At 67.1% G+C, this 55,918-nt stretch carries 56 protein-coding genes, 3 tRNA genes and 2 riboswitches (1 of these 61 cut by a window edge); of the genes, 38 read left to right on the forward strand and 21 right to left on the reverse strand.

Annotation, left to right across the window (positions count from 1 at the left end):
* Positions 1-367: 367 nt before the first annotated feature.
* Positions 368-1,006: a VOC family protein gene (locus HNO81_RS10870; RefSeq protein WP_175318149.1), complete on the reverse strand. Its 639-nt coding sequence runs from the start codon at positions 1,004-1,006 to the stop codon at positions 368-370.
* A gap of 163 nt (positions 1,007-1,169) precedes the next feature.
* Positions 1,170-1,284, forward strand: a riboswitch (SAM riboswitch).
* Between the two features lie 44 nt (positions 1,285-1,328).
* Between HNO81_RS10870 and HNO81_RS10875 the strand changes: the two genes are divergently transcribed.
* The 4 genes from HNO81_RS10875 (at position 1,329) to HNO81_RS10890 (ending at position 6,728) form a co-directional block, all read left to right on the forward strand.
* Entirely contained in the window at positions 1,329-2,651 is a 1,323-nt protein-coding gene (locus HNO81_RS10875) for a bifunctional o-acetylhomoserine/o-acetylserine sulfhydrylase (RefSeq protein WP_175318150.1), read from the forward strand.
* A 100-nt stretch (positions 2,652-2,751) separates the two neighbouring features.
* Positions 2,752-2,867: riboswitch (SAM riboswitch) on the forward strand.
* 12 nt (positions 2,868-2,879) lie between these two features.
* On the forward strand, positions 2,880-3,995 hold the full coding sequence (locus HNO81_RS10880) for a homoserine O-acetyltransferase (protein ID WP_175318151.1): 1,116 nt from the start codon (positions 2,880-2,882) through the stop codon (positions 3,993-3,995).
* Between the two features lie 209 nt (positions 3,996-4,204).
* Positions 4,205-5,587, forward strand: coding sequence for an MFS transporter (locus tag HNO81_RS10885; protein WP_175318152.1), 1,383 nt, complete (start codon positions 4,205-4,207; stop codon positions 5,585-5,587).
* A 4-nt stretch (positions 5,588-5,591) separates the two neighbouring features.
* Complete coding sequence (locus HNO81_RS10890) at positions 5,592-6,728, forward strand: zinc-binding dehydrogenase (protein ID WP_175318153.1); 1,137 nt, start codon at positions 5,592-5,594, stop codon at positions 6,726-6,728.
* Positions 6,729-6,763: 35 nt separating this feature from the next.
* Here the strand turns inward: HNO81_RS10890 and HNO81_RS10895 are convergent, their stop codons facing one another.
* Positions 6,764-7,696, reverse strand: a complete 933-nt coding sequence (locus HNO81_RS10895) for a LysR family transcriptional regulator (protein ID WP_175318154.1) — start codon at positions 7,694-7,696, stop codon at positions 6,764-6,766.
* Positions 7,697-7,777: 81 nt separating this feature from the next.
* Here HNO81_RS10895 and mmsB point away from each other — a divergent pair, with 81 nt between their 5' ends.
* Together mmsB and HNO81_RS10905 are read left to right on the forward strand one after the other, a co-directional pair.
* A complete protein-coding gene (gene mmsB, locus HNO81_RS10900) occupies positions 7,778-8,725 on the forward strand; it encodes a 3-hydroxyisobutyrate dehydrogenase (RefSeq protein ID WP_256398959.1) in 948 nt (315 codons plus the stop codon).
* 64 nt (positions 8,726-8,789) lie between these two features.
* A complete protein-coding gene (locus tag HNO81_RS10905) occupies positions 8,790-10,274 on the forward strand; it encodes a CoA-acylating methylmalonate-semialdehyde dehydrogenase (RefSeq protein ID WP_175318156.1) in 1,485 nt (494 codons plus the stop codon).
* Between the two features lie 82 nt (positions 10,275-10,356).
* Here the strand turns inward: HNO81_RS10905 and HNO81_RS10910 are convergent, their stop codons facing one another.
* Positions 10,357-10,917, reverse strand: coding sequence for a hypothetical protein (locus HNO81_RS10910; protein ID WP_175318157.1), 561 nt, complete (start codon positions 10,915-10,917; stop codon positions 10,357-10,359).
* Between the two features lie 48 nt (positions 10,918-10,965).
* The gene (locus HNO81_RS10915) at positions 10,966-11,835 is read right to left on the reverse strand and encodes an SGNH/GDSL hydrolase family protein (RefSeq protein ID WP_175318158.1); all 870 of its coding nucleotides are present in this window, start codon (positions 11,833-11,835) and stop codon (positions 10,966-10,968) included.
* Between the two features lie 77 nt (positions 11,836-11,912).
* Between HNO81_RS10915 and HNO81_RS10920 the strand changes: the two genes are divergently transcribed.
* Positions 11,913-12,563, forward strand: a complete 651-nt coding sequence (locus HNO81_RS10920) for an alpha/beta hydrolase (protein WP_175318159.1) — start codon at positions 11,913-11,915, stop codon at positions 12,561-12,563.
* Between the two features lie 31 nt (positions 12,564-12,594).
* Here the strand turns inward: HNO81_RS10920 and HNO81_RS10925 are convergent, their stop codons facing one another.
* Complete coding sequence (locus HNO81_RS10925) at positions 12,595-12,828, reverse strand: RNA-binding S4 domain-containing protein (RefSeq protein ID WP_175318160.1); 234 nt, start codon at positions 12,826-12,828, stop codon at positions 12,595-12,597.
* A 32-nt stretch (positions 12,829-12,860) separates the two neighbouring features.
* On the opposite strand from HNO81_RS10925, the gene HNO81_RS10930 reads away from it, so the two are divergent.
* The 3 genes from HNO81_RS10930 to HNO81_RS10940 all read left to right on the forward strand — a co-directional run bounded on the left by HNO81_RS10930 (position 12,861) and on the right by HNO81_RS10940 (position 16,404).
* Entirely contained in the window at positions 12,861-13,850 is a 990-nt protein-coding gene (locus HNO81_RS10930) for a DMT family transporter (protein ID WP_175318161.1), read from the forward strand.
* A gap of 128 nt (positions 13,851-13,978) precedes the next feature.
* Positions 13,979-15,364, forward strand: a complete 1,386-nt coding sequence (locus HNO81_RS10935) for a glycine--tRNA ligase (RefSeq protein ID WP_175318162.1) — start codon at positions 13,979-13,981, stop codon at positions 15,362-15,364.
* A 2-nt stretch (positions 15,365-15,366) separates the two neighbouring features.
* Positions 15,367-16,404, forward strand: a complete 1,038-nt coding sequence (locus HNO81_RS10940; RefSeq protein ID WP_175318163.1) for a GNAT family N-acetyltransferase — start codon at positions 15,367-15,369, stop codon at positions 16,402-16,404.
* Positions 16,405-16,474: 70 nt separating this feature from the next.
* On the opposite strand, the gene HNO81_RS10945 is transcribed toward HNO81_RS10940, so the two are convergent.
* Entirely contained in the window at positions 16,475-17,299 is an 825-nt protein-coding gene (locus HNO81_RS10945) for a 1-acyl-sn-glycerol-3-phosphate acyltransferase (RefSeq protein ID WP_175318164.1), read from the reverse strand.
* Between the two features lie 12 nt (positions 17,300-17,311).
* Positions 17,312-18,100, reverse strand: coding sequence for an alpha/beta hydrolase (locus tag HNO81_RS10950; RefSeq protein ID WP_175318165.1), 789 nt, complete (start codon positions 18,098-18,100; stop codon positions 17,312-17,314).
* Between the two features lie 139 nt (positions 18,101-18,239).
* On the opposite strand from HNO81_RS10950, the gene HNO81_RS10955 reads away from it, so the two are divergent.
* Positions 18,240-19,664 carry a YibE/F family protein gene (locus HNO81_RS10955; protein ID WP_175318166.1) on the forward strand — a complete coding sequence of 475 codons (1,425 nt, stop codon included), beginning with the start codon at positions 18,240-18,242 and terminating at the stop codon, positions 19,662-19,664.
* Positions 19,665-19,753: 89 nt separating this feature from the next.
* Here HNO81_RS10955 and HNO81_RS10960 read toward each other — a convergent pair whose 3' ends face one another.
* On the reverse strand, positions 19,754-20,965 hold the full coding sequence (locus HNO81_RS10960) for a globin domain-containing protein (RefSeq protein ID WP_175318167.1): 1,212 nt from the start codon (positions 20,963-20,965) through the stop codon (positions 19,754-19,756).
* Between the two features lie 133 nt (positions 20,966-21,098).
* Between HNO81_RS10960 and dusB the strand changes: the two genes are divergently transcribed.
* The 10 genes from dusB to HNO81_RS11010 all read left to right on the forward strand — a co-directional run bounded on the left by dusB (position 21,099) and on the right by HNO81_RS11010 (position 29,568).
* A complete protein-coding gene (dusB, locus tag HNO81_RS10965; protein WP_175318168.1) occupies positions 21,099-22,277 on the forward strand; it encodes a tRNA dihydrouridine synthase DusB in 1,179 nt (392 codons plus the stop codon).
* Complete coding sequence (locus tag HNO81_RS10970) at positions 22,261-23,589, forward strand: deoxyguanosinetriphosphate triphosphohydrolase (RefSeq protein ID WP_254703419.1); 1,329 nt, start codon at positions 22,261-22,263, stop codon at positions 23,587-23,589. Before dusB ends, HNO81_RS10970 begins: the two co-directional genes overlap by 17 nt.
* Positions 23,590-23,692: 103 nt before the next feature.
* Positions 23,693-24,019 (forward strand): hypothetical protein, encoded by a 327-nt coding sequence (locus HNO81_RS10975; RefSeq protein WP_175318169.1) that lies wholly within the window; start codon positions 23,693-23,695, stop codon positions 24,017-24,019.
* 175 nt (positions 24,020-24,194) lie between these two features.
* Entirely contained in the window at positions 24,195-25,160 is a 966-nt protein-coding gene (locus HNO81_RS10980) for an FAD:protein FMN transferase (RefSeq protein WP_371818226.1), read from the forward strand.
* Positions 25,153-25,710, forward strand: coding sequence for a ferric reductase-like transmembrane domain-containing protein (locus HNO81_RS10985; protein ID WP_254703420.1), 558 nt, complete (start codon positions 25,153-25,155; stop codon positions 25,708-25,710). Before HNO81_RS10980 ends, HNO81_RS10985 begins: the two co-directional genes overlap by 8 nt.
* Complete coding sequence (locus tag HNO81_RS10990; protein WP_371818227.1) at positions 25,707-26,975, forward strand: NADH-ubiquinone oxidoreductase-F iron-sulfur binding region domain-containing protein; 1,269 nt, start codon at positions 25,707-25,709, stop codon at positions 26,973-26,975. Before HNO81_RS10985 ends, HNO81_RS10990 begins: the two co-directional genes overlap by 4 nt.
* The gene (locus tag HNO81_RS10995; protein ID WP_175318171.1) at positions 26,972-27,232 is read left to right on the forward strand and encodes a ferredoxin; all 261 of its coding nucleotides are present in this window, start codon (positions 26,972-26,974) and stop codon (positions 27,230-27,232) included. Before HNO81_RS10990 ends, HNO81_RS10995 begins: the two co-directional genes overlap by 4 nt.
* 29 nt (positions 27,233-27,261) lie before the next feature.
* Positions 27,262-29,205 (forward strand): DNA primase, encoded by a 1,944-nt coding sequence (gene dnaG / locus HNO81_RS11000; RefSeq protein WP_175318172.1) that lies wholly within the window; start codon positions 27,262-27,264, stop codon positions 29,203-29,205.
* A 95-nt stretch (positions 29,206-29,300) separates the two neighbouring features.
* Positions 29,301-29,373: transfer RNA gene (locus tag HNO81_RS11005), tRNA-Asn, on the forward strand.
* 122 nt (positions 29,374-29,495) lie between these two features.
* Positions 29,496-29,568 (forward strand) — tRNA-Asn (locus HNO81_RS11010).
* A 69-nt stretch (positions 29,569-29,637) separates the two neighbouring features.
* Here the strand turns inward: HNO81_RS11010 and HNO81_RS11015 are convergent.
* The 3 genes from HNO81_RS11015 to HNO81_RS11025 all read right to left on the reverse strand — a co-directional run bounded on the left by HNO81_RS11015 (position 29,638) and on the right by HNO81_RS11025 (position 31,592).
* A complete protein-coding gene (locus HNO81_RS11015; RefSeq protein WP_175318173.1) occupies positions 29,638-30,045 on the reverse strand; it encodes a hypothetical protein in 408 nt (135 codons plus the stop codon).
* A 78-nt stretch (positions 30,046-30,123) separates the two neighbouring features.
* Positions 30,124-30,303 (reverse strand): glycine zipper 2TM domain-containing protein, encoded by a 180-nt coding sequence (locus HNO81_RS11020; protein ID WP_175318174.1) that lies wholly within the window; start codon positions 30,301-30,303, stop codon positions 30,124-30,126.
* A 65-nt stretch (positions 30,304-30,368) separates the two neighbouring features.
* The gene (locus tag HNO81_RS11025) at positions 30,369-31,592 is read right to left on the reverse strand and encodes a multidrug effflux MFS transporter (RefSeq protein ID WP_175318175.1); all 1,224 of its coding nucleotides are present in this window, start codon (positions 31,590-31,592) and stop codon (positions 30,369-30,371) included.
* A 179-nt stretch (positions 31,593-31,771) separates the two neighbouring features.
* On the opposite strand from HNO81_RS11025, the gene HNO81_RS11030 reads away from it, so the two are divergent.
* The 6 genes from HNO81_RS11030 (at position 31,772) to HNO81_RS11055 (ending at position 37,040) form a co-directional block, all read left to right on the forward strand.
* Positions 31,772-32,623 (forward strand): phage holin family protein, encoded by an 852-nt coding sequence (locus HNO81_RS11030; protein ID WP_175318176.1) that lies wholly within the window; start codon positions 31,772-31,774, stop codon positions 32,621-32,623.
* Between the two features lie 98 nt (positions 32,624-32,721).
* Entirely contained in the window at positions 32,722-33,345 is a 624-nt protein-coding gene (locus tag HNO81_RS11035; RefSeq protein WP_175318177.1) for a CDP-alcohol phosphatidyltransferase family protein, read from the forward strand.
* A complete protein-coding gene (locus HNO81_RS11040; protein ID WP_175318178.1) occupies positions 33,345-34,253 on the forward strand; it encodes a DMT family transporter in 909 nt (302 codons plus the stop codon). Before HNO81_RS11035 ends, HNO81_RS11040 begins: the two co-directional genes overlap by 1 nt.
* A 110-nt stretch (positions 34,254-34,363) precedes the next feature.
* The gene (locus HNO81_RS11045) at positions 34,364-35,560 is read left to right on the forward strand and encodes a glycosyltransferase (RefSeq protein ID WP_175318179.1); all 1,197 of its coding nucleotides are present in this window, start codon (positions 34,364-34,366) and stop codon (positions 35,558-35,560) included.
* A 76-nt stretch (positions 35,561-35,636) separates the two neighbouring features.
* Positions 35,637-35,710, forward strand: a tRNA-Ile gene (locus HNO81_RS11050).
* Positions 35,711-35,849: 139 nt separating this feature from the next.
* A complete protein-coding gene (locus HNO81_RS11055) occupies positions 35,850-37,040 on the forward strand; it encodes an acyl-CoA dehydrogenase family protein (protein ID WP_175318180.1) in 1,191 nt (396 codons plus the stop codon).
* Positions 37,041-37,066: 26 nt separating this feature from the next.
* Here HNO81_RS11055 and HNO81_RS11060 read toward each other — a convergent pair whose 3' ends face one another.
* Entirely contained in the window at positions 37,067-37,651 is a 585-nt protein-coding gene (locus HNO81_RS11060) for a M23 family metallopeptidase (RefSeq protein WP_175318181.1), read from the reverse strand.
* Positions 37,652-38,097: 446 nt separating this feature from the next.
* On the opposite strand from HNO81_RS11060, the gene rpsB reads away from it, so the two are divergent.
* The 6 genes from rpsB (at position 38,098) to HNO81_RS11090 (ending at position 43,116) form a co-directional block, all read left to right on the forward strand.
* Positions 38,098-38,961, forward strand: coding sequence for a 30S ribosomal protein S2 (rpsB, locus tag HNO81_RS11065; RefSeq protein WP_175318182.1), 864 nt, complete (start codon positions 38,098-38,100; stop codon positions 38,959-38,961).
* Between the two features lie 128 nt (positions 38,962-39,089).
* Entirely contained in the window at positions 39,090-39,926 is an 837-nt protein-coding gene (tsf, locus tag HNO81_RS11070) for a translation elongation factor Ts (RefSeq protein WP_175318183.1), read from the forward strand.
* A gap of 151 nt (positions 39,927-40,077) precedes the next feature.
* The gene (gene pyrH / locus HNO81_RS11075) at positions 40,078-40,815 is read left to right on the forward strand and encodes a UMP kinase (RefSeq protein ID WP_175318184.1); all 738 of its coding nucleotides are present in this window, start codon (positions 40,078-40,080) and stop codon (positions 40,813-40,815) included.
* A 130-nt stretch (positions 40,816-40,945) separates the two neighbouring features.
* Complete coding sequence (frr, locus tag HNO81_RS11080; RefSeq protein ID WP_175318185.1) at positions 40,946-41,503, forward strand: ribosome recycling factor; 558 nt, start codon at positions 40,946-40,948, stop codon at positions 41,501-41,503.
* The gene (locus HNO81_RS11085; RefSeq protein ID WP_175318186.1) at positions 41,503-42,423 is read left to right on the forward strand and encodes a phosphatidate cytidylyltransferase; all 921 of its coding nucleotides are present in this window, start codon (positions 41,503-41,505) and stop codon (positions 42,421-42,423) included. Before frr ends, HNO81_RS11085 begins: the two co-directional genes overlap by 1 nt.
* A 108-nt stretch (positions 42,424-42,531) precedes the next feature.
* Positions 42,532-43,116: a DivIVA domain-containing protein gene (locus HNO81_RS11090; RefSeq protein ID WP_175318233.1), complete on the forward strand. Its 585-nt coding sequence runs from the start codon at positions 42,532-42,534 to the stop codon at positions 43,114-43,116.
* A 22-nt stretch (positions 43,117-43,138) separates the two neighbouring features.
* Here the strand turns inward: HNO81_RS11090 and HNO81_RS11095 are convergent, their stop codons facing one another.
* Genes HNO81_RS11095 through HNO81_RS11115 form a run of 5 tightly spaced genes read right to left on the reverse strand, consistent with a single transcriptional unit; the run spans position 43,139 to position 47,621 of the window.
* Complete coding sequence (locus tag HNO81_RS11095) at positions 43,139-43,828, reverse strand: hypothetical protein (protein WP_175318187.1); 690 nt, start codon at positions 43,826-43,828, stop codon at positions 43,139-43,141.
* A gap of 4 nt (positions 43,829-43,832) precedes the next feature.
* A complete protein-coding gene (locus HNO81_RS11100; RefSeq protein ID WP_175318188.1) occupies positions 43,833-45,314 on the reverse strand; it encodes a cation acetate symporter in 1,482 nt (493 codons plus the stop codon).
* Between the two features lie 7 nt (positions 45,315-45,321).
* Positions 45,322-45,693, reverse strand: coding sequence for a hypothetical protein (locus HNO81_RS11105; RefSeq protein WP_175318189.1), 372 nt, complete (start codon positions 45,691-45,693; stop codon positions 45,322-45,324).
* Entirely contained in the window at positions 45,690-46,406 is a 717-nt protein-coding gene (locus tag HNO81_RS11110) for a LytTR family DNA-binding domain-containing protein (RefSeq protein WP_175318190.1), read from the reverse strand. The genes HNO81_RS11105 and HNO81_RS11110 overlap by 4 nt, the downstream gene beginning before the upstream one ends.
* A 33-nt stretch (positions 46,407-46,439) precedes the next feature.
* Positions 46,440-47,621, reverse strand: a complete 1,182-nt coding sequence (locus HNO81_RS11115) for a sensor histidine kinase (RefSeq protein ID WP_175318191.1) — start codon at positions 47,619-47,621, stop codon at positions 46,440-46,442.
* Between the two features lie 216 nt (positions 47,622-47,837).
* Between HNO81_RS11115 and HNO81_RS11120 the strand changes: the two genes are divergently transcribed.
* Both HNO81_RS11120 and HNO81_RS11125 read left to right on the forward strand, forming a co-directional pair.
* Positions 47,838-48,218, forward strand: a complete 381-nt coding sequence (locus HNO81_RS11120) for a DUF485 domain-containing protein (protein WP_175318192.1) — start codon at positions 47,838-47,840, stop codon at positions 48,216-48,218.
* Positions 48,215-49,831, forward strand: a complete 1,617-nt coding sequence (locus HNO81_RS11125; protein WP_175318193.1) for a cation acetate symporter — start codon at positions 48,215-48,217, stop codon at positions 49,829-49,831. Before HNO81_RS11120 ends, HNO81_RS11125 begins: the two co-directional genes overlap by 4 nt.
* Positions 49,832-49,986: 155 nt before the next feature.
* Here HNO81_RS11125 and HNO81_RS11130 read toward each other — a convergent pair whose 3' ends face one another.
* The 4 genes from HNO81_RS11130 to HNO81_RS11145 all read right to left on the reverse strand — a co-directional run bounded on the left by HNO81_RS11130 (position 49,987) and on the right by HNO81_RS11145 (position 52,358).
* Positions 49,987-50,643: a hypothetical protein gene (locus HNO81_RS11130; RefSeq protein WP_254703421.1), complete on the reverse strand. Its 657-nt coding sequence runs from the start codon at positions 50,641-50,643 to the stop codon at positions 49,987-49,989.
* 1 nt (position 50,644) lies between these two features.
* A complete protein-coding gene (locus HNO81_RS11135) occupies positions 50,645-51,049 on the reverse strand; it encodes a DUF4383 domain-containing protein (RefSeq protein ID WP_175318194.1) in 405 nt (134 codons plus the stop codon).
* Positions 51,050-51,195: 146 nt separating this feature from the next.
* Positions 51,196-51,744, reverse strand: coding sequence for a hypothetical protein (locus HNO81_RS11140; RefSeq protein ID WP_175318195.1), 549 nt, complete (start codon positions 51,742-51,744; stop codon positions 51,196-51,198).
* A gap of 140 nt (positions 51,745-51,884) precedes the next feature.
* Entirely contained in the window at positions 51,885-52,358 is a 474-nt protein-coding gene (locus tag HNO81_RS11145; protein ID WP_175318196.1) for an Lrp/AsnC family transcriptional regulator, read from the reverse strand.
* A 192-nt stretch (positions 52,359-52,550) separates the two neighbouring features.
* Between HNO81_RS11145 and pdhA the strand changes: the two genes are divergently transcribed.
* The 3 genes in view from pdhA to HNO81_RS11160 are tightly spaced (each overlapping or abutting the next) and all read left to right on the forward strand, a layout consistent with a single transcriptional unit that may run on beyond the window.
* Positions 52,551-53,720, forward strand: coding sequence for a pyruvate dehydrogenase (acetyl-transferring) E1 component subunit alpha (gene pdhA / locus HNO81_RS11150; RefSeq protein WP_175318197.1), 1,170 nt, complete (start codon positions 52,551-52,553; stop codon positions 53,718-53,720).
* Positions 53,720-54,730, forward strand: coding sequence for an alpha-ketoacid dehydrogenase subunit beta (locus HNO81_RS11155; RefSeq protein ID WP_175318198.1), 1,011 nt, complete (start codon positions 53,720-53,722; stop codon positions 54,728-54,730). Before pdhA ends, HNO81_RS11155 begins: the two co-directional genes overlap by 1 nt.
* Positions 54,727-55,918 carry the 5' portion of a dihydrolipoamide acetyltransferase family protein gene (locus tag HNO81_RS11160; protein WP_175318199.1) on the forward strand. It continues 230 nt past the right edge of the window, so the window shows 1,192 of its 1,422 coding nt (coding positions 1-1,192); the start codon lies at positions 54,727-54,729; its stop codon lies off the right edge, out of view. The genes HNO81_RS11155 and HNO81_RS11160 overlap by 4 nt, the downstream gene beginning before the upstream one ends.

Below are 55,918 nucleotides of genomic sequence, written 5' to 3' on the forward strand. Positions count from 1 at the left end.
GCTCAAGGCACAACTCATACCGCCGCTGCAGCACATCCACACCAGCCCCGGCACCCAGGGCTTCGTCGTCGAGAACCAGCGCGCCCAGGGCAGCAGCAGAGGCACGAACACCCTCCACCACCACCCCAACACCATCGCTGATTCCCATGAACACATCATCCAACGACCCACTGACATTCGGAGTTGGCACAGCCAAGGCGAGGTCCCTGCCGGCCCTTCACAATGCCGCAAGAAGGGCGGGTTCTTAAAAGAATTCGGCCGCCATGGGGTGGTGACGCCGTTGTCACCACCCCATGGCGGCCGAAGCTTGCCTGGGCATAACCCAGGTACCTCCCGGACAGGGCCGGAAAGGAGGGAAAGCGGAACGTCAGATAGTGACGGCTCCGTTGGCGGTCTCAAAGGTGACTGAGAGGATGCCCGGTGTTCCGTGCGGGGCGACCCACTCCACCGCAACGTCCTCCAGGGGCTTCTCCACCGGCTCGCCCAGCCACTCGGTCACGCGCGAGGCGGAACCGGCGATGGTCAGGCAGCTCATCTTGAGGTTGCTCTCGTATGCGTTGGAGGGGTGGAGCGAGGGATCGCCCTCCCACTTCAGCATGTACGGCACCTGGGGGTCGGCGATCAGGCCAAGGATGCCAATCTGCTTCCAGACCAGCTCGCGGCCGTCAGGGAACTTGCGGTTGCCGTTGACCGCGGCGCGGCCGAGGCGTTCCTCGAAGGGGGCGAGGTCGTCCACTTCGACGCACCAGCCCATCCAGCCGCCACCGGCAGCGGAGCGGGCACGTACTGCCTGTCCGAACGGGGCCTTGTCCGAAGCGGGGTGGTCCAGCACTTCGACAACCTCGAGGTACTTGTGGCCCGCCAGCGGGATGATCATATTCCGGGTTCCGAAACGGGGGTGGACGCCACCCTTGACTGCCTCAACGCCGAGGGCAGTTGCAATACGTTCGGTGGTGGCCGCGAGGCCATCGTGTTCACAGGCGTAAGAGACGTGATCCATGCGCATGCGAACATCTTGGCACTTTGTGATCGGGCTCTCAGCTAAGGGTACCCTTACTAGCTTTCGGGGGATCCGCTGCCTTGGGCGGCGGTACCGGAACACGGCCGCTGAAGACCATGTTCGTCACAATGCTGTCCCCGGCGGTCTTGTGCTTCCTAGACTGGGCCCAGGTCATGAGCGCCAGCGACAAGCCCCGGCTCGCTGGCCGGCAACCCTCCATCCGCGGTGGGGTGCCCCGGGTGAAGACCTGGCTCCCCGGCAACAGTCGGGAGCAAGCGCGGCCCGCAGTGCTGGTGAGCATGCCGGGCCCATGTCAAAGGAGATTTGGATGTCCAACGGATGGTCCTTCGAAACCCGCCAGATCCATGCCGGGCAGGAGGTGGACAGTGCCACGGGGGCCCGGGCCCTGCCCATCTACCAGACCACGTCATTCGTGTTCCCCAGTGCCGAAAGCGCCGCCAACCGTTTCGCCCTGGCCGAACTCGCTCCCATCTATACCCGGATCGGCAACCCGACCCAGGATGCCGTCGAGCAGCGCATTGCCAGTCTCGAAGGAGGCCTTGCCGCGCTGCTGCTGAGTTCCGGGCAGGCCGCCGAGACCTTCGCCGTCCTGAACATCGCCGAGGCGGGGGACCACATCGTGGCCAGCCCCAGCCTTTACGGCGGAACCTACAACCTGTTCGCCCACACCCTGAAGAAATTCGGCATTTCGGTGACCTTCGTGGCTGACCCGGACAACCTGGAACAGTGGCGCGGGGCCGTGCAGCCCAACACCAAGCTGTTCTTCGGTGAAGTGGTGTCCAACCCGCGCCAGGACGTCCTGGACATCGAGGGCATCTCCGGGGTGGCCCATGAGGCGGGCGTGCCCCTGATCGTGGACAACACCCTGTCCACCCCGTACCTGATCCGCCCCCTGGAGTGGGGCGCGGACATCGTGATCCACTCGGCCACCAAGTACCTGGGCGGCCACGGTTCGGCCATTGCCGGTGTCATTGTCGACTCGGGCAAGTTCGACTTCAGCAAGGACCCGGAGCGGTTCCCCGGCTTCAACACCCCGGACCCCACCTACAACGGCCTGGTCTACGCACGCGACCTTGGCGAAGGCGGGGCCCTCGGGGCCAACCTTTCGTACATCCTCAAGGCCCGCGTCCAGCTGCTGCGCGACCTGGGCTCGGCCGTTTCGCCTTTCAACGCCTTCCTCATCGCCCAGGGCCTGGAGACGTTGAGCCTGCGGGTGGAGCGCCACGTTGCCAACGCCACGGAGGTGGCGCGCTGGCTGGAGGCAAGGGACGACGTCGAATCCGTCGCCTATGCAGGGCTGCCGTCCAGCCCCTGGTACGAGCGTGGCCGCAAGTACGGGCCCAAGGGGACGGGCGCCGTCGTTGCCTTCAACCTTGCAGGTGGCGCGGAGGCCGGAAAGCGATTCGTCGACGCGTTGGAACTGCACTCCCACGTTGCCAATATCGGTGACGTGCGCTCCCTGGTCATCCACCCGGCGTCGACCACGCACAGCCAGCTCTCGCCGGAGCAGCAGGTGGTGGCCGGGGTGCACCCGGGCCTGGTGAGGCTTTCCGTGGGCCTGGAACATATCGACGACATCCTGGCCGACCTGGAGGCAGGCTTCCGGGCAGCCAAGGGCGCCGAAGCCTAGGCCGGACGCCGCGGGGCCGCAGCGCCTGCCGGCAGGCCGGGAAGTCACAACCAGTCATACTCTTGGCCTGGGGCGGGGGGTGTTTCGTACACTCGAACCAGGTCATGAGTGCCAGTGACAGCCCCGGCTTGCTGGCCGGCAACCCTCCATTCGCGGTGGGGTGCCCCGGGTGAAGACCTGGCCTGCCGGTCAGACGACGGCAGGCAAGCGCGTAGAAGAGGTCTTGCCATGACGGTTACCGTCGCCCGAACCACCATCCCTGAACACGGAATTGTCCGTTACGCCTCCGTGGGGGGACTGAAACTCGAAGCCGGGGGATACCTCCCGGACGTCACCCTGGCTTACGAAACCTGGGGAACGCTCAACGCTGACGCCAGCAACGCCATCCTGATCGAGCACGCACTGACCGGCAGCACGCATGTGACTCGCGGTGACACCGATGAAGAAGGCTGGTGGGAACAGCTGGCCGGTCCCGGCGCCCCCGTGGACACAGACCGTTTCTTCGTGGTGTCCATCAACATCGTGGGCGGCTGCTACGGATCCACCGGGCCGTCGTCGCCCGCGCCGGACGGGAAGCCCTGGGGCTCCCGATTTCCCCTCGTCACGCTGCGCGACAGCACCGTTGCCGAAGCCAGGCTGGCGGACCAGCTGGGCATCAAGAGCTGGTTCGCCGTCCTTGGCGGATCCATGGGCGGCGCCCGGGCCCTGGAATGGGCCGTGACGTACCCGGAGAGGGTGCAGCGCTGCGCCGTGATCTCCGTGGGAGCCGCCAGCACTGCCGAACAGATTGCCTTCGCGCAGGCCCAGACCCTTGCCATCCGGCAGGACCCCAACTTCAACGGCGGGGACTACTACGGCGGTCCGTGTCCGGAAGAGGGGCTGGCGCTCGCCCGCCGGATCGCCCACATCACCTACCGGTCCGCCGCGGAGCTGGAAGTCCGGTTTGGCCGCTCACCCCAGGCCCCTGAGTCACCCCTGAAGGGCGACGTGCTCGCCGCCCGCGGCCGCTACCAGGTGGAGAGCTACCTGGACCACCAGGGGAACAAGCTGGTGAAGCGGTTCGATGCCAACAGCTACATTGCCCTGACCGAGGCGCTGATGAGCCACGACGTCTGCCGGGGACGCGGCGCCCTTGCTGAGACCCTCGCACGGTCCACGGCCCGGTTCTTCGTGGCGGCGGTGGACTCGGACCGGTTGTACTTTCCCTCGCAGTCCCATGAGCTGGCCCAGGCGCTCCCCGGTGACGTGGAAGTCAATGTCATCCAGGCGCCGATCGGGCACGACGGGTTCCTGACCGAGATCGGTCAGTTGGGCGCCCAGCTCCGGAGCAGCTTCCTGGTATAGCCGGCCACGGTTCAACGCATCGCGGTCCGGGCAGCGCCCGGGATGCCGCCAACAATGTGCATTCCTGCAGATGCGTTCTGCACTAATTTGTGTTGAGGTTGCACCGCCGGCAGACCATACTCATCGAATCCGGCTTTCGTGGTGTACATCACACCCGCCTGCCATCGACTGGTCCCCATCGCGTCGACGACGACGCCGAAGGAGTTCGCATGAGTACGGAAAGCACCGCCGCAAGGCGCACAGAGGAAACAGACGTCAAGGCTTCGGGCCTGAAAAAAGTGGTGACGGCGTCCATGGCCGGCACGGTCGTGGAGTGGTACGAGTTCTTCCTCTACGCATCGGCCGCCACCCTGGTGTTCGGGAAGGCCTTCTTTCCCAATGCCGGCACCGAACTGGACGGCATCATCGCCGCCTTCCTCACCTATGCGGTCGGTTTCGTCGCCCGTCCCATCGGCGGCATCGTCTTTGGCCACTTCGGCGACAAGTTCGGCCGGAAGCAGCTGCTGCAGCTGAGCATCATCCTGGTGGGCGTCTCGACTTTCCTGATGGGCTGCCTGCCCACCTTCGGGCAGATCGGCTACTGGGCACCGGCGCTGCTGGTCTTCCTCCGCTTCGCCCAGGGCTTCGCGGTGGGAGGGGAATGGGGCGGCGCCGTCCTGCTTGTCGCAGAGCACAGCCCCAGCAAGTCCCGCGGCTTCTGGGCCAGCTGGCCGCAATCGGCAGTGCCGCTGGGCAACCTGCTCGCCACGGCCGTGCTGTTCGTCCTCTCCTCGACCCTCACCCAGGACGCCTTCCTGGGCTGGGGCTGGCGCGTGGCCTTCTGGCTCTCCGCCGTGATCGTCATCATCGGTTACTACATCCGCACCAAGGTCAACGACGCCCCCATCTTCCTGGAAGCCCGCAAAGAAGTGGACGCCGGGCACAAGGGCTACGGCGTGGCCGAGGTGTTCCGGCGCTACCCCCGCGGCGTCTTCACAGCCATGGGCCTGCGCTTCGCGGAAAACATCCTGTACTACCTGGTGGTCACGTTCTCCATCACGTACCTGAAAACCGTGGTGCAGGCCGACACCACGCGGATCCTGCTCCTGCTGCTCCTGGCCCATGCGGTCCACTTCGCCGTGGTTCCCATGGTGGGCAAGTTGTCGGACCGGTTCGGCCGTAAGCCCGTCTACCTGGCCGGCGCCATCATGGGTGCCACCTGGGGCTTCTTCGCCTTCCCCATGATGGACACCAGGAACGATTTCACCATCCTGGCTGCCATCATGATCGGGCTGGTTTTCCACGCCTTCATGTACGCCGGGCAGCCGGCAATTATGGCGGAAATGTTCCCCACCCGGATGCGCTATTCCGGTGTCTCCCTTGGGTACCAGGTGACGTCCATCGTTGCCGGTTCGCTGGCACCGATCATTGCTGCCTCGCTCCTGGGCACCTACAAATCCTCCGTTCCGGTAGCGGTGTACCTGCTCATCGCCTGCGTCATCACCGCCGTCGCGGTCTTGTTCCTGAAGGAAACCCGGGGCATCTCGCTGCACGATGTTGACGCTGCGGACGCCAAGGGCACGGCGGACCTGCTCGCTGCCAACAGGAAGTAGGCCCATGAAAGCCGCCGTCCTCTATTCCACCGTTCCCGCCGCGGACTCTGCCGGGGGAAAGCAAAGCTACGCCGAATCCCGGCCGCTGCTGGTGCAGGAGCTGGAGCAGCCGGAGCCGCGCGCCGGGGAGCTGGGAGTATCCATCACGTATTCGAGCCTGTGCCATTCGGACCTGTCTGTGGTGGACGGGTCCCGCGTCCGGCCGCTTCCCATGGCGTTGGGACACGAGGCCGTGGGCAGGGTGGTGTCCGTAGGCGACAGCGTGGCCGATGTTTCGGTGGGGGATCATGTGGTCCTGGTCTTCGTGCCCAGCTGCGGCATGTGCCGTGCCTGCCTGGCCGGCCGGCCGGCGCTGTGCCACCGGGCAGCTGAGGTCAACGGCTCCGGGGACCTGCTCCACGGCCCGGCACTGTTGCGCACGCCCACGGGGGAGCGGATCAACCACCACCTGGGCGTTTCCGCCTTCGCGGATTATGCGGTGGTTGCGCGGGAATCAGTGGTGGTGATTGACGACGACGTCCCGGACACCGTCGCGGCGATGTTCGGTTGCGCCGTGCTCACCGGCATGGGAGCGGTCTTCAATACCGCCGGAGTAGGCCCTGGCCAATCCGTGACAGTGTTCGGCCTGGGTGCAGTGGGCCTGTCCGCCGTGATGGCGGCCCGCCTCGCCGGGGCCTCCTCCGTCATCGCCATCGATCCGAACCGGGGGAAGCACCACCTTGCCCGCGACGCCGGCGCCACCGCAGTGGGGAGGCCGGAGGACGCGGGGCGGCTGATCGGGGAAGCAGCCGGCGACGGCGTCGACGTCGCCATTGAAGCGGTGGGCTCGGCCGGTGTCATCGCATCCTGCCTGGAGCAGGTCACCAGGGGTGGCGCGGTGGTCTCGGTGGGCCTGCCCCGCCCCTCCGCGGAATTGAGCGTGCCGGCGCTGCAGTTCGCCGGGGCCGGGAAGCGGCTGCTCGGCTCCTACATGGGTGACGCCGTTCCTGCGCGGGACATCCCCAAGTACCTGGCGTACTGGCAGGAGGGCAGGCTTCCTGTTGAGCTGCTGCACACTGACACCCGGCCACTTGCCGGGATCAACGAGGGCCTTGACGCGCTCGCAGCGGGTCAGGTGGTGCGGCGGCTTTTCCAGGCCTGACCCCCTGGACGCACCCGCCGTCGCTGCCGGCCGGCTCACCCGGCCAGCAGCCCCGAGCGCTCCTTCACTTCGTCCTTCAGGGCCGCGATCACGGCCTGCACGCGGGCCGAGCGGAGCGACTCCGGGCGGGCGACGGCCCAGATGGGCAACTGCCGCTCAAAATCGGCGGCCAGGACGGGGACGAAGCCGTCACGCTCCGCCACCATGAAGTTGGGCAGCAGCCCGATGCCGGCGCCCTGGCGCACCGCTTCCAGCTGGGCGAACACACTGGTGGCCTGGAAGCTCGTCTTCGGCGTCGGCAGCTCCGATGCCCAGCGGGGCCCCAGCTCGGCAACCTGGAGTGCCGACTCCACGTAAGAGACGAACGCGTGGTGCCCCACGTCGTCGAGCGTTTCCGGCAGGCCATGCCGGGCGGCATAGCCGGGGCTGGCGTAGAGGCGCAGGTAGTAGTTGCTCAGGAAGATGGTCTGGGCGGTGTTGACGTCGGCCCGGCCCACCACGATTTCCAGATCCACCCCCGACCGGTTCTGGCTGACTTTCCGGGTGGCGCTCAGCATTTCAATGTTCAGTTGCGGGTTTTGCTGCTGGAGCCGCACCAGCGACGGGGTGACGAACACGGCTCCCACGCCGTCGGTGGTGGCGACGCGCACCAGGCCGGCCAACGCGCTCTGGTCCTGCCTGATCAGGCCCGAGAGGGAGCCAAGGGTGTTTTCGATCGCCTCGGCCGCCGCCACCGCGGCCGCTCCGAGTTGCGTCAACTCCCAGCCGTGCGGACTGCGTTCCAGGGTGCGGCCGCCCAGCTGTTTGTCCAGGGCCAGGATGCGGCGGGAGATGGTGGTGTGGGTGGTGCCCAGGGTTTCGGCCACCGCGTTGAACCGGCCCAGGCGGGCCACCGTCAGCAGGATGAGCAGGTCGTCGGGGCTTGGCAGCCGTCTCGAGTCCACGTGCGGCCTTTCTCCTGTGTGCATCAATGCACAGAGCGTCTGTAATTTTTCCCCTTGAATGCACCCTAGCAGGGTGTGATCGTAGACACAGGCACGCCGGCAGTCATGCCGGGCCGGAAGCAAAGGAGCTTACGCATGGCAGTTATCGGATGGATCGGGCTGGGCAACATGGGCGGCCACATGGCGGTGAACCTGGTGAAGGCCGGGCACGAGGTGCGCGGCTTCGACCTCAATCCAACGGCACTCGCAGCCGCCGAGGCCGGCGGCGTCAAGCGCACAGACAGCATCGCTGAGGCGGTGGCCGGGGCGGACGCCGTCTTCACCATGCTGCCCAAGGGCGAACACGCCCGGGCCGTCTACCTCGGGGAGGACGGCGTGCTGGCGCACGCGGATACCCGGACGCTGCTCATCGATTCCTCCACCATCGACATTGCCTCAGCGCAGGACCTGCACGACGCCGCTGATGCCGCCGGGTTCCGCTTCGTTGACGCCCCGGTGTCCGGCGGAATGAGCGGCGCGGAAGCAGCGACCCTCACCTTCATGGTGGGCGGCGAGGAGGGCGCCGTCGCTGACGCTGCGGGCTACATCGGGCCCATGTCCGGAAACATCATTCCCACCGGCGGCCCCACCACGGGTCAGGCGGCTAAGATCTGCAACAACCTGATGCTCTTCATCAACCTCGCCTCCACCGCGGAAGGTGCGGTCCTGGCCGACCGCCTGGGCCTGGACAAGCAGGTCTTCTGGAATATCGCCTCGGTCTCCTCGGGGGACTCCTGGGCGCTGCGGACCTGGTACCCGGTCCCCGGCGTGGTTCCCACCGCGGCTTCCAACAACGACTTCGCCCCCACCTTCACCACCGAGCTTGCCAACAAGGACATCGGCCTGGCCATCAGCGCCGCGGAGGACACCGGTACTCCGCTGGAGATCGGCAAGCATGTCCAGCAGCTGTTCCAGCGGCTGATCGAGGCCGGTGACGCGGGGAAGGACTGCTCCATGATCATCAAGCTCGTGGACGGCTCGCTCCAGGCGGCCGACCAGGCCCCCTCCAGCTGACGGCGTAAAGCCAAACCCGCCGCCCACACCGCAGGAAACCAGCACCGCAGGAAAAGAGACTCTTTTGGAAACCATCCCGCACTACATCAATGGCGCCCGCGTCACCGATGCCGAGCGCTTCGGCCCGGTCTTCAACCCCGCCACCGGCCAGCAGGAGAAGCAGGTGGCCCTCGCCTCCGCCGCCCGGACAGAGGAGGCGATCGCGGCAGCCCGCGCCGCGCTGCCGGAATGGCGGGCCACCAGCCTGGCAAAACGAACCACTATCTTCTTCAAGGTCCGGGAAATCCTGACGCAGCGCAAATCCGACCTCGCTGCCATCCTCACCAGCGAGCACGGCAAGGTCCTCTCGGACGCTGAAGGTGAAATTGCCCGCGGCCTGGAAAACATCGACTTCGCCACTGGCCTGTCCCACATGCTCAAAGGCGAACGCTCCGAACAGGTCTCCAGCGGCATCGACGTCCACTCGGTACGCCAGCCTGTGGGTGTGGTGGCGTGCATCACCCCGTTCAACTTCCCCGCCATGGTGCCGCTGTGGATGATCGGCAGCGCTTTGGCGTGCGGCAACACCGTGCTGCTGAAGCCCAGCGAGAAGGATCCGTCCGCCGCCGTCTTCATCGCGGAAGCCTTCGCCGAGGCGGGGCTGCCGGCCGGGGTCCTGAACGTGGTCCAGGGTGACAAGGAAGCCGTGGACGTTCTCCTGGAGCACCCGGACGTGAAGGCAGTCAGCTTCGTCGGCTCCACCCCCGTGGCCCAGTCCATCTACAAGCGGGCGGCAGAACACGGCAAGCGGGTGCAGGCCCTGGGCGGCGCCAAGAACCACATGGTGGTGCTTCCTGACGCCGACCTGGACATGGCCGCCGACGCCGCAGTTTCCGCCGCCTACGGTTCCGCCGGCGAACGCTGCATGGCTGTCAGTGTCCTGGTGGCCGTGGGCACCATTGCCGATGACCTGGTGAAGGCGATCTCCAGCCGCATGGCAGACCTGAAAATCGGGGCCGGCACCGACCCCGCTTCCCAGATGGGGCCTCTGATCACCGCAGAGCACCGCGACCGCGTGGCGTCCTATGTTGCCGGCGCCGAAGACGAGGGCGCCACCGTGGTGGTGGACGGCCGCTCCCAGCAGTTCGACTCGGACGGGTTCTTCATCGGCGTCAGCCTGGTGGACCACGTCAAGCCGGGCATGAAGGTGTACGACGACGAGATCTTCGGCCCGGTCCTGTCCGTGGTCCGCGTGGACACCTACAGCGACGCCGTGCAGCTGGTCAATGACAACCAGTTCGGCAACGGAACGGCCATCTTTACCCGCGACGGCGGGGCGGCGCGGCAGTTCGAGTTCGACGTCGAGGCGGGCATGGTGGGCGTCAACGTCCCCATCCCGGTCCCTGTAGGGACGTTCTCGTTCGGCGGCTGGAAGAACTCACTCTTCGGCGACACCCATATGTATGGTCCCGACAGCATCCGGTTCTACACCCGCGGCAAAGTAGTCACCACCCGCTGGCCGGATCCGGCCACCTCCGTGATCGACCTGGGCTTCCCGCAAGTGGACTAGGCACTATGGCCGGGGACGCGGGTTAAGCGACAGCAGGCCGGGGACCGTCATTCGGTCCGCGGCCTGCTGCGTGCACGGGTGGCTAGCCGTTCATGATATCGCCGCGGCGCTTCATGTATTCCTCCATGGACAGCTCTCCATTGCTGTACTGCTGGTCCAGCTCCGCGAGCTTCCGTGCCCGGTACCCCTGCGGGCCAGAGGGCGGCGGGGGAGTGGCGGGGCCGGACGGCTGCTCCGGTGCCTGCTGGTAAGGCGGTTGGTAGGGCTGCTGCTGGAACGGCGGCTCCTGCCCAAACTCCTGCGACCCAGCGCCGTAGCGGGGATCGGCCATGGGAGGCTGCCCGTACTGGTACGGGCTCTGTGGCTGGCCGGGCTGGCGGAAACCGCCGGAGAAATAGTCCTGCTGGGTGTAGCCGTCACGCGGCTGGTTGCTCTGCGGCCCGGCCGACCCAGGAAACTGGCCGTAGCCCGGGTACTGGTTGGAACCTGGAAACTGGTTCGGCCCGGGATATTGGTTGGGGCCGGGGAACGGGCCGGGCAAACCCTGGCCCCGGTCCCGCCGCGCCACGGAGCGCCGGTACGCCCGCATGGCCATGGGGACCACGAAGGACAGGATGATGATCCAGAAAAACAAGCTGCTCACGGTGCCGCGCCTCTCGAGTGTTGTCCTTCCAGCCTAACCCCGGTGGCCCTACCGTCGGCTGGGTTCCGACGTTCCCAACGGACCTTCGCCCGAACCCAGCGGTACGCCCGGGCCGAAGACGGGACCCGGCGTCGGCCGTTTCGCGGTGACCCCGTCGCCGGAGGACTGGTGGCGCAGGCGGCGCAGCACCCACGGCACGAAGTACTCGCGCGCCCACACAAAGTCCCCGCTGCGTGCCTCGCGCCAGGTCCGGGGCGGCAGCGGTTTGGGCTGCAGCGGTTCCAGGGAGTGCTGCACGTTCAGCGAGTCCAGCACCATCGCCGCAATGGTGTGGTGTCCCAGGGGAGAAAAGTGCAGGCGGTCCTGGTCCCACATCTGCGGGTCGCTCAGTTGCCGCAGGGACCACATGTCAGCGATGACGGCGTCATGCCGGGCTGCCACGGTCCGCAGGTTTTCGTTGTAGATGGCCACCTTGCTGCGGATCCTGCCCAGCACCGAGGACCCCGTGTCCGGTCCGTTGAACAGCACCACGGTGGCGCCGCCCATGGACAGGATCTGGACCACTGAATCGAGTTTCTCGGCCAGTGCGTCGGGGTCGCCGCCGGGGCGGATGAGATCGTTCCCGCCGGCGGAGAGGGTGACCAGGTCCGGCTTCAGTTCAAGGGCCGGGGCCAGCTGCTGGTCCACGATCTGCTGCAGCAGCCTGCCGCGGACGGCAAGGTTGGCGTAGGCGAAATCCGGCTGGGTGCGGCCGAGTTCTTCAGCCACGCGGTCGGCCCAGCCACGGTGGCCGCCGGGGCTTGAGGGCTCGGGATCGCCGATTCCCTCAGTAAAAGAGTCACCCATCGCCACGTACCGGGCCCAGGGGTGGGAACCGGGGTGCGCGGACGGGGTCTGGATGGCGCTTGCGTCAGTCACGGTCCTATCCTGCCTTCCGCTTTGCTGCCTACGCGAACGTAGGTTCCTACTTTCCGGTAACTGCAAGAATGGAAACCATGACTGACGCCGAAGTATTTCCTGCCCCCGTTGTCCTGTGGTCCCATCCGGAAGACCAGCGCGCCGGCAAGCCGCTCCTGGTGCTGCTCCACGGCTACGGCGCCAATGAGCAGGACCTGCTCAGCCTGGCCGACATGCTCCCCGGCGGCTTTGCGGTTGCCTCGCTCCGGGCGCCCATCGCCATGGGCCCCGGCTTCACCTGGTTCCCGCTGACGGGCTCGATCGAGTACTCGCTGGACCGGGTCAAGGAGGCGTCCGCGTACGTGCTGGAGTGGATCGACGGCGTCCGCCCCGGCCACCCTTCGGTGACCCTGCTTGGCTTCTCCATGGGCATGGCCATGGCCACCACGCTCCTGCGCCAGCGGCCCACGGACTTCGCCGCCGTCGTCGGACTCTCAGGGTTCGTGGTGGACGCCGCCGGGGACCCCAGCTTCAAGGACGACGAACTGGACGGCACCGTGCCCATGTTCTGGGGACGGGACCAGCAGGACCCGGTGATCACCCAGGACAAGATCGAGTTCACCATGGGGTGGGTGCGCAAACACGTCAAGCTCACCAAGGTCCTCTACACCGGCATGTGGCACGGCATCAACCAGCAGGAAATCGGGCACGTGGGGGAGTTCCTCACGCACGAGGTGCTGAACAAATAGGACGGACGACGGCGGCGCGGCAGCCGCGCAGCTAGTCCGCCGTGGGTGCCACCACCCGCACGGTCTGGCCATTGACGGCGACAGTGTCCCCGTTGTGCAGCTGCCGGCCCCGGCGGTCGTCAATCTCGCCGTTGACCTTGACCAGCCCGTTCTTGATGAGCTCGGCCGCCTCCACGCCGTCCTCAACGAGGTTGGCGAGTTTCAGCAGCTGGCCCAGCCGGATCATGCTGTCGCGGATGGTGACGTCCTCAATGGGGTTGCTCATAGAGCAATAATGCCTGAACTAAGGTGGATCCAATGACCTCCCCTTCCCGCCTGCCGGCGCTCGCAGGCCTGCCCCTGGCCGTGGGCGCAGGCCTGGCCATCCCTGTCCAGGGCCGCATCAACGGTGCCCTGGGTGCCCGACTCGGCGACGGAATCGCCGCAGCGGCCGTGAGCTTCAGCACAGGCCTGCTGGTCATGATCGTCATCTCCCTGGTGCTTCCGCGGGGACGCGCCGGCCTGGCCGCCATCCTCCCGGCGGTCCGCAGCCGCGCCTTCCCCCGGATCTATGTGGTGGCCGGTGCCATCGGCGCGCTGTTCGTTTTTGCCCAGTCCTTCACCGTGGGCATCCTCGGCGTGGCGCTTTTCACCGTGGCCACCGTCACCGGACAAACCGTCAGCGGCCTGCTGGTGGACCGGCTGGGGATCGGCCCCGCGGGAAAGAAATCCGTCACCGGCATCCGCATCATCGGCTGCATCCTGACCATCGCCGCCGTGGCGTGGGCCGTGTCGCCCCGGTTCAGCGGCGGAGGCGCCGGAGACGGGGCCGCCGGCTTGCTGGTTCCCCTGCTACTGCCGGTGGCGGCCGGATTCCTCATGAGCTTCCAGCAGGCCATGAACGGAACCGCCACCCTGCATTACGGCACACCCATTGCCGCAACACTGGTCAACTTCGTGGCCGGCTGCACCGTGCTGTGGGCCGCGTTCGCCGTGAAGCTGGTGGTGGTTGGCCCCCCGAACCCCCTGCCCGGGGAGTGGTGGTACTACCTTGGCGGGCCCATGGGCTGCGTGTTCATTGGGCTGGGCGCCCTGCTGGTCCGCAGCCTGGGGGTACTGGTCACCGGGCTGGGCATGATCGCGGGCCAGTTGCTCGGCTCGCTGGCCCTGGACCTGGCGCTGCCCACCCCGGGTACCGTCGTCGCACCGGCCACCGTGCTGGGAACCCTGCTCACCCTCGGCGCCATCGTCCTGGCCACTCTGCCCTGGCCCCGGGGCGCGCTGCGCAGGCAGCGGCCGGTACGCTAGGACACAAGCTTTCCCACAACCTTCCTTCATCCGCCCTACCGTTGTCCCGTGCCGCAGGCGCAGGGCAGCAAGGGCCTGACAAACCCGCGGACCGCACCCAGCGGCCCTGTAGAAATTGGAGTTACCCCATGGCAGCAAAATCCGTCCTCGACCAGGTCATTTCCCTCTCCAAGCGGAGGGGCTTCGTGTTCCAGGCCGGTGAGATCTACGGCGGTTCCCGCTCTGCCTGGGACTACGGGCCCCTCGGCGCCGAGCTGAAGGAAAACATCAAGCGCCAGTGGTGGCAGTCCGTGGTCCGCGGCCGCGAAGACGTGGTGGGCCTGGACTCCTCCGTGATCCTGCCCCGCCAGGTGTGGGAAGCCTCCGGCCACGTGGACGTCTTCTCCGACCCCCTGGTGGAATGCCTCTCCTGCCACAAGCGCTACCGCGCCGACCACCTCGAGGAAGAATACGAGGAAAAGAAGGGCCGCCCCGCCGAGAACGGCCTGAAGGACATCGCCTGCGCCAACTGCGGCACCCGCGGCGAGTGGACTGAACCGCAGGAGTTCTCCGGTCTGCTCAAGACCTACCTGGGCCCCGTTGCCAGCGAGGAAGGCCTGCACTACCTGCGGCCCGAAACCGCGCAGGGCATCTTTGTGAACTTCAACAACGTGCTCACCACTTCGCGGAAGAAGCCGCCCTTCGGCATCGGCCAGATCGGCAAGTCCTTCCGTAACGAGATCACGCCCGGAAACTTCATTTTCCGCACCCGCGAGTTCGAGCAGATGGAGATGGAATTCTTCGTCGAGCCCGGCACGGACGAAGAGTGGCACCAGTACTGGATGAAGGAGCGCATGGCCTGGTACACCGGCCTGGGCATCCGCGAGGAGAACCTGCGCTTCTTCGAACACCCCAAGGAAAAGCTCAGCCACTACTCCAAGGGCACCACGGACATCGAGTACCGGTTCGGCTTCCAGGGCTCGGAGTGGGGCGAGCTGGAAGGCATCGCCAACCGCACCGACTTCGACCTCTCCACGCACGCCAAGGCCTCCGGCACGGACCTGAGCTACTTCAACCAGGCCACCAACGAGCGCTACACCCCGTACGTCATTGAGCCCGCGGCCGGCCTGACCCGTTCCTTCATGGCGTTCCTGGTGGACGCCTACACCGAAGACGAGGCCCCCAACGCCAAGGGCGGCGTGGACGTACGCACCGTACTGAAGCTGGACCCGCGCCTGGCCCCGGTCAAGGCCGCCGTGCTGCCGCTGAGCCGCAACGAGGCCCTGTCCCCGAAGGCGAAGGACCTCGGCACGCAGCTGCGGAAGAACTGGAACATCGACTTCGACGACGCCGGTGCAATCGGCCGCCGCTACCGTCGCCAGGACGAAATCGGCACCCCGTTCTGCATCACCGTGGACTTCGACACCCTCGAGGACCAGGCCGTCACCATCCGCGAGCGGGACACCATGAGCCAGGAACGCGTCTCCCTGGACAAGGTGGAAGGCTACCTGGCGGCACGGCTGATCGGCGCCTGAGCATGGCCATCGAATACCGCGAATGGCGGGACGGGGACGACCTGGCGCTGCTGGAAATCTGGGGCGGCCCGGAGACCGCCCAGGCGCGCCAGTTCCGCGGGGCCCTGGCCGTATCCTCCAACGGCGGAAACGGTGCCCCATGGCGCCGCTGCATCGTGGCCGAGGACGTCGTTGACGGCGTCGGGATTCCCGTCGCCGCCGGCGTGGTCTATGAAGCGTCCCTGCATCCCGAACGCCTCTGGACGTACATCGAGGTCGCCAAGGACCACCGCCGCAGCGGCATCGGCGCCACCCTCCTGGCCATGCTGCGCCGCGAGGCCGGACACGCGCCGTCGGGCGTCACCAAGCTGCGCGCCAAGGTGGAACCGGGCACTCCCGGGGCCGCCTTCGCCGATGCGGCGGGGCTGGCACCGATCCAGCGCTCACGCCTGGTCGTCGTGGAGCCCGGCGCGCTCAAGCTTCCGGTCTTCCCGGACAAGGACCACGGCGGCCGCCCCATCGACGGCGAAAATGCCGGGTCCGATGTCGTCATGGACCTGGCCACCGGATCGGTGGAGCTGACGGACGTGGTGGGCCGGTACTACACCGCCATCCACGGCTGGGACTCACCCGGTGTCCTGTCCGTGGGACAGGTGCAGAAGCTGTTCCTGGACGAGCTCACCGGTGCCCACGGTGCCATCGTGCTCCGCGCCCAGCCGGAATCGGCGTTCGGACAGGGCGTGGCCCCCAGCAAAAAGGGCCGAATCCGGGCGTTCGCGGTCAGCTACGCGGCGCCGGCCGGCCCCGACGACGCGCCCGGCGCGGAGGCAAGCCCGGCGGGGGACACCCCCACGGATGTCTTCGTGGGCCACGAGCCCACCCTTGACGCCGATGACGCGGCCGAAGCCGTCAGGGACATGCTCGCGCTGATCGCCTACCAGCACCCGGTCATGCTGGAACTTGACGATTCGATGACCGCCCTGCGCGCCGCCGTCGAGCCCCTCCTGGCCGGCGGCAAGGCCCGCCTGGCGGGCGCTGAAACCCTGGTGGTGTCCGACTAGGGCAACGCCCCGCAAGGCACCGCGCCGCGTGCCGTCTCCGGACGGAACGCGGCGCTGCCGTTTAAGCCTCCTACCGGGTCCGCGGACCACGACGGCGGCCCGCGGCCGCATCCGCGGCGTCCAGCAACTGCCGCTCGGCATCCGTCGGTGCGCCGCCGTCAAGGTGTGCGGGCACCCACCATGCCCCGGGTTCCGGGTTCAGCGGAAAGTCGGCGATGCAGCGGTCAATCCCCGCCTGCAGCGTGCCGCGCAGTTCCTCCGTGGCCGCCTCGACCTCAACATCGGTGGGGAACGTGATGGGCGGGGCAACGTGCACCCCGATGGGCGCGCGCCAGCTGCGCCGCAGGGAGAAGCCGTGCCCCCGGGTGAGGATGCGGTGGGCTCCCCAGATGGAAACCGGAATCACCGGAACGCCTGCCTCAGCCGCCATCCGGACAGCGCCGGTCCGGCATTCGCGGACGGTGAAGCTCCTGCTCACTCCCGCCTCCGGGAACACGGCCAGGTACTCGCCCGCCTGCAGCCTGGCCACCGCAGCGGCATAGGCGTCCGAACGGTCTGTATAGCCCACCACCACGTGGCCGCTGGCGCTGATGGCGGGACCGGCAAGCCAGTGGTCCGCCGCGCCCTGGTGGACCAGGAACCGCAGCTGGGCACGGGCATGGCGCCACAGGAGCAGCTCCAGGACGGCGAAATCCAGGTACCCGAAATGGGTGGCCACAAAGACGGCACCGCGGCCGGGGGACACCTGCCGGGACGGTCCGTTGCGGGGACCGGCCGTGGGCAGGTGCTCCAGCCCGGTTGCGCGGATGTCCAGCCGCAGGGCCCGGGCCAGGAACTGTCCGGTTCGGACGATCAGGCGGTAGAAACGGTCATTGGACGCAGGACGCCAGGGCATGGAATGGGTGGCCTAGAGGGTGACGTGGACGGAGGAATCGGGAAGCAGGTCCAGGAAGGCGCGGGAGGGCTGGACGCCGGCGCCCGTGCTTTCGGCGAAGGACTTGATGATGAACCCGGTGGAAAGGGTCTGCCACACGCGGACCTTCCGGAGCATGAAGTGCCCTACGCCCCTGAGCGAGACGTACTGGATGCTCGCCGCATCCCCGGAAACCCGGCGGGCAAAGGCAAGGGACTGCGCCGGGCTGGTCATGTGGTCCGTGGTGCCATGGATGATCAGGACCTTCCTGCCGGCCACGCTTTCCGCAGGGGTTTCCGGACTCAGCCAGGGCGCCAGGGCAACCACGGCTTGAACCTGCGGGTGGTCCGCTGCACAGACAGCGGTCAGCCCGCCCATCGAGTGGCCCAGCAGGAAGACCGGAATATCGGGGTGGCGTTCTGCGATCTGCCGCAATGCCCACCGGGCGTCCTGCAGCGGGGACATGTCCGGGCCGTTCCAGCCGCGGACGCTGTTGCGCAGGGACCAGACGGCCAGACCGTGGTTCCGGCCGGCCCGGTGCAGGTGCCTGGCGAACGGGATCATCCTGGCCGGGCTCAGGTGCCGTGCCTCTACCGGTTCCCGGCTGTGGGCCCTGCCTCCGTGCAGCACCAGGACCACGCCGCGGGTGGTGCCGGATGCCTCAAGGATGCTCAGGGACGGCGCAGCACCGTCCGCGGGAGCAGGGGGCGCCTGCCCGGCCTGCACCGCCTCGTTCTGCCCTGTTCCGCCGCTTCCCGCGCCTTGCCCACCATGGTTGTCCATGACTGGTTCCTCCCCATCCGATGGTCCATTTATAAACCCTAAGGCGCCCCACATAGAGTTCAACCATGAGGTTGTACTGCTGATGGGCGCCGGGCACTCCCACGCTTCCCTGGATCATTCGGAGCCAACACCCCAAGCGATGGCTGCCAGGAGCAAGGCGAACCGCATCCTGGCTGCGGTGCTCATTCCGCTGGCGCTGCTGACCCTGGCCGGGATGGCCGCGCTGTGGCCTTCCGGCAGCAAGGACGGTGTTTCGCTCGCCAACCCCTATTCCACCGCGCCCGGCGTCACGTTCGATACCGGCACCATCCAGAACGTGGTGACCGAAAACTGCATGCAGGGCACCGGCCAGCAGGGAAGCAGCCAGCAGCCGCCCGGCCAGGGGTCCAACTGCACCTTCGCCTTCACGGAGCCGGACAAGGGCGGCAGCCCGGTGAAGGTGGTCATCAACCCTGACGTCGCCGCCTCCCACGGGGTCAAACCCGGGGACCAGATCCGGTACCTGAACCTTTCGAACGCCCAGGGAGCCACAGGATCACAGGGTTCGCCGGCCTACATCTTCGTGGATTTCGTCCGCACCGTGCCGATCGTCCTGCTGGCCGTCCTCTACGCGGCGGTGGTCATCGCCGTGGCCCGGTGGCGGGGATTCCGCGCCCTGGTGGGGCTGGTGGGCGCCTACTTCGTGCTGGCCAATTTCCTGCTCCCGGGCCTCGTGGAAGGCAAACCCCCGCTGCTGCTGGCCCTGGTGGGATCCACCGTGATCATGATCGGGGTGCTGTACTTCGCCCACGGATTCTCCGCGCGGACGTCCACCGCCCTCCTGGGAACAATTTTTGGGCTGGCCATCACCGCCCTGCTGGCGGCCTGGGCCACCGACGCCGCCAACCTCGCCGGCGTGGGCAGCCACGATGCCGCCACCCTCGTCAACACCTCGTCCAACATCTCCATCTCCGGCGTAATCCTCTGCGGGCTCATCATCTCCGGCCTGGGTGTCCTCAACGACGTCACCATCACCCAGTCCTCGGCCGTGTGGGAACTCTATGAACTGGCCCCCGGCAGCAGCGCCCGGAAACTGTTCACCTCCGCCATGCGGATCGGCCGGGACCACATCGCCTCTACCGTCTACACCATCGCCTTCGCCTACGCGGGCGCCGCACTGCCCATCCTGATCATCGTCATGCTCTACGACCGGCCGCTGGTGGACACCCTCACCAGCGCCGAGCTCTCCGAGGAAGTGATCCGGACGCTCGTTGGGTCCATTGGACTGGTCCTCGCCATTCCGGTCACCACCCTGATCGCTGTGCTGGTGGTCAAAGCGACCGGCATCAAGGCAGCAGGGGCCGGACACGACATGACAGGACACCACGGGACAGGACACCAGGGCGCAGGGAACAACGGCGCAGGGCACGACGACGGGCACCGCCACGCGGACGACGTTGCGGACACCGGGGCGCTTGCCGCAGCCGCGGTTGAGGAACGCGGCCGGCGCGCCGCCGTCGAACCCGGCGTCCTGCCCACGGAAGAGGCCGGCGCCCGGCGGGGCCGGCGGGCGGACCGCGGCTGACCTGCCTGTGACCGCGCCCGAACGCTGCAGCCGGAGTCCGCGCCTGCGTGCAAACCTAAAGCCGGGCCTGCCTTCATGACCCCCGCGGGTTACTGGTAATCGGCCAGCCAAAGGTCCGGACCGAAGACTTCGTATTGGATGTCCTTCGCGCCCACTCCTGCGCCAACCAGGGCGGTCCGCACCGCCTGCATGAAGGGCATGGGGCCGCAAAGGTAATACTCGGCGTCGGACGGCAACTGGACGTCCTTGATGTTCATGAAACCTGAATGCACGCTGCCGTCCGCGGAAGAGCCTCCGCCGTCCGGGCTGAGGAACCAGGTATGGAGGGAAGCATCCGGGAGGGCGGCGAGGTCGGCCGTCACCTGGTTCCGCAATGCGAAGGAGTCCGGAGAGTCGTCCGCGTGCAGGAACAGGACTTTCCGCTGAGAACCGGACTTGACCAGGTGGGACAGCATGCCGGCCATGGGCGTGACTCCGATGCCCGCGCTTGCCAGCACCACGGGCCGGTCGGTGTATTCCAGCACAACATCGCCGAAGGGCGCCGAGAGGGTGACTTCGTCGCCCACGTTGATGTGGTCGTGCAGGAGGCTGGACATCTCACCGTCCGGCGCATCCGCGGTGCGCACGCGCTTAACGGCGAACCGCCGGTGCTGCCCGTCGTCGGCCTGGGTGAGGCTGTACTGGCGGGGCTGCAGGACGCCGTCGGGCATCTGCATGCGGATGGTGACGTACTGTCCCGGCAGCGACGGCTTGACCTCCCGCTCGTCGGTCCGCTCCACCACGAAGCTGACAACGTCATCGGTTTCCTGGATCTTTTCGGCCACCCGCCAGGTGCGCCAGACGGTTTCCGGACTCAGCCGGACCGCGTCATAGAGCCCGCGTTCCTTGTTGATGAGCATGTTGGCCATCAGCCAGTACACTTCGTCCCAGGCGGCAGCCACTTCAGGTGTCACTGCGTCGCCCAGGACATCCACAATGGCCCACATCAGGTTGTCGTGGACCACCTGGTACTGCCCAGGACTCAGGCCCAGGGAGACGTGCTTGTGCGAAATGCGGGACAACAGATGGTCCGGCAGGTGGGTGGGGTCGTTGACCAGGAAGCCGGCGAACGCGGCAACCGAACCGGCCAGCGCCTGCTGCTGCCGGCCATCAGCCTGGTTGCCGCGGTTGAACAGGCCGTTGAGCAGTTCGGGGTGTTCGCCGAACATGTGCTTGTAGAAACGGGAAGCGATCTCCTGGATATGTTCGCCAACGACGGGAAGGGTCGCCTGGATCACGGGATATGCGGTGTCGGAAAGCATGGGCAGGTCTCCTTCAAACGTCCTGGCTGGGTGTTCATCCCCGCGCCACGCTAACAGCCGTCCGAAACCGGGGACAGGTACTTCGGCACTGTCCGCGCGCACTCGATTTGCCCGGCTTTGCAACAATGGACAGGTGACTGTTGCTGCAACCCCTCCCGCCCCCAAGCTGGAACTCCCGCCCCTGAAGCTGGGACCCATCACGGTGGACACCCCCGTGATCCTGGCTCCCATGGCCGGCATCACCAACTCCGCCTTCCGCAGGCTCTGCCGTGAATACGGCGGCGGCATGTACGTGGCGGAGATGGTCACGTCCCGTGCGCTGGTGGAGCGAACGCCCGAATCCCTCCGCATCATTTCGCACGACGACGACGAAAAGGTCCGCTCGGTCCAGCTCTACGGCGTGGATCCCGGAACCGTCGGTGCTGCCGTGCGGATGCTGGTGGAGGAAGACCGCGCCGACCACATCGACCTCAACTTCGGCTGCCCCGTCCCCAAGGTGACCCGGCGCGGCGGCGGCTCGGCCCTGCCCTGGAAGATCGACCTTTTCACCTCGATCGTGCAGACCGCCGTCAAGGAAGCATCCAAAGGCAACGTTCCGCTGACCATCAAAATGCGCAAGGGCATCGACGATGACCACCTGACGTACCTCGACGCAGGGCGGATCGCCCGCGACTCCGGAGTCGCCGCCGTCGCACTCCACGGCCGGACAGCCGCCCAGTTCTACTCCGGCACGGCCGACTGGTCAGCCATTGCACGCCTCCGCGAAGCGCTCCCGGACATTCCGGTCCTGGGCAACGGCGACATCTGGTCCGCCGAAGACGCCGTCCGGATGGTGCGCGAAACCGGCGTTGACGGCGTAGTGGTGGGCCGCGGCTGCCAGGGGCGGCCCTGGCTCTTCGGCGACCTTCAGGCCGCATTCGAAGGCAGCGACGTCCGGCACCGCCCCAACCTCCGCCAGGTGGCCGAAGGCGTGTACCGGCACGCCGAACTCATGGTGGAAACCTTCGGCGACGAGGGCAAGGCCCTGCGCGAGATCCGCAAGCACATCGCCTGGTACTTCAAGGGCTACGTTGTGGGCGGGGAACTGCGCACCAGGCTGGCCTTGGTGACCAGCCTGGAGGTGCTCCGGGACACCCTGGCCGAACTGGACCTTGACTCGCCCTACCCCGGCGTGGACGCCGAAGGTCCCCGCGGCCGTGCCGGCTCACCTAAGCGCCCCGCCCTGCCCAAGGACTGGCTGGATTCGCGGGCACTGAACGAGGACCAGTCCAGGGACATTGCGGCCGCGGAGCTGGATGTTTCCGGTGGCTGACGCTTCAGTGGCCGGGCACGAGTCCGCCGGGACGCCCACGGCAGCGCTGGCGCTGCCGGGCTACGACACCCACGATTCCGCCCGCTGGGTGGAGGAGCCGCCCAAGACCACGTACCGCTCGGACTTCGAGCGGGACCGCGCCCGGGTGCTGCACTCGTCGGCCCTGCGCCGGCTGGGCGCCAAAACCCAGGTGGTGGCCCCGGACACGGACGACTTCGTCCGGACCCGGCTCACGCACAGCCTGGAAGTAGCACAGGTGGGCCGCGAACTGGGCCGTGCCCTGGGCTGCGACCCGGACGTGGTGGACACGGCCTGCCTCAGCCACGACCTTGGCCATCCGCCTTTCGGCCACAACGGCGAGTCCGCCCTGAACGAGGTGGCCCACGGCATTGGCGGCTTCGAAGGCAATGCCCAGACGCTGCGCCTGCTCACCCGGCTCGAACCCAAGGTGCTCACGGCTGACGGCCAGCCCGCCGGACTGAACCTCACCCGCGCCAGCCTTGACGCGGCGTCGAAATATCCGTGGTCTGCCCTGGAAGCGCCGGTGATCCACGGGCAGCGGACCAGCAAGTTCGGCGCCTACGAAGACGATCTGCCCATCTTCACCTGGATCCGCGAGGGTGCTCCGGAACGCCGCACCTGCCTGGAGGCCCAGGTCATGGACCTGGCCGACGACATTTCCTACTCGGTCCACGACGTGGAAGACGCGATCGTGGCCGGCCACTTCCAGCTGCGCTGGATGGACAACCCGGACCACCGGGCGCGCGTGGTGGGCTACGCCAAGCAGTGGTACCTGCCGCACAACGATCCCGCAGCCATCGACGGCGCCCTGGCCCGGCTGGAGGCTACCGACGTCTGGGTGCGCGAGGCCGACGGCAGCCGCAAATCCATGGCGGCCTTGAAGAACATGACCAGCCAGCTGATCGGCCGGTTCTGCCAGAGCGCCCTGGAAACCACCCGCGCCGTCTACGGGCCGGAAAACCTCACCCGGTACAGCGCCGAACTCATGGTGCCCGACGAAACCGTCATGGAAATCGCCGTGATGAAGGGCCTGGCCACCACCTTCGTCATGACCACCGAACACCGGCAACCCATCTATGAGCGCCAGCGCGAGGTGCTCCACGCCCTGGTGACCGCCCTGAGCGCCACCGGAGACCGTAATCTGGAGCCAATGTTCGCCGCGGACTGGCGGGCAGCAGACGACGACGGCGCGCGCCTCCGCGTGGTCATCGACCAGGTGGCGTCGCTCACCGACGGATCAGCCCTGGCCATGTACGAGCGCCTGGTGGGGAGCCTGCCCTCCCTCTGGTGACCCGCCGCCGCTTCCCGCCCGATCAACAGCTTCCTCAAGGCAACTTCACAGGAAGGAGGGGCACCATGGGAGAAAAGGCGGGCCGCAGGAACGGGAGCAGGTCATGAGTACTCGCAGCAGGGGCAAGGGCCTGGCCGCAGGGATCACGGCGGCCGTTGGCGTGGGCAGCTTCGCCGCTGCCGGCGTTGCCGCAGCCGCCGTCTACGCGGCAACCCCTTCCGTGATCGCCCGGACCAGCCCCGCTGCGGACACCAGCACCACAGAGCCCAGCACACCCAAATCCGGGTCCGCCCGCTCCGACGACGATGACCACGGAACCACCAGGAACACTGCGCCACGCCGCTCCAAGAGTTACGGCAGTTCCGGGACCACCACCCCGGTGCAGCCGGGCAACGGCAGTACCGTCCACGGCCGGTCCTCGGGGTCCTGACATGGCCCGTTCCGCACTGGCCGCACCCGGCGCATCAGGCACCAGGACCGCCACTACTCCGCCCGCGGAAAATGCCGCGCCGCCGGAAAATCCTGCCCCGTCCGAGAATCCTGCCCAGTCCGAAAATCCAGCTCAGTCCACGTGGACGGTATGGGGGCTTGAAGCGTCCGTCAGGGTGACGCAACCGGAGCTGCTTGCCGCCGCCGGCGATATCGTCCGCGATGTGGTGGCGGACGTGGACCTTGCCTGCAGCCGGTTCCGCGCGGACTCCGAGCTGACGCGGCTCCAGCCACTGATGGCGGCCGGCGTCGGCATCAGCCCGATGTTCCGACTGCTCCTCGAGCGTGCCCTGGACGCCGCCCGGCTGACCGGCGGCGACGTGGACCCCACCCTCGGCGCAGAGTTGGCCGCGTTGGGCCATGGCCCGAAGTGGCCGGCACCCGGACTCACCAGCGTCCCGCTGCCTCCGCAGCCGGCATCCTCCCGGCAACCGGCGTCGCCCCGGCAACCGGCATTGCCCCAACAGCCCCCTGCGCCGCGGGAGCCCGGCTGGAGCCGCCTGCACCTTGACGGCTCGACCCTTACCGTTCCAGCGGATCTCCGACTGGACCTGGGAGCATCGGCAAAAGCAGTCGCGGCGGACCTTGCCGCTGCACGTGTCTACCGGGAGCTGGGCTGCGGGGTGCTCGTGGGCCTGGGCGGTGACCTGGCAACAGCAGGGCCTGGGCCGCAGGAGGACGGCACGCCCGGCCACTGGCAGATCATGGTGCAGGACCTTGCTGCGGATCCCGCCCAGCAGATCTCCCTGGCTCCCGGATTTGCCCTTGCCACCTCCAGTACGCAGAAACGCCGCTGGGACCACCACGGAACCCAGGTCCACCACATCCTTGACCCCCGCTTCGGCCTCCCCGCTGAACCGGTCTGGCGCTCGGTGACCGTGGCGGCCCCTGCCTGCCTGGAAGCGAACGCCTTCAGTACGGCTGCCATCGTGCGGGGCTTCGCGGCCCTCGAATGGCTTCGGAGCGAAGGAGTACCTGCCCGGTTCGTGGACAGCCGCGGAAGGGTAACTGCCACCGGGGACTGGCCCGCCGAAAGCTGCAGCCCGGCGGGGGACAGCAGGGGAGGGGTGCGTCATGGATGAGGCAATGTGGGCGTTCGGCCGGGTCAGCGGATTTGTGTCGCTGGCACTCTTCACCGCATCCGTGCTGCTGGGCATCCTGAACCGGTCAGGCCGGCCCTTGCTGGTCCTGCCGCGGTTCTCCATCAGCCTCCTGCACCGGAACATTGCACTGCTCGCCACGGTGTTCCTCGGACTGCACGTGGGCTCCCTGCTCCTGGACTCCTTCGCCAAGCTGAACCCGGTGGACATCGTGGTGCCGTTCCTGGGCTCCTTCCAGCCGTTCTGGCAGGGCCTGGGCACCGCGGCGCTGGACCTTGTCCTGGCCGTGGTGGTGACGGGCCTGCTGCGGCACCGGATCGGGCAGCGCAGCTTCAAGGCCGTGCACTGGCTCAGCTACGGCATCTGGCCGGTGGCGATGGCACACGCCCTGGGCAACGGCACCGACGTCTCCAGGGGCTGGTTCCTCCTGCTGGCCGCGGCGTCCGCGGTGGCCGTTGCGGCAGCCCTGCTGTGGCGGCTGAGCCCCTCCTTCCTCGAAACCTCCCATGCCCGGCAAGGAAACCTCCCGTGAGCTACGCCAACGACACCTACCCGCAGGTGCCCCTCCATGCCGCAAAGGAGGGCAAAGGCCAGGAACCCCGGCTCCTGGCAGCAGGCCCGGACGCGGGCTGGGGGCAGCATCTTGACACCTTTGGGCCCTGGGATCCCCGTTCTGCCGAAACCGGCCTGCTGGAGCAGCTCACGGAGGCCGGCCTGACCGGACGGGGCGGAGCCGCTTTCGAAACCTGGCGCAAGGCCACTGCCGCCGCCGGGTCCGGACGGAAAGGCATGTTTACGGCACGGCCGGTAGTGATCGCCAACGGCGCAGAAGGCGAACCCCTGAGCTTTAAGGACCGCACCCTCCTCGCCCACGCACCCCACCTGGTCATCGACGGACTGGCGGCCCTGTCCGCGGCCCTGGGCGGCGCGAGCATGTACGTCTACGCACCGGCGGCCGGTCTTCCCCGCGTGGAACAGGCCGTCGGCGAACGCCCCCGCAGCAAGCGGATCCGCATGGTCCAGGCCCCCGAAACCTTCATCTCGGGCGAGTCGAGCGCCGTCGTCAACATGATTGCCAACGGCAACGCCGTTCCCACGGACCAGCGCCGCCGCCTCAGCGAATCCGGCCTCAACGGCCGGCCCACACTGGTGGTCAACGTTGAAACCCTGGCCCAGGTTGCCCTGATCGCCCGGTTCGGGGCGCCATGGTTCCGCCAGGCCGGGACCGCAACGGATCCGGGCACACGCCTAGTGTCCGTTTCCGGGCCTGCCCCGGCGCGGGACGTGGTGCTGGAAGTTCCCGGCGGCGCCCAACTCCCGGCAGTCCTGCGGGAAGCGGGCATGGATCCCGCCGCCCTGTCTGCCGTCCTGGTGGGCGGCTACCATGGCCGCTGGGTTCGCCCCGCCGGGCATGCACTCTCGCCCGTGGGTCCGCCGGACCGGACTGCCCGGCCGGGCGCAGGCGTGATCCATGCATTGGACCTGCAGGCCTGCGGCATCCAGGCGACGGCGCGGATCGTCAGCTACCTCGCCGACCAGTCCGCCAGGCAGTGCGGTCCCTGCATGTTCGGCCTGCCGGCCATGGCCTCGGTCCTTAACCGGATTGCCGGCGGGGAAATCAATCACCGGCTTGCCGCCGAGCTGGACCGGCTGGGGAAGCTGGTCTCCGGGCGCGGCGCATGCCGGCACCCGGAGGGGACCACCGGCCTGGTCAGCAGCGCCTTGGAGGTGTTCGCCGCGGACTTCCGCGCCCACCTTTTGGGCTACTGCACCGGACCGGGAGGGGCAGCGGCATGACAACCCACCTGCACATCGACTGGACCAGCTGCGACGGCCGCGGCCTGTGCACCGAACTGCTGCCCGGTGTGCTGGACCGGGACGACTGGGGCTACCCGCTGGCGCGCGGAAAGTCGGGCCGGGAACGGACCGATGTCCCGCTGCGCGATGCAGACCGGGAAGCCGCACACGAAGCCGTCCGCCTGTGCCCCAAGTTGGCCCTCAGCCTGTGGGACGGGGAGAAGCCGGAACCGGGCAGGCGCCGGCCCGGGCAATGAAGCCAAGCCGGGGACACTAAGATTGCTGTGTGGCTGGGCTGATAAAACGTGAAGATATTGACGAAGTACGCCAGCGCACGGACATCAAGGAAGTGGTTGACGGCTACGTCACGCTCAAGGGCGCCGGGCTGGGAACCTTCAAGGGCCTGTGCCCCTTCCATGACGAGCGCTCGCCGTCTTTCACCGTCCGCCCCCAGGTGGGCCGCTACCACTGCTTCGGCTGCGGCGAGGACGGCGATGTCATCGCCTTCGTCCAAAAACAGGACCACAGCTCCTTCCAGGAAGCCGTGGAGAAACTCGCATCCCGGATCGGCTACGAGCTCCGCTACGAAGACGGCGGCACCGGCCCCAACCGTGAGGAAGTGGGCCGCCGCCAACGGCTGCTGGACGCACACAAGATCGCCGACGAATTCTTCCGGGCGCAGATGCTCACGCCCGGTGCCGCCACCGCCCGCAACTTCCTGTTTGGCCGCGGTTTCGACCGGGCCGCCGCGGAACACTTCGGCTGCGGCTACGCGCCCCAGGGGTGGGACAGCCTCCTGAAGCACCTCCGCGGCCGAGGCTTCACCGATGCCGAACTCAAGCTCACCGGAATGTTCAGCGAAGGAAACCGGGGCATCTACGACCGCTTCCGCGGCCGCCTCATCTGGCCCATCAAGGACATGGCCGGCGACACCATCGGCTTCGGCGCGCGCAAGCTGTATGAGGATGACCAGGGCCCCAAGTACCTCAACACCCCCGAGACGACCCTCTACAAGAAGTCCCAAGTCCTGTACGGCATCGACCTCGCCAAGAAGAGCATCGCCAAGGACCGGCAGCTGGTGGTGGTGGAAGGCTACACGGACGTCATGGCCTGCCACCTTGCCGGAATTACGACGGCGGTAGCCACCTGCGGCACGGCGTTCGGCACCGAGCACATCAAGATCGCCCGCCGCCTGCTCTCCGACGACGGCACCGGGGGAGAAGTGGTGTTCACCTTCGACGGCGACGCCGCCGGCCAGAAGGCAGCCCTCCGGGCCTTCGAGGAGGACCAGCGCTTCACCGCCCAGACCTACGTGGCCGTGGAACCGACGGGCGCCGACCCCTGCGACCTCCGCCTCAGCCGGGGGGACGAGGCCGTGCACGCCCTTATCCAGTCCCGGCGGCCGCTGTTCGAGTTCGCCATCCGCAGCACGCTGAAGCAGTTCAACCTGGACACCGTTGAGGGCCGCGTGCAGGGACTGAAGGCATCGGTGCCGGTGGTGGCCGCCATCCGTGACGCCTCCACCCGTACGGGCTACTGCCAGGCCCTGACCGGCTGGCTGGGCATGCCTGACCCCAACGAGGTCCTGCGCATGGTCACTGCAGAAGTAAAGAACGCCGGAAAACGCGGCGACGCCGGACGCCCCCCTGCTCCGGGCCAGCCTCAGCCGGGCGGCCCCTCCAGTCAAGCCCCCGCCCAGGCCGGCGCACCCGGCGTGGCTGCCGGGCCGTCGTCGGGCGTTGTCCCCTCCTTCCACCGCCCGGACCCGCGTGACCCGGTGGCCTCCATGGAACGGCAGGCGCTGGAAGTGGCCCTGCAGCAGCCCGCCCTGTTGGCCGGCGGTGTCTGGGACCGTTTTGCCGCCGCCCGGTTCGCCATTCCCGCCTTCCAGGCCGTGCATGACGCCATGCGCGCTACGGGCCCCGGCCTTACCGTCGATCCGGTGCGCTGGGTGGAGCACGTCATGCATGAGGTTCCCGAGCCCCTCCGGCCGCTGGTGTCCGAGCTCGCCGTCGTGCCGCTGCCGGCCCACACGGAGGAAGCGGTGTTGAAGTATTGCCGCGACATCCTGTCCCGGCTGTTCGAACTCCAGATCACCCGGGTCAAGGCGGACAAGATGGGCCAGCTGCAGCGCCTTGACGCCGCGGCGGACCCGGAGACCTACCAGCGGCTTAACCGCGAGCTGATGATGCTGGAAATGGAACGCCGGGCCCTGCGGGCGGAGTCGTAGGCCCGGCCCGGTCCGCGGACCAGGGGGTGGGTCAGGTCACGGCCACCCGATTTCGTTTCCGCGCCAACTGTTTGCTAGGCTAATACCCGCTTCATTCCTCCTTAGCTCAATTGGCAGAGCATTCGACTGTTAATCGAAGGGTTGCTGGTTCAAGTCCAGCAGGAGGAGCTTCCATCCCCGTTCCGGCCTCCGGAACGGGGATTTTTGTTTCCCGGCCGGGCCGTCAAGGCCCGGATAACCGCCGATTTCCCATGGGCCGGAATCCTTTGCTAATGTCATACCTGCTTCATTCCTCCTTAGCTCAATTGGCAGAGCATTCGACTGTTAATCGAAGGGTTGCTGGTTCAAGTCCAGCAGGAGGAGCGCAACGAAAATCCCCGTTCCTCCAGCTGGAGGGACGGGGATTTTTTCTTTCCGCGGGTGGGAATCTGGTCAAACGAAATCCATTTCCACCTGCAGGAATCTTTCCGCTTCCGCGATGGCCGCCTCAAAGGCCTCCCGCTCCGTGGGGGACTTCCGGGGCTCGCGCGGGCTCCACTCGTGCGGCGCGGAGTGGATCCGGACGAAGCCGGAGTCCGGGGGAGCGTAGAAAATCCCGAAGCGCTGCACCGGCCATTCCGGCGACGTTTCCGGGGCTACCAGCAGGGCCGCGTTGAAGGCGGGATTGAACCACTGGGCGATGGGCCGGCGTCGGTCCTCCGTGAACAGGCCCGCCGCGTACAGCGCCGCCGACTGCTGTCCTGCCTGCGCGCACAGCCGCTCCCACCACAGTGGCAGGATCCGGGCGTCGCACCGTTGCCATGTGGCCGGAAGTGGCGGTTGGTTCTGCCAGCTGGGCACGGCATTATTTTATCGCGCCGGTGTGCCTGGCGGCAGGGAATGCCGCAGCGGCCCGCCGCATGGACCGCGGCGGGGCGTTCAGCGGCGTCTGCGGGATCCTGGATTGACCCGGTACAGGATGGCGGCGCCTGCCAGCGTCCCCAGGATGATTCCCCAGGCGGGGTTGCCCACGGCGCGCCCGGCGAAATAGCCAACGACGCCGCCGAGCACCGCCCCGAGGAAGAGGCCCCGTCCATTCCGGTGCGGTGTGCGGGTCACGGGTTGCCTTTCGAAAGGGGCGGCAGGCGGGGGCGGAACGCCGGCGCCAGGTAGGGGAGTGTGGCTCAGTGGATCGAGGGTACCGTGCGTGGCCGGACCACCAGCCACAACGCGGCGATCGCCAGCAGGATGCAGGCCGCCTGGACTGCTCCCATGGGTGCTGCGCTGGTGATGCCAAGCCAGCCCACCACGGGGGAGATGAGCCCGGCCATGAGGAATGTCGCGGCGCCAAGCAATGAGGCTGCGGTTCCCGCCTGGCCCGCGTGCCCGGCCAGGGCCAGCACCTGGACGCAGGGGAACATGAAGCCGGTTCCCAGGATGTAGAACCACAGTGGGACCATGACCCCCCACAGCCCCAGGCCCGCCCGGTCGAAGACGACGATCAACAGGGCCATCAGGAACATCCAGGCAGTGGCGCAGGCCAGGATCCACTGTGGTGGAACAATCCTGATCAGCCGTGAGCTGGTCTGGACGCCGGCCACGATGCCCAGGGAATTGATGCCGAAGAGCAGCCCGTACTGCTGGGCGGAGAACCCGAACACATCCTGGAAGAGGAATGGCGAGGCCGACAGGTAGGTGAAGAGGCCGCCGAAATTGAAGCCCGCCACCATCAGCAGCCCCACGAAGATCCGGTCGGTGAACAGCGTCCGGTAGCGTTGCCGCGCGGTCATGCCGCTCCGGCCCCGCTTCTCCGGCGGAAGCGTTTCACGCACCAGGAGCAGGGCGGCCACGATCACCAGGGATCCATAGGCGGCAAGAAACACGAAGATTCCCGGCCACGGCATCACCAACAGCAGCTGCGAGCCGATCACAGGGGCCAGGATGGGTGCCAGCCCGTTGACCAGAGCCATCCGGGAGAACATCCGCACCATGGCGTACCCGGAAAACAGGTCGCGGACCATCGCCATGGCCACCACGCCGCCGCCTGCCGCGCCCACGCCCATCAGCACGCGGAAGATGCCCAGCGTGTTGATGTCCGTGGATAAGGCGGCCCCCACTGATGCTGCGATATGCACCGCCGTGGCCAGGATCAGCGGAGTCCGCCGGCCGAACTTGTCGCTGAACGGTCCCACCACCAGCTGTCCGAACGCGAAACCAACCGTGGTGCCCGCCAACGTGAGCTGGACCTGCGCCTCGGTCACCCCCAAGCTTGCCTCCAGCGCCGGGAAGGCAGGCAGGTAAAGATCAATGGTGAATGGGCCGAGCGCCGTCAGGGCGCCCAGGAGGAGGATGTACAGAAGCTTCCGGCGGCGGGTCAGCAGGTCGCCGGGATTGGGGGAAGTGGTCACGGACACCAATCCTAGGCCTGGCCAGGGCTGTTTTTGCAGCGTTGTAGGCCGCGCCGTCCGGCAAGCCCCCAAGGCCGCCCTGAACCTCAATGGTAGTTTTGGTGGCGTGGACTGTGCGGCTGCACATTTCCGCAGCAAACGGATGCAGTATCGACTCATGAACCAGTAAGGCGGAACCGATGAGCGGACGTCACAGCGGGCGTACCAGCCCGGGATTGCGCATCACCGCGCTGCCCGGAACGGCAAGACTCCTTTTCCGGTTGGCACCGCGCCAGCTCAACGACGAGATCGCCTTCGCCAAGATTGAACTTAAGCGCAAGGGCATCCAGGTAGGGGTGGCAGCGGCCTTCTTCGCCGTGGCTCTGCTTTTCCTCGCCCTGCTGGTGGTCGGACTGATCGTCGCGGCCATCATGGGTCTGGCCACCATCATGCCCGCCTGGCTGGCGGCACTGCTGGTCTCCGCTGCCTTCCTGCTGATAGCCCTCGTCGGGGGACTGGTGGGCCTGGCCAGGTTCAAGAAAGCCATGCCGCTCTTGCCGGAGGAAACCATCCGCGGCATCCGGCACGACATCGGCGTAGCCCGCGAAGGCTCCGCCTTCAACCCGGCTGTCCTGGATCCGGACAGCCCGGAGGCCAAGGCCGCGAAGGCCGCCAAGGCGGAAGCGGCAGCCAAGGCAAAAGCGGAAAAGGAAGCCAAGGCGGCCCAGCACGACCAGGAGTTCCCGCACGCATCCGAACCCGAGCTGGCGCGCCGCCTGAGCCAGCGTCGCCACCACCTCACCGAGGCCCGCGACGAACTCGGCACTGAGCTCGACGTCAAGACCCAGGCCCGCTACGTGCTGGCGGCCGCCCAGGCCAAGGCGCGTGAGGGCCAGGTACTGGCGCAGCACGGTGTGGATGCGGCCGGGCAGCGGTTTGCTGCGTTGTCGGAATCCGCAGACCTGCCGCGGCGGTGGAAGCCGCTGGCCGCCTTCGTTGCCGCCGGTACGGTCCTGGTGGTCCTCCTGCGCAGGCTGCTGCGCGCCGGCTAGGTCCCTGGTCCGCCCAACAGTCCGGCGGACACTGAATCCGCCTACGAAGTCATCACCGAGAGACCGCGCCGCGGCGCAGCAGGAAGGAGTGGGGACGGGTGAAGTTCATTGGTGCAGGCGCCCGCCCCGGCCGTCCCCAGGTGGACCACGACCGCTTGGCCACCATCCCCAACCTGCTCACCGTGGTGCGGTTCATGGGTGTTCCGCTCTTCATGTGGCTTGTCCTGGCGCAAAAGGAATACGGGGCCGGCGTCATTGTCCTGGCCGTCATGGCAGGAACCGACTGGATCGACGGCTATATCGCCCGTCGGTTCGACCAGGCCTCCAAGCTCGGCAGGGTCCTTGACCCGATCGCCGACCGCCTCGCCCTGCTCTCGGTAGCCTTCACACTGGTAATTGCCGGCGTCGTGCACTGGCTGTACCTGGCGGCGCTGGTAGTGCCCGATGCTGTCCTGCTGGTCCTCACGCTCTCCCTCTTCCGCGGCCATCCGGACCTCCCGGTCAGCGTGGTGGGGAAGGTAAGGACCGGGCTGCTGCTCCTGGGCACCCCGCTGCTGGTCCTCTCCCGTTTGGATACCAACATCTCCGGCCAGCTCTTCGTTGCCGCCTGGGTGGTCCTGGGCCTTGGCATGGTGGGACACTGGATTGCCGCGTACAACTACTTCTGGGCCATGCTGCGCAAGGGCGGGGCCTTGAAACAGCACGACGGCGGGAACGGCTGATGGTATGGCTTGCCGTCGGCCTGGCGGTGCTCGGTGCCTTCTGCCTCGCCTTGGGCGCGCAGCGCCAGGGCAGCGCCGTCAAGGCCGACACCGGAGGCCTGGCCCTGAGCTCAAACGGTTTCCTGCGCCTCCTGCGCAATCCCCGGTGGATGTTTGGGCTCCTGCTGCTGTGCGCGGGTATGGCCATGAACGCCGTGGCCCTGGTTTCCGCGCCGCTGACGGTCATCCAGCCCATCGGCGCCATTGCCCTGGTGATCACCACGGTGGTGAACGCCCGGGACCAGGACCTGACCATCAACCGCGCCACGGCGGTGTCCATTGCCGCGTGCGTCACCGGCTCCGCGCTCTTCGTCCTCCTGGCCGTTAACGTCACGCAGGAGAACCACCATGTCAGCCCCGAGGATGAACTCACCATCGTCCTCCTGCTGGCCCTGGCGGTAGGACTGTTCGGCACGCTCGCCGTGACGTTCAGGCACCGGATGAACGCTTTCATTTACATCCTGGGCGCCGGCATCCTGTTCGGCTTCGTGGCCGTCCTTACCAGGATCATCGGCAAACACCTCCTGGATCCCAATGGACTCTTCCTGCTCAATGTCCAGTGGTACTCCGTGGTGGCCATCATCGCCGCCGGCGGCCTGGGATCCTGGTTCGTCCAGAGCGCCTACTCGTCCGGTCCGCCGGACCTGGTGATCGCCGGACTGACCGTGGTGGACCCCATGGTGGGCATTGCCATCGGCATCATCATCCTGGGCGAACTCCGGCCCGACGTCCATGCCGTCATGGCCATCGCGATGGGAACGGCCGCCTGCCTTGCTATCGTTGGGGTTATCGCCCTTTCGCGGCACCACCCGGAGGTCACCAAGCGTAAGAAGGACGCTCGGAAGGCCGCCGGCAGGCCGTCGCACTAGTCCATTCCCGCCCGTAACCAGCAATCCCGTGAAGCCCGGCGCCCCGCGCCAGTGGCCAACCGTGCTGTCAGTTCCACGCTGTCCGCACCGTGACCATCAGGAGTACTCCCATGACCACGCCCGCCGACCAGCGCCCCCTGACCATCCTCATCGCCGCAGACACCTACCCGCCGGACGTCAACGGCGCGGCCCAGTTCGGTTACCGGCTGGCCAAGGGCATGACGGCCCGCGGGCACAACGTCCATGTCCTGGCGTCCCGCGACAGCAAGGGAAAGAGCTTCACGGAGTTCCGCGACGAAGCAACCGTGCACCGGCTCCGCTCGCACAAGGCGTTCACCCACGAGAGCTTCCGCCTCTGCTTCCCCTGGGAGATCAAGAAGGAAATCAGCCTCCTCTTCGACCGCGTCAAGCCCGACGTCGTCCACATCCAGAGCCACTACATGATTGGCGAGCATGTCCTCTATGAGGCAGTGAAACGCGGCGTCAGGATCATCGCCACCAACCACTTCATGCCCGAGAACCTCAACCCCTTCCTGCCCTTCCCGCAATGGTTCAAGGACATCGTCGGGCGGGTCTCCTGGAAGGACATGGGCAAGGTGATGGGCCAGGCCGACGTCGTGACAACACCCACGCCGCTTGCCGCCCGGGCCATGCACGACCACGCCTTCCTGCGCAAAGTCCTGCCGCTCTCCAACGGCATCGACGCCACCGCGTATGAACTGCAGCCCGGCGAGCACATTGAGCCGCACTCCCACCCCACCGTCCTGTTCGCGGGGCGCCTCGCCGAGGAAAAACACGTGGACGTGCTCATCGAGGCCATCGGCAAGACGCCGCGCGAACTGAACGTGCACCTGGAGATCGTGGGCGGCGGCGAGGTGCGGCCGGCCCTGGAGGACCTGGTGCGGCGGCTTGGACTCACCAGCCGGGTGAAGTTCCTGGGCCTTGCCAGCGACGCCGAACTGCGCACGGCCTACATCCGGGCCGACCTGTTCTGCATGCCCGGCACCGCCGAGCTGCAGTCCCTGGTGACGCTGGAAGCGATGTCCGCCTCCACCCCTGTGATCCTGGCCGACGCCATGGCCCTGCCCCACCTGGTCCGCGACGGCGAGAACGGGTACCTCTTTACTCCCAACGACAGCGATGACCTTGCCAAGAAGATCACCCAGGTCCTCGAGCTGCCCAAGGAGGAACAGCGCGCCATGGGCCGGGCCAGCCGGCAGATGGTTGAGCCCCACAGCATCCAGGGGACGCTGCAGACCTTTGAGGACCTGTACCGCGGCGCATCCTACGAGGACAAAGTGGTCTGAACCCTTTCCCGGGTTTGCTAGAGTGTTTCTGCCCTGCCGGAGCGCGGTGATCAAGACACCAGCTCCCGGGGCTTGGGGGGCTATAGCTCAGCTGGTTAGAGCGCGGGACTCATAATCCTAAGGTCCTCGGTTCAAGTCCGAGTAGCCCTACCCGCAACCGCGGCCGACGATTCTTCGTTGGCCGCGGTTTCTCTTGGTTAACCCCCTGCCCTGCGGTATGTTACTGATCAGTAACATACCGTGCTCCGTTCCGCGGCATGGTCAGCGCTGATCATCGAAGAAGGTAACCATGGCCACCTCCGCAGCCGATTTCCCCGAACTTCCCTACGCCGACGGCGACTTCTTCGCCTTTGAGCAGCTCCTTTCCGGCAAGGAACAGGACCGGCTCGCAGAGGTTCGCGATTTCCTGGCGCGCGAGGTCAAGCCCATCGCCGTGGACTGCTGGAACCGCGGCGAGTTCCCCATGGAGCTGGTGCCCAAGCTCGCCGGCCTGGACCTGGTCAGTCCCGTCCGCCGGCAGGGGTTCTCCAACCTCTTCGCCGGCATGCTGCACGCCGAGGCCACCCGGGCCGACGCCTCGATCGCCACCTTCCTGGGCGTGCACGACGGCCTGTTCACCGGATCCATCGAGTTGCTGGCATCCCAGGAGCAGAAGGACGAGTGGCTTCCCGACATCTACGCACTGAAGAAGATTGGCGCCTTCGGCCTGACCGAGCCGCTGGGCGGCAGCGATGTGGCCGGCGGGACGCGCACCACTGCGCGCAGGGATGGAGACACCTGGATCCTCAACGGCGCGAAGCGGTGGATCGGCAACGCCACCTTCTCCGACTGGGTGGTGGTGTACGCGCGCGACGTGGCGGACAACCAAGTAAAAGGCTTCCTGGTGGACACCTCGCTGGCCGGCTACAGCGCAACGAAGATCGAGAACAAGATCTCCCTGCGGACCGTCCAGAATGCCGACATCATCCTGCAGGACGTGGTGGTTCCCGATCACTTCAAGCTCGCCAACGCCAACAGCTTCCGCGACGTCAATAAGGTACTCAAGGTCACCCGCCTGTCCGTTGCCTGGCAGGCTGTGGGCCTCCAGATGGCCGCCTTCGATGTTGCCCGCAGCTATGCAGTGGAGCGCCGGCAGTTTGGCCGGCCCCTGGCCTCCTTCCAGCTCATCCAGGACCAGCTGGTCAGGATCCTGGGCAATACTGTCAGCTCCATGGGCATGATGGTCAGGCTCTCCCAGCTGGAGGACGCCGGGGAATCCAAGGATGAGCAGTCGGCGCTTGCAAAGGCTTTCACCACCGACCGCATGCGGGAGAGCGTGGCCCTGGGCCGCAGCATCCTGGGTGGCAACGGCATCGTGACCGACTACGGAATGGCCAAGATCTTCGCCGATGCCGAGGCCATCTACTCCTACGAAGGCACGGCCGAGATCAACACCCTGGTGACGGGCCGCGCCATTACCGGGATCTCCGCCATCGTCTAGCAGGCTCCCGCCGGGGCTGGTTCCGATTATCGGCTGTCGCCCAGGGGCAAAAGGATGGACGGGCGGAGGTCCAGGACAAACTGCAGGGGATTGACGTACTCCTCGCCTTCCCGCACGCCCCAGTGCAGGCAGGCCGCCGCCGGGCAATGCCCCGCCAGGACAGTCCCAATTTCCTCACCCCTGGCCACGGCAGCGCCGACCGAAAGCGTGCTTTCCACTGGTTCGAAACTGCTGCGCAGCCCGCCGCCATGGTCGATGGTGATGACGGGACGGTCCACCACCATGCCCACGAAGGTCACCGTTCCTGCCTCCGGTGAGTGGACCCCGGCCCCCGCCCCGGCAGCGCCGAGATCCACGCCCCGGTGTCCGCTGAGCCACGGTTTTGGCGGCGGATCGAAACTGCGCAGCACCGGTGGGCGGGGCGCCAGCGGCCACTGCCAGGTGGTCCGGGCACCCGGCCGGCCCGCCGACGCCGGCAGATCTGCCTGCCCAGGTACGGGTGCCTTGACCGGGGTGCCGGTGGTGATTGACGCCAGCGGGATGCCTTGGCCGGCGGAGGCGATGGAGGCCGGGAGCAGCAGGAAAGCGGCCAGCAGGACTGATGACTTCATGGCACCAGCCTGCTCCGGCGTGCCGCGCGGTGGCAGGGACTCATCAGGCTATGTGGACAACGGCCGGGCAGGAGGGCGGTGTCCGGCAGGCTGGGGCGCCTGTAGTACACTTGACGGAGCAGTTTGCTGCGCCCTCTACGCGTTTCGTCCCAGTGGTCCACCCCTGCGGTGCATATCCTTGTCCGGACCGCGTCGGCACATCTCATTCAGGAGTGTGGGGGAGCAGCAGCTGACTACGCGCATCCAACCCTTCGGCTGCCGACGCCCCGGCGTCGTCCATGGAGGACCGGGCTTCCTGCGGTCAGGCTTTCGTCCTGATGGGAAGCCAGGGGGATGCCAGGAGCACGGCCCGTCCGGGCCACGCTGATCAACCGTCAACTATTGGCAGGGTAAGAAAACCCAGGGTTTTCTCATGAATGACCTGCCGGAAAATAAGGAGCGCCGGAATGCCCGTCGTAACCATGCGCCAGCTGCTTGACAGCGGCGTCCACTTTGGACACCAGACCCGCCGTTGGAACCCGAAGATGAAGCGCTTCATCTTCACCGAGCGCAACGGCATCTACATCATCGACCTGCAGCAGTCGCTGTCCTACATCGACCGCGCCTACGAGTTCGTCAAGGCCACTGTTGCCCACGGCGGCACCGTGCTTTTCGTCGGCACCAAGAAGCAGGCCCAGGAAGCAATTGCCGAGCAGGCAACCCGCGTAGGCCAGCCCTACGTCAACCAGCGCTGGCTCGGCGGTATGCTGACCAACTTCCAGACGGTTGCCAAGCGCATCCAGCGCATGAAGGAACTCGAAGAGATCGACTTCGACGACGTCGCCGGTTCCGCTTACACCAAGAAGGAACTGCTGCTCCTCAAGCGCGAGCTCACCAAGCTGCAGTCCAACCTTGGCGGTATCCGTAACCTGACCAAGGCTCCGTCCCTGCTGTGGGTTGTTGACACCAAGAAGGAACACCTCGCCGTTGACGAGGCCAAGAAGCTCAACATCCCCGTTGTAGCCATCCTGGACACCAACTGCGATCCCGACGAAGTCGACTTCCCGATCCCGGGCAACGACGACGCCATCCGCTCCGTGAACCTCCTGACCCGCGTTGTTGCCGACGCCGTTGCAGAGGGCCTGATCGCCCGCAACAACCGCGGCACGGGCGCCACCGAAGCTCCGGAAGAGCCCCTGGCCGAGTGGGAGCGCGAGCTCCTCGAAGGCAGCAAGGCAGAAGCTGCTGCAGCTCCGGCCGAGAACGCCGAAGCTCCGGCCGCCGAGGAAGCTCCGGCTGCTGCCGAAGCTCCCGCCGAGGACGCCAAGTAACACACGCACATTTGCGAATTCTCCGTGCTGTCCGCAGCCGGAGCCGCTGACAGGATGGCAGCCCACCGCGTGGGCTGCCGTCCTGTCGGTCCGTACACCACCACACATTTCTAGACAGAGGGGTTCACATGGCGAACTACACTGCCGCGGACATCAAGGCCCTGCGCGAGCGCACCGGCGCCGGCATGATGGACGTCAAGAAGGCTCTTGACGAAGCCAACGGTGACGCCGAGAAGGCCATCGAGATCATCCGCATCAAGGGCCTGAAGGGCGCTACCAAGCGCGAAGGCCGCTCCACCGCTGAAGGCCTCGTGGCCGCCAAAGTCAGCAACGGCGTTGGCGTCATGATCGAGGTCAACTGCGAAACCGACTTCGTCGCCAAGGCTGACAAGTTCATCCAGCTGGCTGACAAGGTCCTGGCCGTGGCCGTCGAGTCCGGCGCTGCCGACCTCGAGACCCTCCTGGCCACCGACGTTGACGGCAAGCCGCTCTCCGAGGTCGTAGTCGAAGAAGGCGCCATCCTGGGCGAGAAGGTCGTTGTCCGCCGCATCTCCCGCATCGAGGGTGCAACGGTTGACGCCTACCTGCACAAGACCTCCAAGGACCTCCCGGCCCAGGTCGGCGTCCTGTTCGCTGTCGACGGTGAAGGCGAAGCCGCCACCGCTGCTGCCCACGACGTTGCCGTGCACATCGCTGCCATGGCTCCGAACTACCTCACCCGTGAGGACGTTCCCGCCGAGCTCGTCGAGTCCGAGCGCCGCATCGCCGAGGAAACCGCCAAGGCTGAAGGCAAGCCCGAAGCTGCCCTCACCAAGATCGTTGAAGGCCGCGTGACGGGCTTCTACAAGGGCGAGGTCCTGGTTGACCAGGCATTCGCCAAGGACGCCAAGAAGTCCGTTGCACAGGTCCTCGAAGAGGCCGGTGTCAAGGGAACTGCCTTCACGCGTTTCCGCGTAGGCTCCTAGCCTGAACTGCAAGGGGGTGGCCACTTCGGTGGCCGCCCCTTTTGCATGCGCCCAAACGCCCTGCAACCCGGTCCAGCCGGACAGCAGCCGTTTCCGGGCACGGGATCCGGCAGGATACCCTTTTTTCGAACGTCACCAACGGGAAGGCATCATGGAAGCCGACAACACTGTCAAGCATTCGGAGAAGAACCGGCGGCGCGTCCTCCTGAAGCTCTCCGGCGAGGTTTTCGGCGGCGGGAAGCTCGGTGTCGATCCCGAGACCGTCCGCGACGTCGCCAAGCAGATCGCGGCAGCCGTCCCCGAAGTGGAGGTGGCCATCGTGGTGGGCGGCGGAAACTTCTTCCGCGGCGCCGAGCTGTCCCAGAGCGGCATGGACCGCTCCCGCGCCGACTACATGGGCATGCTGGGTACGGTCATGAACTGCCTCGCGCTGCAGGATTTCCTGGAGCAGGCGGGCGTTGAAACCCGTGTTCAGAGTGCCATCACCATGGGCCAGGTGGCTGAGGCCTACATTCCGCGCCGCGCCATCCGCCACATGGAAAAGGGCCGCGTGGTCATTTTCGGTGCCGGAGCGGGCCTGCCCTACTTCTCCACCGACACGGTGGCCGCCCAGCGCGCCCTGGAAGTCCACGCGGACGTGGTGCTCATGGCCAAGAGCGGGGTGGACGCCGTGTACACCGCGGACCCCAAGAAGGACCCCACCGCGGAACGGCTGGAGACCCTCAGCTACGACGACGCCCTGCGCCGGGACATCCGCGTCATGGACCAGACGGCCATGACCATGTGCAAGGACAACGACCTCTCCATGGTTGTTTTCGGCATGGAAGGTGAAGGCAACGTCACGCGCGCCATCCTTGGCGAAAAGCTGGGCACACTGGTCACCGCCTAGCTGCGGCTAGGATGATTTCAGGACAATTCCGTCCCCGCCCCTTCCGGGCGGGGACGGAAACAGCAACAAAGAACCACGTGAGTGCAGGGATCGGGCGCCCCGGACTGCACCAGAACCGTCAGGAGAGACCGTGATCGAAGAAACCTTGCTCGAAGCCGAAGAAAAGATGGACAAGGCGGTAGAGGTAGCCAAGGAAGACTTCGCCGCCGTCCGCACCGGCCGCGCCAACCCGGGCCTCTACAACAAGGTCCTGGTGGACTACTACGGCTCGCCCACGCCGCTGCAGCAGCTTGCCTCCTTCGCCATCCCGGACGCCCGGACCATACTGATCACCCCGTTCGACAAGACCGCCATGCGGGACATCGAACGCGCCCTCAGCGATTCCGAGGTCGGCGCCAACCCGTCCAACGACGGCAACGTCATCAGGATCACCATTCCTGAACTGACCAAGGAACGCCGCAAGGAATACGTGAAGATCGTCAAGACCAAGGGCGAAGACGCCAAGATCTCCATCCGCAACATCCGCCGCAAGGCCAAGGAAACCCTTGACCGCCTGGTCAAGGACGGCGAAGCAGGCGAAGACGAAGGCAGCCGGGCCGAGAAGGAGCTGGACAGCCTGACCAAGGCCCACGTGGATGGCATCGACGAGCTGCTCAAGCGCAAGGAAGCAGAGCTGCTCGAAGTCTGATGGGCCAGGCAGATCAGGCCCCCGCACCACGGGCGCGCACACGGGGGAAGCAGCCCAGGAGCAATCCGACGCCAAAGGCAGGGCGGAACCTGCCCGCCGCCGTCGTGGTGGGCCTGGCCATGCTCATCGCCGTCCTGGGTGGGCTGCTGTTCCTCCCGCTCGCGTTCGTAGCCATTGTTACTGCCTTTGCGGTCTTTGGCGTGTGGGAGATCTACCGGGCGCTGGAAGCCAACGGCACCAGGATGCCCATCGTGCCGGTCATGACGGGCACCCTGGCCATGCCTTTTGCAGCCTATTTTGGCGGCATCGAAAGCCAGCTGTTCGCGCTGCTGCTCAGCGCCGTGGCCGTCCTGCTGTGGCGCTCCATCGAAAGCGCAGCAGGCTCGGCCAACAGCATCTTCGCCGGCGTCTTCACCCTGGGCTGGGTTCCTTTCTTCATCAGCTTCGCCGCGCTTCCGCTGCACGCCGCGGGTACCACGCCCCTGGGCCTGTGGCCCGACGGCATGGCGCCCATCGGGGCGTGGGAAATCGCCGTGATGCTCCTGCTGGTGGTCTCCAACGACACCTTCGGCTACCTGGTGGGCGCGTCGCTGGGCAAGCACCCCATGGCACCGAAGATCAGCCCCAAAAAGTCCTGGGAGGGCTTCGCGGGGTCGGTGGCCGGTGCCATGCTGATCGGTGTCCTGGCAGCCCTGTTCGTGCTGGACAAACCGTGGTGGGTTGGCGCCGTGCTGGCTGTGGGGACAGTCGCAGCGTCCACCGCCGGCGACCTCGCCGAGTCCATGGTCAAGCGCGAACTGGGCGTCAAGGACATGAGCAGCATCCTGCCCGGGCATGGGGGAGTGATGGACCGGCTGGACTCCATCGTCTTCGCCTCGCCTGTGGCGTTCATCCTTTATGGCCTGGTTGCCGGCGCCTGACCCCTCCGACCCGGCCCGCCGGGCACCCCGCCCCTGCTGCTGCACCCAGTGCGGCACCCTAAACTGGTGCGGAAAGCACTACCGCCGAAGAACATTGAAGGAATCGAAGTGGCATTGGACATTCATCGGCAGATCCCTGCGTCCTTTGAGCGCGTGCAGCGCAGCGAGTACGGCTACAACGCCAGGCAGGTGGACCAGTTCCTGCAGCGGGCACGGATCTCCCTTGAAACCCCCGAATCCGCCACTGACCCCGTCAACAGCTCTGACGTGAGGGCAGTTTCCTTCGATCCCGTCAAGGGCGGCTATTCCGCCACGGTGGTGGATGCTGCCCTGGACCGGCTCGAGGACGCGTTTGCCCGCCGGGAGCGCGATGAGCTCATCGCGGCCCAGGGCGAGGAGGCCTGGCTGCGCGAGATTGGAAGCCTGTCCGGCATCCTGCGCGGGCGCCTGCACCGGCCCGATGGCGAACGGTTCCGCCGGCCCACCAAGAAGAAGGTCCGCAGCTACAACACCGACGATGTCGACCGGCTGTGCCGCGAGCTCGTGGCCTACCTCGAGCAGGACAAGCCCCTGAGCGTAGACAGCGTGCGGCGTGCCGTGTTCCGTCCGGCGGTGGGCCGCGAGGGCTACGAGGAGTCCCAGGTGGACGCCTTCCTGGACCGCGTCGTCGAGCTGATGGCAGCAATCGACTGAGGGGCGGCGCCGCCGGAGGCTGTCAGTCCCCGGCCGGCGGGGTGGGGGAGAGCGGTTTGAAGCCGAGCCACACGTTCCGGTAGCTCCGGTATCCGTGTACCGCGGACACCGACAGGAAGGCCACGCCGCACAGGGCACCCGCAAGGAACCCGCCAGCTGTCCCTGCCCCGGCCAGCGTTGCCAGCAGACCCGCAACAATGGCAATCAGGGCCGCGTTCGCCGTCGTCATGAAAATCATGCTGCTGCCCGCCACATGGCTGAATGAACCGCGGTTGCCGAAGAAATAGTAGGTCTGCACCGAACCGGCCTCGTCGTCGTGGTGCGCGGACATCAGGTACGGCGCCACCCCCGGGTCCAGGTCCACATACGCTGCGCGCAACCGGTTCATGGCCGTGACGTACATCAGGTCCTCGTGGGCCACGTTCATCACCCGGATCTGGGTCAGCAGGCCGATTGCCATGTCGATGACTAGGACAACCACTGCCAGCAGGACGAAAGTATCCGAAAAGCCCGTGGCCTGGCCCACCAGTGCCACGCTGACAATGCTGGCGGAGGTAAAAGTCAGGAACATGCTGATGCGGGTCAGCACCTCGCCTTGGGCAGTACTGCGTGATGCAAGCAGGCCCCAGTGTTCCGTGGCGAGCAGTTGGGCCCGTACGGAGGCAGGGACCCCGCCGTGTTCGTGGGACATACCGCCGTCCTCAGTGGACATGGCGCTATTGTCCTCCCGATGACCGTTCGGTTGCCAGCGGCCGTTCCGGGGTATGCAGCCGGGTCATGGTGCGGGCCATGGTGCCCGGGATCCGGTGCGGCGTGGCCCGGGACACGATGACCATCACGGCGAACGCGGCCGGCACGCTCCACGCGGCAGGCTGCGCGAGCCACGCCGGCGTCTGGCCCGAGCCCGATACTGCCCCCGCAATCATGGCCCCGCCGCACAGCATTCCCCCGGTCACCATGCCCGCGATGGCGCCTGCATCGGTCAAGCCGCGCCACCAGATCCCCAGCAGCAGGACGGGGCAGACGGTGGATGCGGTGAACGCGAAGACCAGGCCCACGCTGCCGGCAAGGGCAAAGGACCCGGTCATCAGCGCGAAGCCCAGGGGGACCAAAGCGGAGACGACGGCGGCCAGGCGGAACCCGCGCACGCTCCCACCCAGGACATCCTGGCTGATGACGCCCGCCAACGAGACCACCAGGCCGGAGGTGGTGGACAGGAACGCCGCAAACGCCCCGGCCACCACCAGGGCGGAGAGCAGGTCGCCGGGAACCCCGCCCACGAGTTCCCCGGGCAGCCGCAGGACCATGGCGTCCGGCTGCCCCGAGCGGGCCAGGTCGGGGGCATACATCCGGGCCACCAGCCCGTACGCCGTGGGAAACAGGTAGAACACGGAGAGCAGGCCCAGGACGATCAGGGTGGTCCGCCGGGCCGAATGGCCGTCCGGGTTGGTGTAGAAACGCACCAGCACGTGGGGCAGTCCCAAGGTGCCGAACAGCAGCGCCACCAGGAGGGACACGTTCTGGTACAGCCCGGCAGGAGGCGCGCCGGTGGGGTTGACCGCCGGCAGGGACCGGGGCTCCGCACCCTCTCCTGCCAGGACAAAGACAATGAACAGGATGGGCACCGCCAGGGCCGTCAGCTTCAGCCAGTACTGGAACGCCTGGACAAACGTGATGGACCGCATCCCGCCTGCCACCACCGTGAGGCATACCACCACCACGACGGCTACCGAGCCCACCCAGGACGGCAATCCCGTGGCGATCTGGATGGTCAGCGCGGCCCCGTGCAGCTGCGGCACGATGTAGAGCCACCCCACCATCACCACCACCAGGCTGGTGACCCGCCGGACTGTCCGTGAACCGAGCCGTGACTCGGTGAAGTCTGGAATCGTATACGCGCCGGAGCGCCGGAGCGGGGCAGCGACGAAGAGCAACAGCATCAGGTAGCCGGCGGTGTACCCCACCGGGAACCAGAGAGCATCCGTCCCGGACAGCAGGATGAGTCCGGCCACCCCCAGGAAACTGGCTGCCGACAGGTACTCCCCGCCGATCGCCGATGCATTCCACCAGGGCCGGACCGTCCGGGACGCCACGTAGAAGTCTCCGGTGGTGCGCGAAATCCGCAGGCCGTAGAACCCAATGATGGCCGTGGCCAGGGACACCACAGTGACCGCCGTGATGGCGACGCCGGCATTCACCCGTGCCTCACTGCTCCCCGGCCAGGTCCCGGTAGCGCGCCTCATTGCGGGCCGCCGTCCTGACATACAGCCAGGCGCTCAGCCCGATCACCGGATAGATTCCCGCGCCCAGCAGCAGCCAGCCGAACGGGATGCCGGCGATCCGGGTATCCGCCAGGCCGGGAACCACCACCAGGGTCAGCGGGAATGCGGCCAGGATCAACAGGAAACCGCCCGCCACCACCAGGGCCAGCCGCAGCTGGGACCTGATCAGCGAGCGGACAAACACCTGTCCCACCTCGGAATCCTGTGCGGCTTCCCGCGACTCCAGCGGCCGGGGCGCACCGCCCCCTGCGGGGCGGGCGGACCCGGGCGGCGCAGTCACCCGGACCCGGGTCATGCGTGCGGCCTGATCCGGGTTGCCTCCAGCTTCTCCCGCACGATGGGCAGGTGACGGCGGCTGATGGGCAGCCCGGCACCGGCCACCGTCACGCGCGGACCGTCGGCCGCCAGCTTCATGGAGGAGACATGCTTCAGCGCCACCAGATAGGAGCGGTGCGTGCGGATGAAACCTGCATCCGCCCACTGCTGTTCGAGGTCCGCCAGCGGCACCCGGATAAGGTAGCTCGCATCGGCCGTGTGCAGCCGCGCATAGTCGCCCTGCGCCTGCACGTAGGTCACGTCGTCGCGGCGGATCATCCTGGTGGTCCCACCCTGGTCCACCGTGATCATCTCCGGCGCCGCGCCGCCGTCGCGCAGCTCGCAGATCCGCCCAACGGAACGCGCAAGACGCTCAGTACGCACTGGTTTGAGCAGGTAGTCCACGGCAGCGAGTTCAAAGGCCGCTAGGGCGTGGTCCTCGTCGGCAGTGACAAAGACAACCGACGGCGGATTGCTGCTGCGGGCAATGGCAGCAGCGATCTCCAGTCCTGACACCGCGGGCATGTGGATGTCCAGGAAAACCGCGTCGATGCCGCCGGCGGACAGGGCCGTGAGGGCCTCGGCGCCGGACGTGGCACGCAGGACTTTCCCGATGCGCTCGTCCCTGCCCAGCAGGAAAGCCAGTTCCTCAACGGCGGGCAGCTCATCATCAACGACGAGGACGTTAATCATCTTCCTAGGGTACTTCCAGCGGCGGGGCGATCCTCACGCATCGTGCCCGGGCTGGGACTTCGGCACCCGCATGGTGATCAGCGTGCCTTCGCCCGGCGCCGTTTCCACCACCAGGCCGTGATCGTTGCCGTACACCTGGCGGAGGCGTGCATCCACGTTCCGCAGCCCCACGTGGTCCCCGTCAGTGTGGCCCGCAAGTACCGACCTGAGCTGCTCCGGGTCCATTCCCACGCCGTCGTCCTCGATGGTGACCTCAGCGAAGGCCCCGGCGTCCTCGGCAGTGATGCTGATATGCCCGGGGCCCGCCTTGGCTTCAAGCCCGTGCCGGACGGCGTTCTCCACCAGCGGCTGCAGGCTGAGGAAGGGGATGACGGTGCCCAGCACTTCCGGGGCCACCCGCAGGCTCACCTGCACGCGGTCGCCGAACCGGGCACGCTCCAGCAGCAGGTAGCGGTCGATGCAGCGGAGCTCTTCGGCGAGGGTGGTGAAGTCACCGTGCCGCCGGAACGAGTAGCGGGTGAAGTCCGCGAATTCCACTACCAGCTCCCTGGCCCGCTCCGGATCGGTATTGATGAACGATGCGATGGCGTTGAGTGAGTTGTAGATGAAGTGCGGGCTGATCTGGGCCCGCAGCGCCCGGACCTCCGCCTCCATGAGCAGCGTCCGGGAGGCGTCCAGCTCGGCAAGTTCCACCTGGACAGCAACCCAGTCGGCCACTTCCCCCGTGGCCCTGACCAGGCCTGCCCCCGCGGAAGGGGCGAAGGCGGCCACCGCGCCCACCACCCGCGTGCCCGCCCGCACGGGGGCGATGACGGCGGCGAGGTGGCTGCCGGTTCCCTCCGTGCCGGCGGCGAGCACTGCTGTCCGGCCGGACGCCAGGACATCGGCCGCAAGGTCCATGAGCCGCGGCCTGATGTCTTCCGCACCGCCGTCCCAGGCCAGGACGCCGGAGGTATCAGTGATGGCCAGGGCATCGCAGGCCAGCAGGGAACGCAGTTGGCGGCTGGCCTTGGCTGCCCCTGCCGGGTTCAGTCCGCGGCGCAGGTGCTGCCCGGCCTGGGATGCGGCGTGGAGCGTGTGGTACGTGGCGCGTTCGGCATCGGTACCCAGCTCACGGAAGGAACGGAGCACCTTCAGGCCAACGCCGACGACGACGGCAATGGCCATGGCGATCACCGCGACGGCCGCGGCGGTGAGGAGGGGCGAGTCCGGCATGGTGCCCAGCGTAGCGGCGGGTGCCGCTTGCCGCAGCATCGCAGCCGTTGAGCGACGGTGGGCGGGTAAGTGTGGAACACGGCGGTGCACGGGCGGCAAAGTGATTGGTGTCACATCTGCGGTGCCCCTGCGCAATGCTGCCGGCCAGTCCCACTGTCCGGCGCCGGCCCAGGTCCTGCCGCCCGGTGTGTTCCGGCAACTCAATGAGGAGGAACGATGGGTAATGATGCCCATACTCCGGACGCAGCGGCGTCCGTGGACTTTGAACAAGTCCAGTCGACCGGGCAGTTCCAGGAATTGCGCAAGCGTCACCGCAGCTTTGTCTTCCCCATGGCAGTGGCCTTCCTGCTGTGGTACTTCGCCTACGTCCTGCTCGCCGACTACGCGGTGGGATTCATGTCCACCAAGGTCTGGGGCAACATCAACATCGGCCTGATCCTGGGCCTGCTCCAGTTCGTTTCAACCTTCGCCATCACCGGCTGGTACGTGCACTACTCCAACAAACGGCTTGATCCCATCGCCACGGAGATCAGGCACGAAATCGAGGGGCACGAATTCGACAGGAACGGAAACCGAGTGGGCGGAGCCAACAAATGATCGCAATTCCAGCCGCGGTGGACGTCGCCGCCCTCAAGGACACCACCCTCCTCAACATGGGCATCTTTGGCCTGTTCGTGGCCGTGACCATGGTGATCGTGTTCCGCGCCAGCCGCAACAATAAAACCGCCGCGGACTATTACGCCGCCGGCCGCTCCTTCACCGGCTCGCAGAACGGAACCGCCATCGCCGGCGACTACCTGTCCGCCGCCTCCTTCCTCGGCATTACCGGGGCCATTGCCATCAACGGCTACGACGGGTTCATGTACTCGATCGGCTTCCTGGTGGCCTGGCTGGTGGCGCTGCTGCTGGTGGCCGAGCTGTTGCGCAATACCGGCAAGTTCACCATGGCGGACGTGCTGTCCTTCCGCCTGAAGCAGCGCCCGGTCCGGATCGCCGCCGCCATCTCCACCCTCGCGGTCTGCTTCTTCTACCTGCTGGCCCAGATGGCCGGCGCCGGCAGCCTGATCTCCCTGCTGCTGGGCATCAGCGACTGGGGCGGACAGGCGCTGGTGATCATCGTCGTCGGCGCCCTGATGATCATGTACGTCCTGATCGGCGGCATGAAGGGCACCACGTGGGTCCAGATCATCAAGGCCATGCTGCTGATCGCCGGTGCCGCCGTCATGACCCTGTGGGTGCTGGCCATCTATGGCTTCAACCTTTCGGCACTGCTGGGCGGAGCCGTGGAGACCGCCAATAACCCGGCCGTCCTCAACCCGGGCCTGCAGTACGGCAAGTCGGACACCTCCAAGCTGGACTTCATGTCCCTGGGCCTGGCACTGGTGCTCGGCACCGCGGCCCTGCCGCACGTGCTGATGCGCTTCTACACCGTTCCCACGGCCAAGGAAGCACGCAAGTCCGTGGTCTGGTCCATCTGGCTGATCGGCATCTTCTATCTGTTCACGCTGGTGCTGGGCTACGGCGCCGCGGCCCTGGTGGGGGCAGACACCATCAAGTCCGCGCCGGGCGGCGTCAACTCGGCCGCCCCGCTGCTGGCCTTCCATTTGGGCGGGCCGCTGCTTTTGGGCTTCATCTCCGCAGTGGCGTTTGCCACCATCCTGGCGGTGGTGGCGGGGCTGACCATCACGGCGGCAGCATCGTTCGCCCATGACATCTACGCCAACGTCATCGCCAAGGGCAAGGCCGACGCCGCCACGGAAGTCCGGGTTGCCCGGCGCACCGTGGTGGTCATCGGCATCCTGGCCATCCTGGGCGGCATCTTCGCCAACGGCCAGAATGTGGCCTTCCTGGTGGCCCTGGCCTTCGCCGTCGCCGCTTCGGCGAACCTGCCCACCATCATCTACTCGCTCTTCTGGCGGAAGTTCACCACCCAGGGCGCGGTGTGGAGCATGTACGGCGGACTGGCCTCGGCGATCCTGCTCATCGTCTTCTCCCCGGTGGTTTCGGGACTGAAGACCTCAATGATCCCGGGCGCCAACTTCGCGTTCTTCCCGCTCAGCAACCCGGGCATCGTGTCCATCCCGCTGGCCTTCTTCCTGGGCTGGCTGGGAACCACCCTGGACAAGCGGCGGGAAGATCCGGCCAAGCAGGCCGAGATGGAGGTCCGCTCCCTGACCGGCATCGGTGCGGAGAAGGCCGTGGACCACTAAACCATGCACCACTAAAACACGGACTACTGAACGGGGCCACGCCCCATCTGTATTAACGTGAAGAGCCTCCTGCCGCTTGCTGTGACCAGTTCAGCTGCGGCACGGAGGCTCTTTTCGTTGTGCCGGCATCCGGGCCGGCGTGGTCCTGCTGCCGGTCAGCGCTGGTGGTGGCCGCCCGGCGCCAGGTTTCCGTGCTGGCCGTGCGGCACGGCGTACTGGCCGGCCGTCGATGCGGCCAGGCCCGGCGTCGTGATTCCTGCCACCAGGACGGCGCCGGCAAAGGCCGCCACCAGCAGTCTCCCCGGCCGCGGGCCGGCCTCTGCGGGCTGCTGCGCACTGGCCTGCTCTGCGCTGGCCTGCTGTGCACTGTCCTGCTGGAGACTGCGCCGCCGAAGCCAGCCCAGGGCAGCCATGATCATCAGTGTCAACAGGAGTGCGGAGAGTTGCGTGAGGCGAAGCCCGGAGGTGGTGGACGCCGGGAACACAATCAAGGCCAGATGGGCGGCGGCTGCGCCGGCGAGCGCATACCGCGCCCACCGGTTTCCGCCCAGCCGGTCCTTTGCCAGGAATGCCACGGCACCGGCCAGCAGCGCCGTGCCCCACAGACCCGCCACGACGCCCGCAACGATAGATCCGGGGCCGGGGGAGCCGGCTGCGAAGAAGGTCGACGAAATGGCCAGGTTGACGATGCCCGCACCGAAGGCGGCGAACCCCGTGACCAGCCGGACCGAGGGGTTTGCCGCGGATCCCGCAGGCTGGAGGGTCGCTGCCGGGGGCGACGGCCGGAGGGGGAGCGTGCCGGGGGCGGCCATGCTACGCGCGGGCAGCGGCCGGGGACTTGTCCAGGGACAAGCCCACACCCAGGAGCAGCACGGCGCTGGCGAGGTGCAGGACGTTGTCGGCACCGTTCAGGGCAATGATGTTCAGGGCCGAATCCAGCAGGAAAAGCCCCACGATGCCCACCAGCAGGTAGACGGCGCCCACCACGGCGTTCACGGTGCGGGCGGTATCGGTACCGCGGAGGCCGGCGAAGAGCAGTGCGGCACCGATGGCCAGGTGGATGACGTTATGCAGCGGGTTGACCTCGAAGATGATGAGGTTGGCGCCCTCCGTGTCGACAAAACCGACCCCGGACGTGACGGCAAAGCCCAGGAGTCCCACCAGCAGGTAGACGGCTCCGAAGATGGTGGCGACAAGGCGGTTGGGTGAGTTTCGCATGGACCGGATCCTTCCGTTGGGGCGGAGGAATGGTCCGCCGGGGTGGGGCCCTGGACGGGACCCTCGGAAGCGATTCGGATCGTTGGCGGGGACGGATGGGTAAAAAGATCAGTACCCTTTCCAGTTTCCGCCGCTTCCGCCCTTGGCTACGCCGCGGGCCGCAGTTTGATGTTGGTCATCAGCAACTTGTCGGACCCCTCGAACCGGTAGGCAAGGTCCACCTTCTTGCCGCTGCAGCTGATCTGGCCCACCACCTCGGCTGACTTGACGCCGTTATCGGTGGCAACCTTGAGGTTGTTGTAGGCCGGCTGGCACGAACTGTCCATGTCCAGGCTCTTCACGCCGGAGATGAAGGCCTCCTTGGACAGCTGCTTCTGCAGGGCGGGGTCAAGGTACTCGTCGTAGGCGCCGGACGAGTCGCCGGCGATCACCTTCCTGGTGAAATCATCCGCAAGGCCCCGGGCCTCGTTGGTGGCGCTGCCCACCACGTTCACCAGGATCACGACGCCGATGACCACCAGCAGCAACACCCCACCTATGCTGCCAAGGATGATCCACAGCGTCCGCCGGTTCCGCCGGCGCGGCGGTTCGCCGGGGAGGCCGAACGGGGCGGGCTGTTCCGGCGGCAACCCGGGATACTGTTGCGGGGTGAAACCTGCCTGGCCCTGCCGGTATGGATCCTGGGGACTGCTCAAGGGTGGGCCTTTCGTGGGACAGGCGCTCCAGCGCCCGGTGGAGTGGCCCGGGCCTTCCCGGCCCGGCATATGACTGGCACCAGCCTATAACCCTGCCCGCCGCCGTCGTGCGTTCTTGCGGAACCGGGCCGGCGCTGTTGCTAGCTGCCCTCGGACTCCCGGTCCAGCAGGGGCTGCACGCGGAAAGGGATCAACTCGCCCATGGCCAGCGCCGTGTCTGCCCGCTCCACGCCGTCGCAGGCCAAGATCTTGCCGTTGATGCGGAACAGATCCTCGGCATCCCTGGCCACCACGCGCAGCAGCAGGTCTGCTGACCCTGTCAGCCCGTAACCCTCCAGGACCTCCGGGATCGCGGCGATTTCCCCTGCCAGCCGCCCGAGCTTCTGCTGCTGGACGTGGACGGAGATGAAGGCCATGAGCGGGTATCCCAGCGCCGCCGGATTGAGGCGCCGCTCGAAGGACAGGAAGACGTGCTTCTTTTCCAGCTGTGCCATCCGCGCCTGGACGGTATTCCGGGACAGGCCCAGTTTCTGCGCGAGGGCCACCACGGTACGCCGCGGATCCTGTGCCAATGCCGACAGCAGGCGGGTATCAGTGCCATCCAAAGCTCGCATAATGCGCAACGCTAGCACGGTGCCGGGGTGGCAGACAGTGCACTTTGCTCAGGAACAGCGCCAGTGGTTGTACCCCCTGGCCATTGTGAGTAGGGTCACAGTATCTGGGGCAATGACGCCCGGAAGGCCGGTGGCGGCAGGGGCCAAAAGCCCCAAACCACGGGTCCACGACGTTCGAAGGTTGCGGCAATCGTGTCTACAGACCAAACGGGCCATGGCGGCGCAAACACCCCCCACAACGCAGGAAATCCCGGCGAAACCGGGCCGGAATTCCTCCAGCTGATCACCCCGGCCGGTGAGCGGATCAGCCACCCCGAATTCGATTTCTGGGTCAGGGACATCACCGAGGACCACTTGTGCTCGCTCTTCGAGGACATGACCGTCATCCGGCGGATCGATGTGGAGGCCACCGCCCTGCAGCGCCAGGGTGAGCTTGCCCTGTGGCCCCCGCTCCTTGGCCAGGAGGCGGCCCAGATCGGTTCCGGACGGTCGCTGCGCACCGACGACTTCGTGTTTTCCAGCTACCGCGAGAACGGTGTGGCCTATTGCCGCGGCGTGGACCTGACGGACCTCCTCCGGGTCTGGCGCGGCAACGCGTCCGGCGGCTGGGACCCGTACAGCATCAACATGGCCACCCCGCAGATCATCATCGGCGCCCAGACCCTGCACGCCACGGGCTACGCCATGGGAATCCAGAATGACGGAGCCGATGCCGTGGCAGTCACCTACTTCGGTGACGGCGCCACCAGCGAGGGCGACGTCAACGAGGCCATGGTGTTCGCCGCCAGCTTCCAGGTCCCGGTGGTGTTCTTCTGCACCAACAACCACTGGGCCATCTCCGAACCCGTCCGCCTGCAGTCCCACATCCAGCTCGCAGACCGGGCCGCAGGGTTCGGGATCCCCAGCCTCCGGGTGGACGGCAACGACGTCCTGGCGGTCATGGCCGCCACCAGGCTGGCCCTTGACCGCGCCCGGCGCGGCGGCGGTCCCACCTTCATCGAGGCCGTCACCTACCGCATGGGGCCGCACACCACCGCCGATGACCCCACCCGCTACCGGGACGCCAACGAGCTGGAGGACTGGGCCGCAAAAGACCCCATCACCCGTCTGGCCGGCCTGCTGGAGCGCAAGGGGCTGCTCACCGCGGAACTGCAGCAGCGGGTCAAGGACAAGGCCGACACTGTGGCGGCACAGATGCGCCGGGGCTGCACCACCATGCCGGAGCCCCAGCCACTGGACGTCTTCAAGCACGTCTACAGCACCCCCAATTCCTGGCTGGAACGCCAGCAGGACCACTACGCAAGGTATCTGGCTTCCTTTGGTGAACCCGCAGGAGCCGTTTCAGAAGAAGGTGCACGCTGATGACCCAGTTGACCTTTGCCCGTGCCATCAACGCCGGGCTCCGGAAGTCCCTGGAGAACGACCCCAAGGTGGTTCTCCTCGGCGAGGACATCGGCACCCTGGGCGGCGTCTTCCGGGTGACGGATGGCCTGCAAAAGGATTTCGGCACCCACCGGGTGGTGGACACCCCACTGGCGGAGTCCGCCATCGTGGGAACCGCCGTCGGCCTGGCCTACCGCGGCTACCGGCCCGTGGTGGAAATCCAGTTCGACGGGTTCATCTATCCGGCGTTCGACCAAATCGTCAGCCAGGTAGCCAAACTGCATTACCGAACCAGCGGGGCCGTCAAGATGCCCATCACCATCAGGGTTCCGTTCGGCGGCGGCATCGGCTCACCGGAGCACCACTCAGAGTCTCCGGAAGCCTATTTCACCCATACTTCCGGCCTGCGCGTGGTCACTGTTGCCAACCCGCAGGACGCCTACACCGTCATCCAGCAGGCCATTGCCTGCGACGACCCCGTACTGTACTTCGAGCCCAAGCGCCGCTACCACGACAAAGGCGAGGTGGACGAGTCGCTGGCTCCTGCCTCGGCCCTGCCCATGGACAAGGCCCGCGTGCTGACCGACGGCAGCGACGTCACCCTGGTGGCCTACGGGCCCCTGGTCAAGACCGCCCTGGACGCTGCCTCCGCAGCGGCGGACGAGGGCATTTCGATCGAAGTCATCGACCTGCGCTCGCTGGCGCCCGTGGACTACGAACCGGTGGTGGCGTCCGTGCGGAAGACCGGGCGCCTGGTCATCACCCATGAGGCGGCCCAGTCCGGCGGCCTGGGCGCGGAAGTGGCTGCCAGCATCACCGAGCGGTGCTTCTATCACCTGGAGGCCGCGCCGGTCCGGGTTACGGGGTTCGACATCCCCTACCCCTACTCCAAGCTGGAAATGCACCACCTGCCTGGCCTGGACCGCATCCTGGACGGCGTGGACCGTGCCCTGGGCCGCCCGAACTCCCTGAGCGGACTGGAAGGATGAGCGCCACCATGATCAAGGAATTCCGGCTCCCAGACCTGGGGGAGGGGCTCACCGAGTCCGAAATCCTCAGCTGGAAAGTGGCCGTTGGCGATACCGTCAGCCTGAACCAGGTCATCGCCGAAGTGGAGACTGCCAAGGCCGTGGTGGAGCTTCCGTCCCCTTTCGCAGGGGTCATCAAAGAGCTTCACGAGCAGCCCGGGTCAGTGGTGGAAGTGGGCAAGCCGATCGTGTCCTTCGAGGTAGCGGACGACGACGGGCACTCACCCGCAGCGCCGTCCGGCGCCGCGGGCGCGGGGTCCCGTGAGGCTGAGGTGGACACACCGAAACGGCAACCGAACCTGGTGGGGTACGGCGCCGTCGTCGAAAGCTCCGGGCGCCCGGCGCGGCGGCCCAGGAACGTTGCCCCGGTGGTTGCGGCGGGGGGAACCAAGGCCCCGGAGGCCGGCCGGGTGGAGCCTGCAGCCGTTCAGCCTGCGCCGGTCCAATCTGTTTCGGTCCGATCCGCCACCGTGGAGGGCCAAACCGCCGAACGTCCCCGGTCCACGCCTCCGGTCCGCAAGCTGGCCAAGGATTTGGGGCTGGACCTCGCACGAGTTGCGGGCACTGGAGCCGGCGGCCTGATCACGCGGGAGGACGTCCTGGCCTTCGCAGGACACGAGGCCGTGCCCGGGATGCCGGAGCAGGGGTCTGCGCCACCGGCTGGAGCCGGTGCGGGGGAGCGGGAGACGCGGACCCCGATCAAGGGCGTCCGCAAGCACACCGCGGCCGCCATGGTGCAGAGCGCCTTTACCGCGCCGCATGCCACCGAGTTCCTGACCGTGGACGTTACGCCGAGCCTGGAACTGCTGGCCAGGCTCAAGGACAGCAGGGCCTTCGCCGGCGTGAAGCTCACCCCGTTGACGCTCGCCGCCAAAGCCCTCCTTATCGCCCTGCGCCGGAACCCGGCGCTGAACTCCCGCTGGGACGAGGGCAACCAGGAGATCGTCACCTTCCACTACGTGAACCTGGGCATCGCCGCCGCCACGCCGCGGGGACTCACGGTTCCCAACATCAAGGACGCCGACACCCTGCCACTGCCGCAGCTGGCCCGGGAACTCACCTCACTCGCCGAGACTGCCCGGGCGGGCAAGACAACACCGGCCGACCTCTCCGGCGGCACCATCTCCATCACCAACATCGGCGTCTTCG

Source organism: Pseudarthrobacter sp. C4D7, assembly GCF_013359725.1.
In the GTDB taxonomy this organism is placed as follows: domain Bacteria; phylum Actinomycetota; class Actinomycetes; order Actinomycetales; family Micrococcaceae; genus Arthrobacter.

Coding starts and splice junctions, on each gene's coding strand:
- HNO81_RS10870 (WP_175318149.1), bottom strand. CDS start 1,006: ATGCGCATGGATCACGTCTCTTACGCCTGTGAACACGATGGCCTCGCG.
- HNO81_RS10875 (WP_175318150.1), top strand. CDS start 1,329: ATGTCCAACGGATGGTCCTTCGAAACCCGCCAGATCCATGCCGGGCAG.
- HNO81_RS10880 (WP_175318151.1), top strand. CDS start 2,880: ATGACGGTTACCGTCGCCCGAACCACCATCCCTGAACACGGAATTGTC.
- HNO81_RS10885 (WP_175318152.1), top strand. CDS start 4,205: ATGAGTACGGAAAGCACCGCCGCAAGGCGCACAGAGGAAACAGACGTC.
- HNO81_RS10890 (WP_175318153.1), top strand. CDS start 5,592: ATGAAAGCCGCCGTCCTCTATTCCACCGTTCCCGCCGCGGACTCTGCC.
- HNO81_RS10895 (WP_175318154.1), bottom strand. CDS start 7,696: ATGCACACAGGAGAAAGGCCGCACGTGGACTCGAGACGGCTGCCAAGC.
- mmsB (WP_256398959.1), top strand. CDS start 7,778: ATGCCGGGCCGGAAGCAAAGGAGCTTACGCATGGCAGTTATCGGATGG.
- HNO81_RS10920 (WP_175318159.1), top strand. CDS start 11,913: ATGACTGACGCCGAAGTATTTCCTGCCCCCGTTGTCCTGTGGTCCCAT.
- HNO81_RS10925 (WP_175318160.1), bottom strand. CDS start 12,828: ATGAGCAACCCCATTGAGGACGTCACCATCCGCGACAGCATGATCCGG.
- HNO81_RS10930 (WP_175318161.1), top strand. CDS start 12,861: ATGACCTCCCCTTCCCGCCTGCCGGCGCTCGCAGGCCTGCCCCTGGCC.
- HNO81_RS10935 (WP_175318162.1), top strand. CDS start 13,979: ATGGCAGCAAAATCCGTCCTCGACCAGGTCATTTCCCTCTCCAAGCGG.
- HNO81_RS10940 (WP_175318163.1), top strand. CDS start 15,367: ATGGCCATCGAATACCGCGAATGGCGGGACGGGGACGACCTGGCGCTG.
- HNO81_RS10945 (WP_175318164.1), bottom strand. CDS start 17,299: ATGCCCTGGCGTCCTGCGTCCAATGACCGTTTCTACCGCCTGATCGTC.
- HNO81_RS10950 (WP_175318165.1), bottom strand. CDS start 18,100: ATGGACAACCATGGTGGGCAAGGCGCGGGAAGCGGCGGAACAGGGCAG.
- HNO81_RS10955 (WP_175318166.1), top strand. CDS start 18,240: ATGGCTGCCAGGAGCAAGGCGAACCGCATCCTGGCTGCGGTGCTCATT.
- HNO81_RS10960 (WP_175318167.1), bottom strand. CDS start 20,965: ATGCTTTCCGACACCGCATATCCCGTGATCCAGGCGACCCTTCCCGTC.
- HNO81_RS10970 (WP_254703419.1), top strand. CDS start 22,261: ATGTTTCCGGTGGCTGACGCTTCAGTGGCCGGGCACGAGTCCGCCGGG.
- HNO81_RS10975 (WP_175318169.1), top strand. CDS start 23,693: ATGAGTACTCGCAGCAGGGGCAAGGGCCTGGCCGCAGGGATCACGGCG.
- HNO81_RS10985 (WP_254703420.1), top strand. CDS start 25,153: ATGGATGAGGCAATGTGGGCGTTCGGCCGGGTCAGCGGATTTGTGTCG.
- HNO81_RS10995 (WP_175318171.1), top strand. CDS start 26,972: ATGACAACCCACCTGCACATCGACTGGACCAGCTGCGACGGCCGCGGC.
- HNO81_RS11030 (WP_175318176.1), top strand. CDS start 31,772: ATGAGCGGACGTCACAGCGGGCGTACCAGCCCGGGATTGCGCATCACC.
- HNO81_RS11040 (WP_175318178.1), top strand. CDS start 33,345: ATGGTATGGCTTGCCGTCGGCCTGGCGGTGCTCGGTGCCTTCTGCCTC.
- HNO81_RS11045 (WP_175318179.1), top strand. CDS start 34,364: ATGACCACGCCCGCCGACCAGCGCCCCCTGACCATCCTCATCGCCGCA.
- HNO81_RS11055 (WP_175318180.1), top strand. CDS start 35,850: ATGGCCACCTCCGCAGCCGATTTCCCCGAACTTCCCTACGCCGACGGC.
- HNO81_RS11060 (WP_175318181.1), bottom strand. CDS start 37,651: ATGAAGTCATCAGTCCTGCTGGCCGCTTTCCTGCTGCTCCCGGCCTCC.
- rpsB (WP_175318182.1), top strand. CDS start 38,098: ATGCCCGTCGTAACCATGCGCCAGCTGCTTGACAGCGGCGTCCACTTT.
- tsf (WP_175318183.1), top strand. CDS start 39,090: ATGGCGAACTACACTGCCGCGGACATCAAGGCCCTGCGCGAGCGCACC.
- pyrH (WP_175318184.1), top strand. CDS start 40,078: ATGGAAGCCGACAACACTGTCAAGCATTCGGAGAAGAACCGGCGGCGC.
- HNO81_RS11085 (WP_175318186.1), top strand. CDS start 41,503: ATGGGCCAGGCAGATCAGGCCCCCGCACCACGGGCGCGCACACGGGGG.
- HNO81_RS11095 (WP_175318187.1), bottom strand. CDS start 43,828: ATGTCCACTGAGGACGGCGGTATGTCCCACGAACACGGCGGGGTCCCT.
- HNO81_RS11105 (WP_175318189.1), bottom strand. CDS start 45,693: ATGACCCGGGTCCGGGTGACTGCGCCGCCCGGGTCCGCCCGCCCCGCA.
- HNO81_RS11110 (WP_175318190.1), bottom strand. CDS start 46,406: ATGATTAACGTCCTCGTCGTTGATGATGAGCTGCCCGCCGTTGAGGAA.
- HNO81_RS11115 (WP_175318191.1), bottom strand. CDS start 47,621: ATGCCGGACTCGCCCCTCCTCACCGCCGCGGCCGTCGCGGTGATCGCC.
- HNO81_RS11120 (WP_175318192.1), top strand. CDS start 47,838: ATGGGTAATGATGCCCATACTCCGGACGCAGCGGCGTCCGTGGACTTT.
- HNO81_RS11125 (WP_175318193.1), top strand. CDS start 48,215: ATGATCGCAATTCCAGCCGCGGTGGACGTCGCCGCCCTCAAGGACACC.
- HNO81_RS11130 (WP_254703421.1), bottom strand. CDS start 50,643: ATGGCCGCCCCCGGCACGCTCCCCCTCCGGCCGTCGCCCCCGGCAGCG.
- HNO81_RS11135 (WP_175318194.1), bottom strand. CDS start 51,049: ATGCGAAACTCACCCAACCGCCTTGTCGCCACCATCTTCGGAGCCGTC.
- HNO81_RS11145 (WP_175318196.1), bottom strand. CDS start 52,358: ATGCGAGCTTTGGATGGCACTGATACCCGCCTGCTGTCGGCATTGGCA.
- HNO81_RS11155 (WP_175318198.1), top strand. CDS start 53,720: ATGACCCAGTTGACCTTTGCCCGTGCCATCAACGCCGGGCTCCGGAAG.